This is a genomic window from Photobacterium profundum (assembly GCF_003026285.1).
GTDB lineage: Bacteria > Pseudomonadota > Gammaproteobacteria > Enterobacterales > Vibrionaceae > Photobacterium > Photobacterium profundum.
The window spans coordinates 1-54,889 of sequence record NZ_PYOD01000024.1 but is presented as its reverse complement, the minus strand read 5'-3'; the positions used below and the strand labels follow the sequence as shown (position 1 = coordinate 54,889).

General features: G+C 40.1%; 54 protein-coding genes, 1 tRNA gene, 2 pseudogenes and 1 riboswitch. Of the genes and pseudogenes, 27 read left to right on the top strand and 30 right to left on the bottom strand.

Features of this window, described 5'->3' with window-relative positions; all coding sequences use genetic code 11:
• Positions 1-176: 176 nt before the first annotated feature.
• From C9J48_RS26245 to C9J48_RS26230, 4 genes are read left to right on the top strand one after another with little or no spacing between them, the layout of a single operon-like run.
• Positions 177-1,613 carry an ATP-binding protein gene (locus C9J48_RS26245; protein ID WP_006229471.1) on the top strand — a complete coding sequence of 479 codons (1,437 nt, stop codon included), beginning with the start codon at positions 177-179 and terminating at the stop codon, positions 1,611-1,613.
• The gene (locus tag C9J48_RS26240; RefSeq protein ID WP_107281291.1) at positions 1,610-2,257 is read left to right on the top strand and encodes a response regulator transcription factor; all 648 of its coding nucleotides are present in this window, start codon (positions 1,610-1,612) and stop codon (positions 2,255-2,257) included. The genes C9J48_RS26245 and C9J48_RS26240 overlap by 4 nt, the downstream gene beginning before the upstream one ends.
• Positions 2,254-3,135, top strand: a complete 882-nt coding sequence (locus C9J48_RS26235) for a DUF2861 family protein (protein WP_006229398.1) — start codon at positions 2,254-2,256, stop codon at positions 3,133-3,135. Before C9J48_RS26240 ends, C9J48_RS26235 begins: the two co-directional genes overlap by 4 nt.
• A gap of 56 nt (positions 3,136-3,191) precedes the next feature.
• On the top strand, positions 3,192-5,492 hold the full coding sequence (locus C9J48_RS26230; RefSeq protein ID WP_006229399.1) for a glycoside hydrolase: 2,301 nt from the start codon (positions 3,192-3,194) through the stop codon (positions 5,490-5,492).
• 80 nt (positions 5,493-5,572) lie between these two features.
• Here the strand turns inward: C9J48_RS26230 and C9J48_RS28465 are convergent, their stop codons facing one another.
• Complete coding sequence (locus tag C9J48_RS28465; RefSeq protein ID WP_423212730.1) at positions 5,573-5,689, bottom strand: DUF7661 family protein; 117 nt, start codon at positions 5,687-5,689, stop codon at positions 5,573-5,575.
• A gap of 20 nt (positions 5,690-5,709) precedes the next feature.
• Here C9J48_RS28465 and C9J48_RS28320 point away from each other — a divergent pair, with 20 nt between their 5' ends.
• Complete coding sequence (locus tag C9J48_RS28320) at positions 5,710-5,844, top strand: hypothetical protein (RefSeq protein WP_006229400.1); 135 nt, start codon at positions 5,710-5,712, stop codon at positions 5,842-5,844.
• 26 nt (positions 5,845-5,870) lie between these two features.
• Here C9J48_RS28320 and C9J48_RS26225 read toward each other — a convergent pair whose 3' ends face one another.
• The gene (locus C9J48_RS26225; RefSeq protein ID WP_242610799.1) at positions 5,871-8,405 is read right to left on the bottom strand and encodes an AMP-binding protein; all 2,535 of its coding nucleotides are present in this window, start codon (positions 8,403-8,405) and stop codon (positions 5,871-5,873) included.
• A gap of 96 nt (positions 8,406-8,501) precedes the next feature.
• Positions 8,502-8,558 (bottom strand): annotated as a pseudogene (locus tag C9J48_RS28315) (hypothetical protein); the annotation flags it as partial.
• Between the two features lie 1,123 nt (positions 8,559-9,681).
• Between C9J48_RS28315 and C9J48_RS26220 the strand changes: the two are divergent.
• The gene (locus C9J48_RS26220; protein WP_165481761.1) at positions 9,682-10,263 is read left to right on the top strand and encodes a NosD domain-containing protein; all 582 of its coding nucleotides are present in this window, start codon (positions 9,682-9,684) and stop codon (positions 10,261-10,263) included.
• 51 nt (positions 10,264-10,314) lie between these two features.
• On the opposite strand, the gene C9J48_RS26215 is transcribed toward C9J48_RS26220, so the two are convergent.
• The 4 genes from C9J48_RS26215 to C9J48_RS26200 are packed head-to-tail and all read right to left on the bottom strand — an operon-like array spanning position 10,315 to position 12,156.
• Complete coding sequence (locus C9J48_RS26215; protein WP_006229404.1) at positions 10,315-10,572, bottom strand: hypothetical protein; 258 nt, start codon at positions 10,570-10,572, stop codon at positions 10,315-10,317.
• The gene (locus C9J48_RS26210) at positions 10,572-11,036 is read right to left on the bottom strand and encodes a GNAT family N-acetyltransferase (RefSeq protein ID WP_006229405.1); all 465 of its coding nucleotides are present in this window, start codon (positions 11,034-11,036) and stop codon (positions 10,572-10,574) included. The genes C9J48_RS26215 and C9J48_RS26210 overlap by 1 nt, the downstream gene beginning before the upstream one ends.
• 17 nt (positions 11,037-11,053) lie before the next feature.
• The gene (locus C9J48_RS26205) at positions 11,054-11,593 is read right to left on the bottom strand and encodes an MAPEG family protein (protein ID WP_006229406.1); all 540 of its coding nucleotides are present in this window, start codon (positions 11,591-11,593) and stop codon (positions 11,054-11,056) included.
• A gap of 32 nt (positions 11,594-11,625) precedes the next feature.
• Entirely contained in the window at positions 11,626-12,156 is a 531-nt protein-coding gene (locus tag C9J48_RS26200) for a GNAT family N-acetyltransferase (RefSeq protein WP_006229407.1), read from the bottom strand.
• Between the two features lie 200 nt (positions 12,157-12,356).
• On the opposite strand from C9J48_RS26200, the gene C9J48_RS26195 reads away from it, so the two are divergent.
• The gene (locus tag C9J48_RS26195; protein ID WP_006229408.1) at positions 12,357-14,204 is read left to right on the top strand and encodes a M3 family metallopeptidase; all 1,848 of its coding nucleotides are present in this window, start codon (positions 12,357-12,359) and stop codon (positions 14,202-14,204) included.
• A gap of 84 nt (positions 14,205-14,288) precedes the next feature.
• On the opposite strand, the gene C9J48_RS26190 is transcribed toward C9J48_RS26195, so the two are convergent.
• The 8 genes from C9J48_RS26190 to C9J48_RS26155 form a co-directional block, all read right to left on the bottom strand.
• Positions 14,289-15,680, bottom strand: coding sequence for a sensor histidine kinase (locus tag C9J48_RS26190; RefSeq protein WP_006229409.1), 1,392 nt, complete (start codon positions 15,678-15,680; stop codon positions 14,289-14,291).
• Between the two features lie 31 nt (positions 15,681-15,711).
• The gene (locus C9J48_RS26185) at positions 15,712-16,380 is read right to left on the bottom strand and encodes a response regulator transcription factor (protein WP_006229410.1); all 669 of its coding nucleotides are present in this window, start codon (positions 16,378-16,380) and stop codon (positions 15,712-15,714) included.
• Positions 16,381-16,546: 166 nt separating this feature from the next.
• Positions 16,547-17,719: a tetratricopeptide repeat protein gene (locus tag C9J48_RS26180; RefSeq protein ID WP_006229411.1), complete on the bottom strand. Its 1,173-nt coding sequence runs from the start codon at positions 17,717-17,719 to the stop codon at positions 16,547-16,549.
• Positions 17,719-18,390 carry an energy transducer TonB gene (locus C9J48_RS26175; protein ID WP_006229412.1) on the bottom strand — a complete coding sequence of 224 codons (672 nt, stop codon included), beginning with the start codon at positions 18,388-18,390 and terminating at the stop codon, positions 17,719-17,721. The genes C9J48_RS26180 and C9J48_RS26175 overlap by 1 nt, the downstream gene beginning before the upstream one ends.
• The gene (locus tag C9J48_RS26170; RefSeq protein WP_006229413.1) at positions 18,390-18,794 is read right to left on the bottom strand and encodes an ExbD/TolR family protein; all 405 of its coding nucleotides are present in this window, start codon (positions 18,792-18,794) and stop codon (positions 18,390-18,392) included. Before C9J48_RS26170 ends, C9J48_RS26175 begins: the two co-directional genes overlap by 1 nt.
• Positions 18,794-19,324, bottom strand: coding sequence for a MotA/TolQ/ExbB proton channel family protein (locus C9J48_RS26165; RefSeq protein WP_006229414.1), 531 nt, complete (start codon positions 19,322-19,324; stop codon positions 18,794-18,796). The genes C9J48_RS26170 and C9J48_RS26165 overlap by 1 nt, the downstream gene beginning before the upstream one ends.
• Positions 19,324-20,691: a MotA/TolQ/ExbB proton channel family protein gene (locus tag C9J48_RS26160; protein ID WP_006229415.1), complete on the bottom strand. Its 1,368-nt coding sequence runs from the start codon at positions 20,689-20,691 to the stop codon at positions 19,324-19,326. The genes C9J48_RS26165 and C9J48_RS26160 overlap by 1 nt, the downstream gene beginning before the upstream one ends.
• A 1-nt stretch (position 20,692) precedes the next feature.
• A complete protein-coding gene (locus C9J48_RS26155) occupies positions 20,693-21,505 on the bottom strand; it encodes a DUF3450 domain-containing protein (protein ID WP_036802966.1) in 813 nt (270 codons plus the stop codon).
• A gap of 255 nt (positions 21,506-21,760) precedes the next feature.
• Between C9J48_RS26155 and C9J48_RS26150 the strand changes: the two genes are divergently transcribed.
• On the top strand, positions 21,761-22,237 hold the full coding sequence (locus tag C9J48_RS26150) for a hypothetical protein (RefSeq protein ID WP_006229417.1): 477 nt from the start codon (positions 21,761-21,763) through the stop codon (positions 22,235-22,237).
• A gap of 102 nt (positions 22,238-22,339) precedes the next feature.
• Here the strand turns inward: C9J48_RS26150 and C9J48_RS26145 are convergent, their stop codons facing one another.
• Positions 22,340-23,521, bottom strand: a complete 1,182-nt coding sequence (locus C9J48_RS26145; RefSeq protein ID WP_006229418.1) for an amino acid aminotransferase — start codon at positions 23,519-23,521, stop codon at positions 22,340-22,342.
• 267 nt (positions 23,522-23,788) lie between these two features.
• Here C9J48_RS26145 and C9J48_RS26140 point away from each other — a divergent pair, with 267 nt between their 5' ends.
• From C9J48_RS26140 to C9J48_RS26130, 3 genes are all read left to right on the top strand, one after another.
• Positions 23,789-24,100 carry a DUF3081 family protein gene (locus C9J48_RS26140; RefSeq protein ID WP_006229419.1) on the top strand — a complete coding sequence of 104 codons (312 nt, stop codon included), beginning with the start codon at positions 23,789-23,791 and terminating at the stop codon, positions 24,098-24,100.
• Positions 24,101-24,283: 183 nt separating this feature from the next.
• Positions 24,284-24,374, top strand: a tRNA-Ser gene (locus tag C9J48_RS26135).
• 360 nt (positions 24,375-24,734) lie between these two features.
• Positions 24,735-25,304: a PhnA domain-containing protein gene (locus C9J48_RS26130; protein ID WP_006229420.1), complete on the top strand. Its 570-nt coding sequence runs from the start codon at positions 24,735-24,737 to the stop codon at positions 25,302-25,304.
• 136 nt (positions 25,305-25,440) lie between these two features.
• Here the strand turns inward: C9J48_RS26130 and C9J48_RS26125 are convergent, their stop codons facing one another.
• Positions 25,441-26,052 (bottom strand): LysE family translocator, encoded by a 612-nt coding sequence (locus C9J48_RS26125; RefSeq protein WP_107281290.1) that lies wholly within the window; start codon positions 26,050-26,052, stop codon positions 25,441-25,443.
• Between the two features lie 302 nt (positions 26,053-26,354).
• Positions 26,355-27,779, bottom strand: a complete 1,425-nt coding sequence (gene melB / locus C9J48_RS26120) for a melibiose:sodium transporter MelB (protein WP_006229396.1) — start codon at positions 27,777-27,779, stop codon at positions 26,355-26,357.
• A gap of 398 nt (positions 27,780-28,177) precedes the next feature.
• A riboswitch (TPP riboswitch) is annotated at positions 28,178-28,275 on the top strand.
• A 78-nt stretch (positions 28,276-28,353) separates the two neighbouring features.
• Here melB and thiD point away from each other — a divergent pair.
• From thiD to C9J48_RS26085, 7 genes and pseudogenes are all read left to right on the top strand, one after another.
• Positions 28,354-29,184, top strand: coding sequence for a bifunctional hydroxymethylpyrimidine kinase/phosphomethylpyrimidine kinase (thiD, locus tag C9J48_RS26115; protein WP_006229395.1), 831 nt, complete (start codon positions 28,354-28,356; stop codon positions 29,182-29,184).
• 41 nt (positions 29,185-29,225) lie between these two features.
• Positions 29,226-29,981, top strand: coding sequence for an ABC transporter ATP-binding protein (locus C9J48_RS26110; RefSeq protein ID WP_036802963.1), 756 nt, complete (start codon positions 29,226-29,228; stop codon positions 29,979-29,981).
• 76 nt (positions 29,982-30,057) lie between these two features.
• A pseudogene (locus tag C9J48_RS26105) lies at positions 30,058-30,795 on the top strand (ABC transporter permease); the annotation flags it as partial.
• Between the two features lie 131 nt (positions 30,796-30,926).
• Positions 30,927-31,868 (top strand): ABC transporter substrate-binding protein, encoded by a 942-nt coding sequence (locus tag C9J48_RS26100; RefSeq protein ID WP_006229392.1) that lies wholly within the window; start codon positions 30,927-30,929, stop codon positions 31,866-31,868.
• 42 nt (positions 31,869-31,910) lie between these two features.
• Entirely contained in the window at positions 31,911-32,579 is a 669-nt protein-coding gene (locus tag C9J48_RS26095; protein ID WP_006229391.1) for a TenA family protein, read from the top strand.
• A gap of 308 nt (positions 32,580-32,887) precedes the next feature.
• Complete coding sequence (locus C9J48_RS26090; RefSeq protein ID WP_006229390.1) at positions 32,888-33,550, top strand: potassium channel family protein; 663 nt, start codon at positions 32,888-32,890, stop codon at positions 33,548-33,550.
• Positions 33,547-34,914, top strand: coding sequence for a TrkH family potassium uptake protein (locus C9J48_RS26085; RefSeq protein ID WP_006229389.1), 1,368 nt, complete (start codon positions 33,547-33,549; stop codon positions 34,912-34,914). Before C9J48_RS26090 ends, C9J48_RS26085 begins: the two co-directional genes overlap by 4 nt.
• Positions 34,915-35,010: 96 nt before the next feature.
• Here the strand turns inward: C9J48_RS26085 and C9J48_RS26080 are convergent, their stop codons facing one another.
• The gene (locus tag C9J48_RS26080; RefSeq protein WP_006229388.1) at positions 35,011-35,595 is read right to left on the bottom strand and encodes a TetR/AcrR family transcriptional regulator; all 585 of its coding nucleotides are present in this window, start codon (positions 35,593-35,595) and stop codon (positions 35,011-35,013) included.
• 109 nt (positions 35,596-35,704) lie between these two features.
• Here C9J48_RS26080 and C9J48_RS26075 point away from each other — a divergent pair, with 109 nt between their 5' ends.
• On the top strand, positions 35,705-36,316 hold the full coding sequence (locus C9J48_RS26075) for a glutathione S-transferase (RefSeq protein WP_006229387.1): 612 nt from the start codon (positions 35,705-35,707) through the stop codon (positions 36,314-36,316).
• A gap of 51 nt (positions 36,317-36,367) precedes the next feature.
• Entirely contained in the window at positions 36,368-37,036 is a 669-nt protein-coding gene (locus C9J48_RS26070; RefSeq protein WP_006229386.1) for a glutathione S-transferase family protein, read from the top strand.
• A gap of 107 nt (positions 37,037-37,143) precedes the next feature.
• On the opposite strand, the gene C9J48_RS26065 is transcribed toward C9J48_RS26070, so the two are convergent.
• The 5 genes from C9J48_RS26065 to C9J48_RS26045 form a co-directional block, all read right to left on the bottom strand.
• Positions 37,144-37,797: a YdcF family protein gene (locus C9J48_RS26065; protein WP_006229385.1), complete on the bottom strand. Its 654-nt coding sequence runs from the start codon at positions 37,795-37,797 to the stop codon at positions 37,144-37,146.
• A 225-nt stretch (positions 37,798-38,022) separates the two neighbouring features.
• Entirely contained in the window at positions 38,023-38,562 is a 540-nt protein-coding gene (locus tag C9J48_RS26060; RefSeq protein ID WP_006229384.1) for a YaeQ family protein, read from the bottom strand.
• A 269-nt stretch (positions 38,563-38,831) separates the two neighbouring features.
• The gene (locus tag C9J48_RS26055; RefSeq protein WP_006229383.1) at positions 38,832-39,173 is read right to left on the bottom strand and encodes a GIY-YIG nuclease family protein; all 342 of its coding nucleotides are present in this window, start codon (positions 39,171-39,173) and stop codon (positions 38,832-38,834) included.
• 67 nt (positions 39,174-39,240) lie between these two features.
• Positions 39,241-39,909 (bottom strand): YceH family protein, encoded by a 669-nt coding sequence (locus C9J48_RS26050; RefSeq protein ID WP_006229382.1) that lies wholly within the window; start codon positions 39,907-39,909, stop codon positions 39,241-39,243.
• 284 nt (positions 39,910-40,193) lie between these two features.
• On the bottom strand, positions 40,194-41,132 hold the full coding sequence (locus tag C9J48_RS26045; RefSeq protein WP_181320840.1) for a GGDEF domain-containing response regulator: 939 nt from the start codon (positions 41,130-41,132) through the stop codon (positions 40,194-40,196).
• Between the two features lie 260 nt (positions 41,133-41,392).
• Here C9J48_RS26045 and C9J48_RS26040 point away from each other — a divergent pair, with 260 nt between their 5' ends.
• Together C9J48_RS26040 and C9J48_RS26035 are read left to right on the top strand one after the other, a co-directional pair.
• Positions 41,393-41,845 (top strand): DUF3069 domain-containing protein, encoded by a 453-nt coding sequence (locus C9J48_RS26040; protein ID WP_006229380.1) that lies wholly within the window; start codon positions 41,393-41,395, stop codon positions 41,843-41,845.
• Positions 41,846-42,224: 379 nt separating this feature from the next.
• Entirely contained in the window at positions 42,225-43,520 is a 1,296-nt protein-coding gene (locus C9J48_RS26035) for a winged helix-turn-helix domain-containing protein (protein WP_006229379.1), read from the top strand.
• Here C9J48_RS26035 and C9J48_RS26030 read toward each other — a convergent pair.
• Positions 43,476-43,778, bottom strand: coding sequence for a hypothetical protein (locus C9J48_RS26030; protein ID WP_036802633.1), 303 nt, complete (start codon positions 43,776-43,778; stop codon positions 43,476-43,478). The two genes, C9J48_RS26035 and C9J48_RS26030, sit on opposite strands and share 45 nt — an antisense overlap.
• A gap of 248 nt (positions 43,779-44,026) precedes the next feature.
• Here C9J48_RS26030 and C9J48_RS26025 point away from each other — a divergent pair, with 248 nt between their 5' ends.
• Together C9J48_RS26025 and C9J48_RS26020 are read left to right on the top strand one after the other, a co-directional pair.
• A complete protein-coding gene (locus tag C9J48_RS26025) occupies positions 44,027-46,423 on the top strand; it encodes a fatty acid cis/trans isomerase (RefSeq protein ID WP_006229377.1) in 2,397 nt (798 codons plus the stop codon).
• Positions 46,424-46,863: 440 nt separating this feature from the next.
• Positions 46,864-47,544, top strand: a complete 681-nt coding sequence (locus C9J48_RS26020) for a cytochrome b/b6 domain-containing protein (RefSeq protein ID WP_006229376.1) — start codon at positions 46,864-46,866, stop codon at positions 47,542-47,544.
• Positions 47,545-47,660: 116 nt separating this feature from the next.
• Here C9J48_RS26020 and C9J48_RS26015 read toward each other — a convergent pair whose 3' ends face one another.
• Positions 47,661-48,110, bottom strand: coding sequence for a c-type cytochrome (locus tag C9J48_RS26015; RefSeq protein ID WP_006229375.1), 450 nt, complete (start codon positions 48,108-48,110; stop codon positions 47,661-47,663).
• Positions 48,111-48,303: 193 nt separating this feature from the next.
• Between C9J48_RS26015 and C9J48_RS26010 the strand changes: the two genes are divergently transcribed.
• The gene (locus C9J48_RS26010) at positions 48,304-49,128 is read left to right on the top strand and encodes a DUF2797 domain-containing protein (protein WP_006229374.1); all 825 of its coding nucleotides are present in this window, start codon (positions 48,304-48,306) and stop codon (positions 49,126-49,128) included.
• An 80-nt stretch (positions 49,129-49,208) separates the two neighbouring features.
• On the opposite strand, the gene C9J48_RS26005 is transcribed toward C9J48_RS26010, so the two are convergent.
• The 4 genes from C9J48_RS26005 to C9J48_RS25990 form a co-directional block, all read right to left on the bottom strand.
• Positions 49,209-49,832, bottom strand: coding sequence for a putative ATP-dependent zinc protease (locus tag C9J48_RS26005; protein WP_006229373.1), 624 nt, complete (start codon positions 49,830-49,832; stop codon positions 49,209-49,211).
• A gap of 79 nt (positions 49,833-49,911) precedes the next feature.
• A complete protein-coding gene (locus tag C9J48_RS26000; protein WP_006229372.1) occupies positions 49,912-50,805 on the bottom strand; it encodes a phosphotransferase in 894 nt (297 codons plus the stop codon).
• A 247-nt stretch (positions 50,806-51,052) separates the two neighbouring features.
• Positions 51,053-51,289: a DUF3389 domain-containing protein gene (locus C9J48_RS25995; RefSeq protein WP_006229371.1), complete on the bottom strand. Its 237-nt coding sequence runs from the start codon at positions 51,287-51,289 to the stop codon at positions 51,053-51,055.
• Positions 51,290-51,724, bottom strand: a complete 435-nt coding sequence (locus tag C9J48_RS25990; RefSeq protein ID WP_006229370.1) for a hotdog fold thioesterase — start codon at positions 51,722-51,724, stop codon at positions 51,290-51,292.
• Positions 51,725-51,913: 189 nt separating this feature from the next.
• Between C9J48_RS25990 and C9J48_RS25985 the strand changes: the two genes are divergently transcribed.
• Together C9J48_RS25985 and C9J48_RS25980 are read left to right on the top strand one after the other, a co-directional pair.
• On the top strand, positions 51,914-52,705 hold the full coding sequence (locus C9J48_RS25985; protein ID WP_006229369.1) for a M48 family metallopeptidase: 792 nt from the start codon (positions 51,914-51,916) through the stop codon (positions 52,703-52,705).
• Between the two features lie 234 nt (positions 52,706-52,939).
• Positions 52,940-54,571, top strand: a complete 1,632-nt coding sequence (locus C9J48_RS25980) for a methyl-accepting chemotaxis protein (protein ID WP_006229368.1) — start codon at positions 52,940-52,942, stop codon at positions 54,569-54,571.
• Positions 54,572-54,889 lie beyond the last annotated feature (318 nt).

Sequence of the window (54,889 nt, the reverse complement as noted above, 5' to 3'; positions counted from 1 at the left end):
AATCTACATTGAGCATCATTTTCTTGAATCTTTTTTGTATCTTTAAAATTAATTAACAATCATAATTGTAAAATACAGTATTTTTAATGTGTGTGGCATTCAAAAAAAAACATGGCGCAATTCAAATAACTCCGATTATAATCAATATGTTGTAAAGGAATACCATTATTCACACTATGAATCGCTTTCAACTTATAGGCTTACTTGTTGTCTTTTGTATCAACGCTTCATCAGCTATTGCTCAAGATAATGCAACAAACCTTCAAACGTTATGGCAACAGTTTTATCAGCAAGCAGGATTGCTCTCACCAGAGCAAAACCTTAGCCAAGCCGACATTAACCGCTACCCTAAATCACTACTTCTCAGCAGCAGTCAGTACCCTATTTTCAGCCAATTCCACTGGCAGGAAATACAGCAGCTGTGGCAAATAGATGATCAATGCCAACAAAATCAGCCCCTAGTTACCAAAGCTGCATTACAAGATGCTATCGAATTTGAACTGGCGCTTTGCCAAAAAAAGTCACTAGCAAATAATTGGTTTGATAATAAGGCCTTGCTTCACCCGGCTGGCGGCAGTTACGCAGACCGATACCTAACCTCGCTTGATAAACCGCATCGTGAACTTTTTTTAACTCAGCATCGAAGGCAATTAACGCTCGCTAACCAAGAGCATCCGTTGCACGCTTTACTTTCAGAGCTTTCTCCTCAAGGAGTCGATGCGTTGTTATCAGGCTATCGAGCTTACATTACCGAACAGAGCACACTATGGTTAAACAATGACTCGGGGTGGAAAGCCATCGACGCCAATCAATGGCAGCCTCTTGCACATTCGATGAAATTAGCGATAACAGACAACACAGCCGCAGTTTGTTCATTTCGATATAGCAACATTTGTTTAAATGTCGCGATACCAAAGCCTCAACTAACTCGTTGGATCTTGGTTTTTTTGGCTTTAGCTATTGCATTTTTGATAACACGTAATATTTACCAACGACGACAAAATGCAAAAGAACGACAATTTATCCTCCAGCTTCTAACACACGAGCTAAGAACACCAATTACCAGTTTAGGTTTTACCGTAGAGATGTTTCGCGAGCAATTTGATGAGTTAAGTGACAACACACAGCAAACGGTTTGGCGCTTAATGGCAGACCACCAAAGGCTGGCTCAATTAGCAGAAACCAGTAAGGGCTATTTGAGTTCTCAACCTGAAGAGCAATTTCAACATCAAAGCGCTTATCTCTCTGACTGGTTAGATCACTATTTAGAAAAATATTCACTGGATTACATATTGAACGAAGATCCAGAATTAAACCTACCCTACTATTGGCTTGGGATCTGTCTCGAGAACCTGATAAAAAATGCTCAGCAACATGGTAAAGGTAACGTCGCTATCGATATTCATGTTGATCAAGTACTGCGAATTCAAGTGTCTGATCAGGGTGAATTCCCGAGTATCGCTCAACGCTGGTTAACACTTGTTAGCCCTTCAATGAGTAAAACCAATATGGGGATCGGTCTAGTTATCGTCTCTCGCCTTATGAAGCAAATGGGTGGCAAGCTTATCTGCCAACGTAAGCCAACACGTTGTATTTTGGAATTACCATTATGAACCAAATTTTATTAATTGAAGACGATAAGCTACTTGGTGAAGGATTAAGTGAATATCTTATACAACAAGGTTTTGCCTGCAAATGGCTCACTAACATCCAAAATATTGAGACACACTGGTACCGTGCTGATCTGGTTATCCTTGATCGTCAACTAGCTGAAGGTGACAGTGTTACACTTTTACCGCAATGGCTTATGCTAAAGGCATTGCCTGTAATCATCCTTACCGCAAAAATCGAGGTCAAACAACGTATTGAAGGATTAATGGCGGGTGCAAAAGACTATATGGTCAAACCCTTCTCTCATCAGGAATTATTGGCGCGAATCTGTGCCCAACTTCGTCCCCTAGGTGATAGCTCTGTTCGCTATCAACAAATAGAGATTGATGTATCAAATCGAGCGTTAACCGATAATGGCTCTGCAGTCGAACTCAAACCTAAAGAGTTTCAATTGCTACTGATGTTGATTCAAAACCAAGGGCGCGTTTTCCATCGTGAAGAACTACTGAATAAAATATGGGGTTATCAAGCCTTCCCAACAACTAGAACCGTAGATAACCATGTCTTACGCATCCGTCAAAAATTACCTAGTATTCATATAGAAACGTTACGTGGTGTTGGCTACCGCTTGGTGAAAGCGTCATGAATAAACTGGTTTCATTACTTCTGAGCTGCCTATTTATTAACCCAATCACTCACGCTAAAGCTGACAACTGGTTTGCTGATACCCCACTGCAATCGAGCTATTCAGCTTTATCTGCAGATCAAACGCTGCTTGCTTGGCAAGAACTTCAACTCAGCTTGAGCCAAAATCAGATCAATGAGCACTATTGGCAACCGATCAAAGATGCGGTATTGAGTAAAACACAATGTGGAAAGCAACTGATTAGCTCAGTGAGTTTACCAGCCAACATCGATGTCTCTTTTATCAATAAAAATAGTGTGAACAATCAGGGTTATCAGATAAAAATATCAACAGAACAAGTCACGCAACCTCTTATTTTAGAGTTATTTGACGAAAATAATACGTTACTTGTCACTGCCAATATTCCCCTGCCAACCGAAGAGTATATTGAATTTGAAAGTAACGATTTATTGAGTACACCAAAGGCAGGAATATACCAACTATCGATTAATAACGTTCGCTATCCGCTAGTCATTTCTTCTTTCACAAACACTACATGGGTTCGGCAGAGTACAGATCAAACATCAAAATCATTCATTGTCACACCACCAGAAAATAAAATAGCTTGTGCACCAGCCGTGATGAATTGGCAATGGTTTGATGAACAATACAACCAGATAGGTAAGCATATTTCAATGCAGCTAACACCTGTTATGCCAATTACATCAGCCGCAACTGATAACAATTTACAATATGCGGCAAAACGCCCAGCAGCCACTCCTAGCAACGCGACATGGCTAAGTGCTGTAGTCAGCCAATTTGAATACCAAGGCGAAGTGAAAGTGGAATATATTCAGCGCTTTAGTTTGCCTATTTCGAGAATAGAGACATATAGGTGACAAAACGACATTGGATTTGCTCTGTAATAAGCGTAAATCCAAACGGAATAGTTACCATGAAAAAGCCAAAATTTTTATTTACGATCTTAGCAAGTGTTATCAGTTTCTCTGTCCACAGCGCAGATATACAACTTATCCAAAATAATCAGCAAATCTCTATAGATACTGATAATTTGCAGATTAGTTGGCGCAAACAAAATCACAACCTCTCAATAAACCAAGCCGCCCTTTCGATTAACGATCAACCACAACACACAATTCAGCTTGTGCAATCCAGCGAAAATCAGGCTCGCTGGCTCCTTAAACCCAGTAACATTGAGGTAGCAGCAACATTTAATGAAAGCTTAAATCTGGCTTTTACGGCTAACAAGAAAACAATCATCAAACGTAATCAGCCAATCAAACTAACCTGGTTTGATTTAGCAGAGCAAGCCACGCAAACTTTACTGATCCCTTTCAACGAAGGCATGCGTATTCCAACTGATAACAAAACATGGATAAACTACTTAAGCGCTGAATATTCAGGATCTAACACCACACAAGATCTTAAAATGCCATTTTGGACCACAGAGCAAAATGGCCAGTTTGTCAGTTACCAATTCGTAACAGCTACAAACAACACACTGCATTTCACCCCATCTAAGCAAGCAGGCAATATATTATTAGACATGCAAGCAGCGCATTTCTTCACGCCCCTTAATCGCTCACAAGCCTTTAATGTACAAATATCCCTTGGTGATGAACCATTAGCGGGCGCAAAAGAATACCGAAAGTGGCGTATTAACCATCAGCAAGCTCAGCCCCTTTCATCAAAACGTATTGATAACCCAGAAGTAGAGAAATTAATTGGAGCGAGTCATGTCTATTTGTTTGGTCGTGACGTGCTTGCTGTTGAAGATGTTCTGGATTGGTGGGGACTAAAAGATTGGTACTTTAATCAACCGCAATTTACACCGTCTAAAGAATCGATGAAAGAGCTCAAATCGCTTCATCAAGGTAAAGATTGGCTTAGTAAATACCATAAACGGTTACTGGTTGAGAGCATAAACCAGTCAATCAATAATACCATGCCAGCCCTTGACCATCCGCTGGGTAACAACGGTATTAAGGAACAGTACCAAGCTGCTCAGCAACGTAAAGCTTGGCTAGCAATACAGGCGAGAAGCTATTTGATATCTCCCGACCGCTGGGGACAAGCTATTTCAAAAGATATGATCACGAACCTGCAAAAAGTTGGCTTAAAGAAACTTTGGCTTGGCTTAGATAATTGGATGCCTGCGTTTTATCAACCCGAAGTCGTAGAGCAAGCCAAGAAAACCGGGTATCTTGTGGGGGTTTATGATTCCTACAATACTGCAATTGCCCCTGGGGTTAATGACGCTTGGCTTACAGCACAACTACCACAAGCAATGCGCGAAGAGTGTGCGATTGAAAAAGCCAACGGAGATCAACAAAAAGGATTTCGTGGCAATGGTGTATATCTGAATCCAAGTTGCCACCGAGATTACGTAGAAAATCGCATAAAAGACGTAATTAATTACGGGCGCTTTAACAGTATATTTCTAGATGTCGATGCTACAGCAATGGCACGTGAAGATTACAGTGACTCAAGTGGTGGGATGAATCAGACAGATATGCTCGCTGCGTTTAACGCACGTATGCAGTGGATCGCTACAGATCAGCGTGTGCTATTAGGATCAGAAGATGGCAACGCTTTAACCACTCAGGGAATAGCCTTTGCACATGGTATGGAAACTCTGGGTTTTGGTTGGACAGATCCCGATATGAAGAGTAATCGTCAGTCTCCCTATTATTTAGGTGCTTGGTATCCAGATCAGAAGCCTGCTTTTTTCTTTCAGTCAGCCCAAGTCAAAGAACCATACAAAACGCTACTGTTTGCACCGCAATATAGAATACCTCTATATCAAACAGTATTTCATGATGAGTTGATTAACAGCCACCACTGGCACAGCGACAGCCTAAAATTCAGCAACGTGCAAATAGAGCGAGACTTGATTGCTATGCTCTACAACACGCCAGCAATGGTTCATTTAAGCCGTGATGAAGCGAACACTATAAATGAACCTCGTTTACAGGCACTTAAACACTATCAAAGCGGCTTTCTTCCTATTCATAAACAGCTATGGGATAAAGCACTGGTTAATTTCAAATGGCTCGATAAACAAGGGCTGTTACAGCAAAGCACTTTTAGTGATGGCAGCAAAATTATAGCCAACTTCTCTGAACACGCTATGCCACTGACAGTACCCAATACCAAACACCTACCATCAGGTGCAATTTTGGCAATACTAAGCAATGGAAAAAACATTCAATGGCGTTCATCAACCGAAAAATAATGATTCACCAAAAGCACAAAAAGATTCAATAAATATCAACGGTCACTCTTCATTCAATAGTCAGTGTTGTTTAGCACTGACTATTTCATTCTTTCAACGCTTGAGTTTTTATCACTCGCGTTTTCATGAAAAATATCCGCCAAATAAGACGCTAGTTCACTCTCTTTAAGCTCAGAAGGGCTTTGTTGAACAGCCAACCTGTATAAATAGATTGGCCATGATAACTGACTCAGTATCTGAGCGTTTCAACAAAGCCCCTCAGGATGCCCAACAGCTACCGGGTCGGCTAACCGTATCAGCTTTAGCGCTGCAACAAAGCCTCAAAAATATCTCATTACACTCATTACGTTAAATACTTTGATCAGCGTGGTTTTAATCTTACTTTTCTATGTGTGCCAAATCCGGTTCACCACAATGGCTCAGAATTTCAGCTCTGGCCTGATCCCTCAGAGCGAGGGCTGCATTCCAGTCAGTCCCTTGTGGAGTCAGCGGTTTGCCAATCGTCACGCTGATATCTCCCCGTCTGGGAAATAGAGATTTACCACGCAGTTTTGAGCGTGTACCACAAAGGGTGATTGGCACGACAGGCAGAGCACCATCGACCGCAGCTATAAACGCCCCCATATGAAACTCGTGAAGTCCGGGCATTCGATATAAGGTTCCTTCGGGAAAAAAGAACAGGGAGCGGTTGTTCCTTGCATTGGCCGCTATCCGCCGGGCATCGTTCACACCTTTTTGCATATCAAAACGCTCAACAAATTCGGTATCCAGCCGGGACAGAAAAATGCGGGCGAAAGGATTTTTCAATAGCTCCGCCTTGGCAACAAAATTACATTCTATCGGGGCTGCCAGCGCCATTATCAGCCCATCAAGATAGCTGGAATGGTTAGCAACCAAGATACAGGGGGTATTATCAGGCAGGTTTTCCTTCCCCTTCATCGTTACCCTGGTTCCTGTAAACAAGATCAGTAAGCGAACGCCAAGCCTGGCAATCGACCAGCACCAGCGTTTATTGGGAACGACCGCAACTAGGCACCAGACACATGGCGCAAGGACGGCCATAACCAGCCACATGTAAGCTGCATAACTAAAATCTGAAACTATTCGCCAGTAGCGCCTCAGCTGAGGATTTATTCCTGCCATCATCAAACAAAGCGTCTGCCACCACACGGCACGTTGCCGGGCATCGAGTTTATTTTGCTCGTAAAGATCTTTGCATGCTGCGCGACGAATTTTGCCGCTGGAGGTTTTAGGTACGGTATGAGGCGGTGCGATCACCACTTCATCTGGGGGACTACCCAGCAGATCCAGAGAAAGGTTGTTTACTTCCTGCTGTAGTCGTTGTTGCTGCACTTTGTCGGTTTCACGTGTTTCCGCCAGTACAATCAACCGCTCAGTGCCGGAATGGCTGTCATGACTGGCAAATGCCACGACACAGCCTTTTCGGATCCCCGGAATATTGCACACCGCTTCTTCCAGTTCGTGGGGATGAATGTTTCGACCAGCACGAATAATAATATCTTTGCTCCGTCCGGTAATAAACAGCTCGCCACCAACCATAAAGGCTCGGTCTCCGGTATCAAGCCATTCACCATGAAACAACTGTTGCGTCTTTTCCGGATCCCGATAATACCCCTGGGTAGCGGAAGGCCCTTTAAACTCCAGCCCTCCTTCCTCCCGCTCCGGTAACTCCCTGCCAAATTCGTCAACAATACGGATCTGGTGTCCCGGCAGCGGCTGACCTAAGCCCACTATCTGCATGACATCCGTCTCATCTGCTGCTGCCGTAATCGCCCGGCCCAAACGCTCCATTGGCTCACGTCTGATACGCTCAATAAGGGGAAGACGCACACTGATCGGGAAGGTCAGGCCAACAGAGCATTCTGCCAATCCATAAACTGGTGACATGGTTTCGGGACGAAAGCCATATTTAGCGAATCGCTCAGTAAAGCGACGTATCGTGCTCGGGCTGACAGGCTCAGCGCCATTCCATGATAGCCGCCAGGTGCTGAGATCTAATCCCTCAAGCTCGGCATCGTCGATTTTGTTGATACATAACTCATACGCAAAATTGGGTGCCGGTGACAAAGTACCGCGATGATGATGTATCGCCCACAGCCAGCGCTGAGGTTTGGACAAAAACAACAAGGGCGACATGATCACTAAGGGGATAGCGTGATACAGGCTGCCGAACCAGGTACCAATCAACCCCATGTCGTGGTATACCGGCAGCCAGCTGACAAAAACATCAGTCGAATCGGCGCACACGACTCTGCCCATAGTCCGCACGTTAGCAAGCAGGTTGGCATGCGTCAAAGCTACTCCTTTGGGGTTTCCGGTACTGCCAGATGTATACTGTAAAAAGGCAATATCCGAACTCTGAGCATCACCCGTAGAGAGCGGTCCGGAGGCGGCTTGCCTTAGCTCAGGAACAGTGACCACGGCTTGAATAGAAGGCACCTGAAGCCGAAGCAATTGCGAGAGCGGCTTGGCTTCCGAGACTGTGATCAGGATACGCACCTGAGAGTTTTGCAGAATACGGGCATGGCGCTTTAAGTGATCTTCTATCTGTGAAGGCCGTGCCGGGGGGTAGATAGGAACTGGAATGGCTCTGGCAAACAGTATCCCGAAAAAGCTGTAAAAATAGTCATTACTGGTCGGCAGCATAATGGCAATGCACTGACCGGGTTCAACATCTTGCTTCACCAGCCCGGATGCAATCCGCAATGCTTCATCCCGCAATGCCCGGTAACTGATCTCTGTTACCTGATCGGCATTCTGATAAACATAAAGGTGCGGACGGTCAGGATGCTCTTTCACATGCCAGTCAAGGACTTGCTGCAGGGTCTCCATCTGTTCAGGCGCGGATTCGACGGCCCCGAGCTTAATCTGCCTGATAATTTGTTCAGACACTAAAGCTGTGTCCTGGCTCTCTGCGTGAAGCAGTTCCCGTAACAAATCCCGTGGTGTTTCTATCACTGCCAGCGTTTGATCGGGCAGGTTTACCTTAAACAGCTGTTCTATACGTTGGATCAACTCGGCACGGGCAAGGCTGTCAAACCCCAGATCACGGTCAAAATCACAATCGAGCTGAATCGGCTCAGGGGGGTTCCTGCCCTTGCCGCAGTTCTTTAACTAGTTCTTTAATGACATTCAGTACTGATTGCGCTGTTTGCTCTGGCTCACGACCTAGCGGACTTTCGGAGTCGACCGGCATAGCACGTATCCTTACAGCTGTAGCTGACTGTTATTACAAGTATGTTCAAAGTGTAGCTAAATTCAGCAACTTGTATGGCTATCGCCCCTCACTTATGTATGAATTTCGCTCTATTAGCTTTAAATGTGGCTTTATTGAAACGCTCAGATAACGCTCAATTATTCCATTAACACTGAGTTCAGTTATCATGGCCAATCTATTTATACAGGTTCAACTCATTGCGGATTGTAGAGTGATTGAGATTGGGTCGATATGGCATTGTTGCAACACTAAAACTTTGTGGTCTTTTGATACGATTAGGCGACTCGGTAGCTATTGGGCATCCCGAGCAGAGTAAAGCGATTTAAAATAGAGCAGCCGAGTAACATTTCCTTTGACTGGTTTTCAATCTTTCTGCTGTGTAATGTATTGCCGATTATCTTCTTGTAGCGTTGCATCGCCGTTTCTGAGACGTTCCTTTTTCCGTATTGCCGCACGCTCTACCAACCGATAATGCCAAGGGCGAAGCAACCTATCAGGTTGCTCATCCTCTTTGGATGATGGCTTTGTTTCAACGCTTCCTAATTATACTGTTATGGCATTCTGTAATCGCTATTACAGAACCTAATATCAATAACTTACAAGCGCCAAACCATTCCAAAAAATCAATCGTAAAATTTTATTCTAATTAAATTTGTTTTTTAGATAATTATGGAAGTGTTGCAACAAAGCCCCAATTGGTGGAATAAGCCCGCTCAGATCTTAGCAAATGCTGTACTCTACGTTTCCCTGCGTCTCTTGAGATTCTCATGCGAGAGACTCATTCTTAAGACTGAGGTGAGACTGCCCTTTAGACCATTAGCTTTTTACTACACTACAATAATCTGCATTATCAAAGAGACAAAAAGAATGACTAATGTAAGGTGTTCTTTAATACTCCTTTCTAGCTTGATGATGTCGTCGGTAAGTGTCGCTGGCAGTGTACTATCAATAATGACTGACACAGTTCTGACCGAGGATCATATAGGTAAGATCGAGATAGTCGTAAACAATGTTACTCTGGACTGCGCTGGTTTCACCGTCAATACCAGTACAAACACTGGCAGTATAGGTATCTCTCTAATTGATAAGAAAGGCGTCCGCGTTAAGAACTGTAATGTTATTGTATCTGGAGGAGGAGAAGGCATCATTGTAATTGACTCTCATGGAAATAGAATTAAACGAAGTTCGGTTACTGGCGGCGAGTTCGGTTTCTTTGTGGGTAACTCTCACGATATCGAACTGAGAGAAAACACAGCCATAGGTAGTTTCGTCGGTTTCTTGGTGGAGGGTTCTAATGACAACAAGCTAAAGGAAAACACAGCCACCAGTAACGTCTTCGGTTTTGGTTTTAGTCGATCCGATGATAACGAACTGAGGAAAAACCTAGCCAACGATAATACTAACGGTTTCTCTTTTGGTGACTCTAACGACAACGAGATAAAGCGGAATAAGGCTTGTAATAACCCCTCCGGAAATTTTGTTGAAATAAACAGTACTGGCAACGATTTGGAGGATAATCAATTTTGCCCTTAGCTTTTCCAAGAAACAATAGTTCTACTCACCTAGTGCCGCCATATACTAGTATCAAAACCATAATTGGCCATTTGACATAATGTTCATTATAAATTTCGAAAAGAACGTGTACTTCTTAATGTTCGGTGCAATATCAACAACAGGGATATTGGGATGCTTAAGACTAGGACACTTCTCTTTTAATGAATAGTAAAATGGCGGGATCGTTGAGCCATCACATTGGTGGTACCGTCCACCAGCAGGGACACCTACTTGCTGACTATCTTCGACAACAACCTCAATTAAGCACCCTATCCAGATACCATCCACTAGCTAATTTTTTCCATTATATAATTTGTTAATGTCTGCCCTCTTATTTCTACATTTTGCGCTTTTACTACCTTAAAACCAAAATGTTCATAGAAAGGTTTTGCGGTAATACTGACTTCTGAATAGTAACGGTGAATATTTTTTTTACTGCCACAATTCAAAATATGGGTCATCAATGCTTTTCCAACCCCCATACCTTGGTATTCATGGTGGCAAAAGAAATGGTCAATAAAGCCATCACTCTGTAAATCAGAATAACCCACCACCACACCGTTAATTTCAGCAATAAAGGGTTTAATGCTATCCATCCTTTTTCGCCAAAGAGAAAAATCAAATGATTCAGGTGCCCATGCCTTTACCTGTTGTTCAGAGTAGTCTCGCGAGTTGATATTGCGAACCGTATTAAAGAAGATGCCCCACGTTTCTATTGCATCAGATTCAACATAACGTCTAATTAAAATCATGAGTCACCTTTCTATTATTAGATAGACACATTCACAATAACGTGAATAAATAAAACAACAAACATGACAACAGAAGAATAGAATGTTAATGCAAAACCCAACGCTCTTGATGCTGCTCCCTTTTCATACCCCCAAAAAAATAAACAACGACCAGCAGCAAAGACTATTGCCGCCAATGGTATAACTGATAACCAAGTACCGGGCATAATTAAAGACCAAATAACATATATACCTAAGGCTATACCAAACTGTTCAAGTGTATTTTGCAATAAACCCTGTAAAATTTTAGCTTTTGCAGAACCACTCGATAAGCCGCTACCGTCAATGTCTTCTGGAGTGAAGAAACGATGTTTAGCTAAACGCCCCACAGACATCACTAAAAATGCCAGCGGTAAAATGAGTGAATAACCTAAAATAGCTAACCGGTCAATTAATGGTATTGTCATTTCATATGAAAATGGATTAAAACAAACGCCTAAGACAATAAATAATACTGATGTTAAAGCCCCCACCAGCATGCCTTTTAATACCCCTGTTTGTTTTTCAGATAACGTCATATAACCACCTCTATCATGAGAACTGCTCTACATTATTTTCTATGCAATCCGTAAATAGCATGAGTTAGGATACGATCACCCACTCTCTCGGCATTCGTGATTACTCCTTCTAATTCCATGCCTAAACGCTCACACACAGCCCGGCTTGCAGCATTGTCTACTGCTGCTGAAATTTCGACTTTATTCATATTCAAATGAGAGAAAGCATAATCAATAAGGTATTGGCACGATTGCGTAACAATACCCTTTCCTTGCATATTCGCTGCTAGCCAATAGCCGATTTCAACTTTTTTGATATCGTGATTAATGGTATTAAAGCCCATATTGCCGACAATTGAACCTTTATATTCAATCGCACAAGTCATCGACTTATTATCGGCATAATTATGAAGAGAGAGTTGAATAAAGTCGTTAAATTCAGCTTCGGTTTTACAAAAGTATGGCCATGATAACCATTGAGACAAATACTCATGATTTTCTTGTGCTAACTCTACATATCGAGGGGCAAACGACGGCTGTAGTAAACATAATTTGATGTCATTATCGACAGTTACTGTAAACATGATCTCTTCCTTGAAATATTTTTGGCGGCTGTAAAACAATCAGTACCATTAAAAGCAACAAACACTTAGCTTCCACTCTTGTATGTATATCATCGTTTACAGTATAAATACTATAACTCACTATTTTTAAACGTGAATCTCATTAAAAATAGACATATAATATTTAAATTAATCACGTGCTTACATTTATAGGGACGATAATGACAGCTACTGCCTATCTTAACTCACTCAACGAGCGTTACTTGTCTATTCACCGAACAAAAGAAGATTTCTTTTGGGATACCTACATGGGTATGAGTGATGATCATGATGGCTCGACGAAAGCAGAAACCGCTTGGAATGCTTTTTTAAGCGCCTCTTCTCAAATCTATGATGTACAAGCGCAGATCAAAGTCGCTGAATCTCTTGAAGAATCAGATGAAAAGACACAAACATTGATCGGACTAAAAGGATGGCTGGCTACTTTTCAAGCACATGCTCTAGAGTCTGAAGAAGCGCAGCAACTTAAAGCTGAACTCATTAAGTTCGAAGCCAGTTTATTTGAAAAAAAGCAACAGTACGTTATGACGTATATCGGTGAAGATGGCGAGAAAGCGGAAGGTTCGCTGCCTGTATTGTCATCGAATATTCGTACAAGTGCTAACGAGCAAGTACGTCAATCATCGCATCAAGCACTATTAGATTTAGAGCAATGGTTACTACAGAACGGATTTTTAGCGTTAGTAAAGCTGCGCAACAAATTCGCCAAATCATTAGGCTATAACAACTTCTTTGATTACTCCATTGTCAAAACAGAACAGATGACAACCGCTGAGTTGTTCACGATTCTTGATGATTTCGAAGCAAGAACAAAAGACAGCCATCAAAATAGCTTAAACAACTTAATCGACTCACTTGGTCCGCAATCGGTACAAGGGCATAACTTTGTATACTCGTTTTCGGGCGATGCTATGCGAGATTTAGACCCTTACGTGCCATTTTCTCAGTCGTTACGTCGTTGGGTTGAATCGTTTGGCCGTTTAAACATTGACTACTCAGGTGCTGAATTAACATTAGATCTACTTGATCGTAAAGGTAAGTACCAAAACGGATTCTGCCATGGACCTGTTCCGTCGTTCTACGACCAAGGTAATTGGATACCTGCAAAAGTGAACTTCACCAGTAACGCAAAGCCCGACCAAATAGGCAGTGGCTATGACGGTATCAATACCTTATTCCATGAGGGCGGGCACGCTGCGCATTTCTCGAATGTAAAAATGAATGCGCCCTGTTTTGCCCAAGAATTTGCACCAACTTCTATGGCTTATGCTGAAACACAGTCGATGTTTTGTGACAGCCTATTAGGCGATGCTGATTGGCTAAAACAATATGCATTAGATGCAGAAGGAAATGCTGTACCCGATAAGGTAATTAAAGCAATTATAGATAGCAAGCAACCGTTTATGGCTTACGGTGAAAGAAGTATCTTGGTTGTTCCCTATTTTGAGCGTGCATTATATCAACTCAGTGATAAAGAACTGAATGCTGAAACGGTAACGAAATTGGCAAGAGACATGGAAAAGAAAATTCTCGGTCTGGATGCTAGTCCACGCCCGCTAATGGCGATTCCACATCTTTTATCAGACGAAGCGTCATGTGCTTACCAAGGCTACTTACTTGCTCATATGGCGGTCTATCAAACAAGAGCTTACCTAACAGAGAAACTTGGCTACTTAACCGATAATCCAGAAATCGGACCGCTACTAGCAAAATATTACTGGAATGGCGGTAACAGCGTTAATCATAACGGTACCATCGTAAACTTGACTGGCGAAGGCTTTAACGCAAAATATCTAGCAGATGAGTGTAACTTATCATCTGAGCAAGCATGGGAAATCGAGCAGAAGAAAATATCAGCACTGGAGTCGAGAACACGAGCTGAGGTTGCTTCTTTGAATGCCAGCATCAATATCATTGATGGTGGCAACAAATTAGCTAACAATGCCCAGTCTGATAACGACATGTGCAATGAATTCGAGCAATTTATTGTATCAACGTATGGCCGCTGATAACCGCAGACTTATTCATCGTAATTAGAAATCGTAAGAACAGTAACTAAAAACAGCGATTCTAGGGTCGCTGTTTTTTTGTGTCTATAAAACAGGAAATAACAAGGTAATACGTAAACCTCCCTGCAATCTATTATCTGCTTCTACCTGACCTTTCATTAGCACCATCGATTCTTTTACAATCGCCAACCCTAAGCCATAACCACCTGATTGCTTGTCACGGGCTTCTTCCAAGCGTGTAAAAGGGTTAAAAATACGTTTTAGATACTGGGGATCTATCCCCTTACCGTCATCTTCAATAATCACTTGAACATATTGCCCTTCACGCTCTTGTGGTAATTGAACCGTGATCGTGATTGTTGCCTGCTCTCCGGCATACTTGCTTGCATTGACTAATAAATTTTTAATAACACGTAATAACAAACGGCTATCAGCAAGAACCAAGGGGGTTTCATTATCAAAATACCCCATTAAACGTTGCTTCGGTTTCAAACACATCTGACTTTCTAACACTTGCGCTTGGCAAAAGATCTCAAGTTGTAATGGTTCTAAACTCGCAGAATAACTCGCGTTCTCAATGCGACTAAACTCTAAAATTTCAGTCACTAGGTTATTCATTTCATCAGATTCATGCTCAAGACGATCTAATAAATGCTGGTTCTCTTCAGGCGTTCTTTTTCTAAGTAAATGTAAAGCCAGATTATGACGCGCTAGCGGTGTACGCAATTCATGAGAAACATCTCTAATTAAACGTTTTTGCTGTTCTGCCAATGTTTGAATACGAAATGTCATATGATCAAAATCATGGGCTAACTCTCGAAACTCTTTAACGCCACGTCCCACCTCACTAGTCACTCGAACACTAAAATCCCCTTCAGATAAACGACGACTGGCTTCTTGTAATTTATTTAATGGTCGTTGTAAGTATCGAGCCAGTAATAATGAAAATACACATAGAATAAGAGCGGCTATAAATATTTTAATTAAGCCAAAATACAATTTAAAATGATGAGCAGGATGCTGATCAAGCGGAAACTGAATAACTAAACGATTACCATCGCGTAACGGTATTTCTATAATTGGTCGATTAACACGACTTTCTAACAATGAGTCAATCTGCCTGATATACGCCAATTTAAATTCAAAATGTGGGTGCATATCTCTCCCACTTAATGACCTATTTTCTTGATTTAATACAAAAAGGTAATAAGGTTGTCCTCGTTCCCAGTCAGCCAATTCATACATGTCACCATCAGCTATCATGATTTCAGCTTGGTTTGCGATATCGAGCATCTGTTCTTGTATTTGATCTGGTATACGTAACATTGCTTTGACTAACGCAACTTCTGCCACATTTTGAATACCAAGAATTAACAATAAAATAATGGCGAAATAAGAGAATAACCTTACAGCTAATCCACAGCGATCATTAATAGCGCGTAAGGGAGAAAAAACATTAGAAAAAATTGAATTCATTAAGTTTCACGTTATCGATTTGCGTAACACCTTACGCAACATTAACACTTTCGTAAAAGCTATAACCTTTACCACGTACTGTTTTAATGTGTTGCTTTGACAAGCCTGACTGCAGCATTTTTCGTCTAATATTGCTGATATGCATATCGAGATTCCGATCAAATGGGCAAAGATCTTTTTTCAACACTTCTTTTTGCAATTCAGCTTTAGAGACCACAATACCGTCGTGCTTAATAAGGTATTCAAGCAGCTCAGATTCGGTGCCCGTTAGCGGTAATCTTGAAAACTGTATCGACAAATCAGCCGTGCAGTTATTCAATCCCTGACGTTGACGTTCAAGCCCGACTCTACGTAGTATCGACGTGATTCTTGCCAGTAATTCAGGTACACGGAAAGGTTTAGCGACATATTGATCGGCGCCAGCTTGTAAACCATCTAACATAGATGCTTCATCACCCAATGCGGTTAGCATCAGAATAGGTGTGGCAAAACGTTGGCAAATACGGCGTGCGACTTGTAAACCATCAATATTCGGTAGCATCACATCCAGCAATACTAAATCAACAGAATGTGCTTGCATGTACGTCAGGGCACTTTCACCATCGTGAAGACAATGAACATCGTAACCTTCTTCACTCAGCACTTCAGTTAATAATTCGCACAGCATTACATCGTCATCAACAACCAGAATATTTGACACAGCACTTACTCTTAATAAAAACGATTCGCATTCTAAATAATAAAATCAGATCAATCAATAATAACAATACTTTTTCTAAGTCATTTTTATTAGATTGGAAGTGAAGATACAATAATGATGCATTCATCAACGATAAATCACGTTATAAATCTAGATGTTAAAGCGATTAACTTTGCATGTCGCGTATTTGACTAAGGTATCGAATCCAACTTTTTGACGCCGAAGAAGAGTTCATATTATTCGCTTGCTTGGCATGAATAATGGCACGGTCAAAGTCTTCTAGCTTGTAATAGGCGCGTACCTTGGCAAGCTCAACATCCGCTCTTTTAGTTTTATCTTTCACGCGTTCTAGCTCTGTTAATGCTTTATGGTAATGTCCTTCTTGCAATAATAGCTGAGCTAATTGCCAACGGTATTTATTATCTAGCTTTGCCGCTTTAGCCCAAATAGAAATTGCTTTATTCCATTCTTTGGCCATCTGCCAATACATCGCTTGATCAGAGAGTAATTTTGCATCCGAAGACGCCCCTCTCAATTCACTAAATAACATTGCGGCACGTTCAGGAATGCCACGTTGCGCATAAAGTTGGGCGAGTGTTTTTAAATCTTGCTGACGAAGATCGACACCTTGATGCTTAGCTAATGCTAAAGTATCCAGTGCATCATTAGAACGCCCAATACGAATTTGAATGCCCGCTAATTGCTGCCACCATATGGTTTTATTTGGTTCTAAACCAATTAAGCCGTTCAGTGTGGTAATCGCACCTTTCCAGTGTTTAAGTTGAAGTTGAGCACCCAATTTAATGGTTAACGGTTGTACATCCACTTTTCTATTGAATCTATCGTACTGTTTTAAGGCAGCAAGCACCCTGTCCCACTCTTCAATTTGATAGTGTGATTGTGCTATACGCAGCCACAATTCATCTGCTTTCTGATTATCAGGTATATTTTTCGATAACGTATAATAATGAGGTAATGCCGATGTAAACTGCTGTTCTGACAATAAAATATCAGCCAACATTCGCTGAGTTACCCAAGCTTGCTCATCGTTTAATAAACCACTGTCGACAGCGTAAGACAGATTAACAATCGAACTTTTAGTATTGCCTTTTTGCCAATAGAAAATACCCAACATACGCTTAACAAATGCTTTGTCGTACGCCCTTGAAGGGTTTAGCTCTGCCAATAGCGTAATGGCCTCACCTAATTTATCTTCTTGTTGCAAATGATGAGCACGCTGAACTTTACCAGCAGTAAATTGGCTGAGGTCTTGCGCTTTAACGCTCATCGAAATACAAAGCATTAAGGTACAGGTGATCACAACGCTTTTTATATTCATTATTTATTTAACTTAAATTCAAGACGAATAGTTTGACCTTGCTGAGGAATGGCTTTTCCATCAACAACTTTAGCCTGATATTTCCATTTACGCAGTGCACGAATTGCTTCTCTTTCGAATAAGCGACGTGGTTTCGCATCTAGTATTTCAACATCGGTTGGACGGCCTTGTGCATCAATAGTGAACGACAACACAACAAAACCTTCAGCGCCTTGCTTCATTGCACGCGTAGGATATTTAGGCTCTACACGGTACAGCGGCATAGCTTGCTGGTTCGCCCCAAAATCTGAAAACTGAGGCACACTAATAGCAAGCCCTGTAATTGCCGTATCCAAACCTAAGGTCGGCATTGATGGTGCAGAAGTGGCAGTAACAGCTGATTGAGAACTTCTCGGTGCTGCTTCTGGTGGCGGTTCTGGCGTATCCGGTTTTTCTGGTACGGTACGCTGACGGCGTTGTGCATCTCGTTCTTGCTCAACCATGACGATATCGAATGCTAAAACCTCAGACTTTTCTGGAACTCCTTTATGTCCATTGTCTACCATCCAGGCCATAAAGGTGAATAGCCCCAAGGCCACAGCAGCAGATACAGGTAATGCGACCAATAACCGAATGAATGATGATTGAAAAATAGAACGAGAAGGCACAATTACACCTGAGTTTAAAGGCATTAGCGCTTCTCCGCTGCCAACGCGATATTATTGACCCCTGCGCCTTTCGCAGCATCCATCACTTTTACAACGGTACCGTTATAAGCATGTTCGTCAGCTTGAATAACTAATGTTGCTTCAGGTTGTTCAAGTAATAGGTGTTCAAGTATTGCTTGCACACGTTCTACATCAACCACGCGCTTATCAATGTAAATATCATTCGCAGATGTGATAGCGACAAAGATACCTGCATCTTTTTGACTAACAACATTATTCGCCTGTGGTCGATTAACCTCAACGCCAGACTCTCGAACGAATGAACTGGTAACAATAAAGAAAATCAACATGATAAAAACAATGTCTAGCATGGATGTCATGTCAATTTGTGCTTCTTCACGAGCAGAAGACGGACGGCTCAGTCTCATCACTGGCTCCTTAATAGTTTTTCTAATTTCAATTCACGCAGATGACACGCTTTAGACAAGCGTGCGTGAACAAACATACCCGCAAGCGCAGCCACCATACCCGCCATGGTTGGTAACGTTGCGAGTGAAATACCTGAAGCCATTAGCCTTGGCTGGCTGCTGCCTTGAGTTGCCATCACGTCGAAGACAGAAATCATCCCCGTTACCGTGCCAAGTAGCCCTAACATTGGGCAAATGGATACCAGCACTTTAATCAGATTTAGGTTTTGATTTAATGCTGTACGTGCTTCATTTAACCAGCCGTCACGAACTGCATGGGCGTACCATGAAGTCTGATCATCACGATCATGCCATTTTGCTAACCAAACTCTTCTCTGGTGTGGGTATTGGAAGAATAAATAAATAACCCGCTCTACAACTAATACCCAGCAAAGCATTACTATGGCAGCTAACCACCATAGTATTTGGCCGCCTTGGTTCATGAATTGCGATAATGAGAACCACCAGGCTTGTATAAGACTGAATTCCATTATGCTGTTGTTCCTACTTTTTCAGCCTGTTCAGCAACAAGGCTAATACCTTGCTTCTCTAAAATATTTCGAATCGTATCTGCTTGTGTACTTAATATATTATGCGCAAGCAACAGTGGCATTGCAGCAACCAAACCTAACACTGTTGTAATTAGCGCCATAGAGATACCACCCGCCATAACCTTAGGATCACCGTTCCCAAACTGTGTGATTACTTGGAAGGTTTCAATCATGCCTGTTACCGTTCCTAACAAGCCAAGCATTGGAGCTAAAGCTGCAAGGAGCTTCAACATAGACAACCCTTTTTCAAGGTGTTGTTGCTCATCTACAATGGTTTCAAGTAAGCGTAATTCCAACGCCTCAACACTTCGCCCTTGTTCGGTATAACGCTCTTTATTATCATAAAAAACGCTAAGAACACGACCCAACGGATTATTACCAGGCATTTGAGGTTGCTTTAATTGCCCTTTAATTTGCTGACGGATAATGAAAAGCTTAGTGCCTCTAAAGAGAGCAATAATGCCACCTATCGCGAGTAAACCTAAAATAACTTGCCCAACCACACCACCATTCTCTAACCGTTCTTTTAATGATGGGGTATTCGCTAATTGTTCCAGCATAATACCGCGTGACGGATCAACAATTAAAGGCAGTATCCCAGCCTGATTGATCGTTGATAAATCGGCTAAAACAGGCCCTTGCTGCGGTTGCTTTAAATACGGCTTCGCGACATGACGATCACTGTTCCAGTGTACATAGCCTTGTTCACCTATTAGGCCAAAACTACCAATACGGAAGGCATCAATATTTGCTTTGTACCCTTCCCCATTAATATAAGGTAAAGAAACAGGGGCAATCTCGCCACTTGCGGTTATCTGCTCTGCCATTCCTTGCCACAGCCCTGTTAACTGCAGCATAGAAGGCAATGCTTTTGCCTCTACAATTTGATTAACAACAGAGGCATATTTAGCGCTATCCACACTGGTTACCGACGTCTGTATTTCCGTATCAAGATCTTTTGCAGACTGGCGCACAACGCCAAATAACTCGCCTAAACTACCTGTTTCTAAACGTAACTGCTCTTCGAGGCTCGATAATTCAGCTTCGTTTTCACTGAATGTATCACTGAGTTTTTCAGTTTCACGTTGTAATTTCTCTCGCATAGCCAACAAAGAATCACGTTTCGTAAGAATAGATTGCTCTGTTTGTTTAAACCCCGCTTCACGTTGAACATTATGAGCACGTTGTTCTTTTTGTTCTTGCTGAGTTTTTGATACAAGTGATTCAGCTGAAACCGGTGATTCAGCTAACACAACAAATGGCATAGTCAGTAGACAAACAGCCGTAACTAACGTTTTTAATTTCATATTACTGCTGCTCCACATTTGTTAATGCAATGACATTTGAAGTAGTGGATTGTGTATCAGCTGCTAACTGAGCTGATATCGGTAAAGTTATCAAGCTTGGAGCTGCCTGTTTATGTGCAATAGAGAATGCTTTATCAATATTTGAGCTTTGACTACTGTCGACAGATTGCCAACCATTATCGATATCATTCCAAGCCCAATAACGCGTACCATCTAAACTTCTAGCGACTAAAGAGATCCGTCCTAAATACAACAAATCGACTTCAATGCTCGTGTCGGCATCTACTGTAATTTGACCTTGGTACACACCTAATTTCGTGCCGTAATCCATTTCAATTTGATAGGCTTCAAGAATACGACGGTATTTTTCAGCATCACTGATATCAGCTTGCGACATCATAACGTTTAATTTATTAAGGCGAGCCAAGCGTTGTTCATGACGAATGGGCTTGTCATCTGTAATTATTCGCTTTAATCCATCAAGCATTTTATACATCAGCGGTACTACACCTTGACGTGTTTCTTTAATATCTTGAATTTGCTGATTAATGCTGGTTACTTCTTCATTTTGATTAACCACGAGACGGGACAAATGATCACGATAAACCGTTAAGTTTTTTACTTCTTCTTCAAGCTGTTCAATCTCAGCTTTCATGGTTAATGCAGCTTCTGCGCTTTGATCAACTTTTGTCTGGCTCTTAGTCGAAGCAGTATTGGTGTTACTTTCGATTGCACGAGCGGCATCAATATTGGCAGTTGCATTGTTTGCTATGCAGAGCATCAAAATTACCAAGCTAGGTTTTATTGCTTTCATATTGCTCATCAATAGTATTTAGAAATGGTGAAGATCAAAAATACTCCTAGCACTCTAGGAGAGATATGGACAACTCTAATTGAAAATGAATCTCATTTAAAGCGATTAACCTGTAAATATTGGATTGAAAACACGGTAACTTTCTTCCAAAACGCATTAAATATACAAAGTAAGCCATTTTAGGACGAAACACTCACCAAGTATCCATGAAATTACTGATGTTTTTTTGAAGTTCAATGAATTATTTGAAGATCGATGTATAATGCGTGCGATTTTATTCATAACGCGGTATTAGAAGTGACCCAACTAACTTTAGAAGCAATTCGCGAGCAATTAACCGAATTGAATTTCAATGCTGAAAACATCCGAATGATAACTGTTGAAGCGATGGATGATGCGCTTCTAGAAAGCTGCACCACAAAAGAAGACGAAAGTTTTTATAATAGCTACATGAACGTTATTTACCAAAAAGGTGAACGTTACGTTTTGGGCTATCGCTGCAATGAAGAAAAAATCATTGATCAGGCGATCATTAAAATTGGTGATAAGTACTTTGACCCAACAGAACAATCTAAGGGCGACTTCAAGCCTTATCAGTTTGCTTTTTTAACTGAATTCAAAGTGTTCGACATGATGAAAAACGCTAAATCAAATAAAGACTTCCCGCCTGATGTGGATTTTTTGTTTACTAGAGCTAAGCACTACAAAAACATCATTAATAAAGTAAAGTAACACACCACGTAAAAAGCATTCTAAAAAATAGGGGCATCTACAGTTAACCGTAGATGCCCCTATTTTTGTTTATTTAATAACTTCTTTTACGTTATTTACGGACTATTTTGTTACCGTAATAAGTGCATTTGCTAAATAATCTAATTGCTGTTCTTGCAAGCCTGCAATGTTGATTCGACCATCACCGACCGCATAAATACCATATTCAGCACGAAGACGCTCGATCTGCTCTGAGCTTAAACCCGTTACAGAAAACATACCTTTATGCTGCTCAATGAAATTAAAGGCATCTGAACCTTGTGCCCGTACAGCTTTTGTTAAACCAGAACGTAAGCTAAGTAAACGCTTGTGCATTTGATCAAGCTCTTGCTTCCATGTTGCGGTTAACGCATCATCTGTCAAAATTGTAGCAACTAATGCAGCACCGTGATCAGGCGGCATAGTATAAGAAGCTCGCGCCAGTTGTAGGATACGTCCTTTGGCTTTTTGTGCTTCTGGCAAAGAATCACTGATAACAATAGCTGCACCAGTACGCTCTCGGTATAAACCAAAGTTTTTAGAGCATGATGCCGCTACAATCATTTCTTCAACGTTGTCAGCCATGTACTTTAGACCAGCACCATCCTGCTCTAAACCATCACCAAAACCTAAATAAGCAATATCAACAAACGGTAAAAAACCATTATTATTGGCTAACGCAGTAACAGCTTGCCAATCAGTAAATGAAATATCTGCACCCGTTGGGTTATGACAACACCCATGAAGCAATACAACATCTTTAGGGCCCGCTTTTGCTAATTCAGCCAACATTGCATCGCTATTTACTTGCTTCGTCGCATGGTCAAAATACGGGTAGTATTTAACAGTTAAACCAGCCGCTTCCATTACGGGTTTATGGTTAACATAACTTGGGTTTGTTAACCATACCGTCGTATCAGGCTGTGCAAGACGCATCAAATCAGCCAACATACGCAATGCACCGCTCGCCCCTGGCGTCTGTACTGCAGCTGCACGGCTATGAGCAGATGTACCACCAAGCAGTAAATCCATCATCGATTGATTGAAGACTTCACTTCCAGCAAGACCAACGTAAGATTTAGTTGTTTGTGTTGCTAGTACTTGCTGTTGCGCCTGCTGAACAGCTTGCATAATTGGCGTTTCACCTTGGCTATTTTTATATACGCCAATACCTAAATCCATTTTATCTTCACGATCATCTGCACGGTAGGCAATAGAAAGCGACAAAATTGGGTCAAGTTGTGCTTGTGTAAGCTGCTTAAACATAGAAGAAATTCCATTTTTTACTGTTGATCACATCAAATTATCATTTAGCTCACAAAACGTCACGATGAAATCGCGATATTTATTCAGCATTATTCACCCTACGCGTAAAGATTCATAAACCTTGCTGTAAATAAACACTGATCAAGATTAACATTTTAGTAACTTAACTTGCATGTACGGTTGAAAAGCCTAGATTTATAGAAGAAAAGAGATTTTACTTCCCACTCAGTACCCCATTTCGGCACCAAGCCGATGTACGGAGGAATTATGAAAAACAGCGTTGATGTCCGTACCCTATTAAGTGTTTATGAAAAAGTGAAAACTCAAGGTCAACATTTTGAAAATAGCTGTCAGTTAGAAGACATCACCTGCACCGAAAGCCCTGATGGTTACTATGTTAACTTGGCAGACAATAACGTAAGCCTTGATATAAACTTTCACAATACATACCACTTTCATACGATGAATGAAGATCCAGAGTCTGTAATCAACCAAACAACCACCGAGTTTCACAATAACAATGAAGTGCAAGTACAAGAATTTATCCACAAATTAATGCAATTAGATAAACGATATTAAGTTAACTTACCTTATCGCTAACAATGCCATCGACAATGCAAGCATATTGTCGATGGCACACGTCTCGAGCAGCTTACAATCCCCTCATATATTTGCATATTTTCACTTTAACGCTCATTAAGCCATCAATCAGACTTTTTGCTATTTACAGCTACATCATTGAACCGTATTATTCGCCACGTTGGAGAGATGGCTGAGTGGTCGAAAGCACCGGTCTTGAAAACCGGCAAGGGTTTATAGCCCTTCTAGGGTTCAAATCCCTATCTCTCCGCCACATTCTAAAAAGCCGCTATACTATTAGCGGCTTTTTTACGTCTGGTATTTGCCAAATAAGATAGGGGTGCAGAATCCTAGACTGGATTCACCTAAGCATAGAGAAAGCACATTGCCCGTACCGAAGGTGCGAAAAGGCAATAGCCCGAAGGGTACGAGCTTGCGAGTAATACATTACTTTTCTTCCGCTCGGTATCGCCTAAAATTTGATCGACAATTAGCCCGTTCATCTTATTAATTCGGTAAACTTGCCTTAAACCGACTGGAATACTTTAAAACGAATTCATCTGATATTAGCATCCTTTCTTTCTTTCAAAATGCTGGCATAATATCGCCACAATAAAACTATGGAAAAAGTCCCATGACAATCGAACAAGCCTTAAAGCAACGTAGTGACTCTAAATGTGAACTATGTGCATCTGACTCTAACTTGACGGTACATGCTGTTGCAGCATCACCTGATTCAAGTGCTGGTAACTGTGTATTGCTTTGTGAAACTTGCCATAGCCAGATTGAAAACCCAGAAACAGCTGATACAAACCACTGGCGTTGCCTAAACGACAGCATGTGGAGCCAAGTACCTGCGGTTCAAGTATTAGCTTACCGCCACCTAACTCGTCTTGCAGATAAAACCGACTGGGCACAAGACCTAGTTGAAATGATGTACATGGAAGATGATGTTAAAGAATGGGCCGATAAAGGTCTTGTTGATGACAACGCTGAAAAACCACGTGATGTTAACGGTGTTGAATTAAAGAAAGGCGATGACGTAACTATCATTAAAGACCTTCCAATTAAAGGTTCTAACAATGTAATCAAGCAAGGTACTGTTGTTCGTGGTATTAGCTTAAGCGACGATCCTAAATTGGTTTCAGGTAAAGCAAGCGGTCAGTCTATGTACATCATTGCTGAGTACTGCCGTAAAAAGTAAGCTTCTGTATTAATGATATAGAGAGATATTTTTTCTTTGCATTAGTATAAAAAGCCTCAATAACGACTGGTTAATTACCAGCATTATTGGGGCTTTTTTATTATCTGTATACGTATTGGTTGACGACTCATTCTGTTTAGCGATTCGAAAAAGCCAAGAAACATGAGGCGCCAAGTAATGAGGAACCACCTACGCGATTTAGCAAGCGTGGCCGTGTTTGCATGAAGCCAAGAAAACGTTTAGCTGTCATTGCATATATCATCACCCAGGTAAAATCGAGCAAGGCCATTGTGGGGCACATAATGAGCATTTGTTGCAGTAAGGGTTGCGATGGGTCTATAAATTGAGGGAAAAAAGCAGTAAAGAAAACGATGGCTTTTGGGTTGCCAGCCGCCACAATAAACCCATTGATAAATAAACGCCCGCGGGATGAGGTAACTTGCTGCATCACTTCGACAGAAGCTGGCTTTGCCAGCACCATTTTGAGCCCCATATACACTAAGGTGATCACTCCAAACCACTTAATCGCTTGAAAAGCCATATCAGAGCTAGCAATAACAACCCCCAACCCCACTGCCACTAATATCATCTGGATACAATTGGCCGTAATATCACCCAATGCGGTATACATGGTTTTCTTAACACCATAATTCACAGAGTGTACTACACCTAACAAAATGCTTGGACCTGGGGTCATAGTGAGTACCATTGACGCCAATACAAACGCAATCCAATTTTCAATGCTCATAATATCCCTTCCTTGCCTTTAGTACGCCCGTTACAGTGTCACCATTCCGTAACTGTACTTTGTATTTCCTTATACTCTCTATTAACAACACTATCTAAAACACTTTCCATTGTCATTCTTCAACTCAACATTAAGTATGACAATTTTCCACCAGCGTTAAAGAAAGGATTTTATCCTGACACTGCAGCACCATTATCCCCCTTTTAAATGTTTAAATATCGAGTCAGGTAGCTAAAAAAGCCAGCCAAATTAACTGGCTGGCATTCACCGCAAGGCTTTTCACAACAGGGACTATCGAAATATTATTTATCTAAAACAGGTTCATATGTATTGTTAGCTTCAGCTTGTGAAATACTTTCGTATTTACTTTTAATTTCGTCTTGCACTGTCTCTAAAAATTCACCGTTCAACTTGTAGTAGCGGAAATAAATGAACAATGTTAGCCCATAAAAGAATGCTGGAAGAGCAATCATAATACACTGCATTCCAAAGATGGTTTCTGGTGTTTGATCAACGTTGGGCACGTAGCCAACGATACTCAATATGATACCAATAAAGAATGCTGCAAGAGCCGAGCCGCCTTTTACAACCATAGTTTGCACTGAGTAAGCCACGCTTTCACAACGAATACCGAGTTTGTATTCACCGTAATCAACAGTATCCGCAACCATGATGACTTGAAGAACCCAAAAGAGCGCACTACCAATAGTCATACATACGCCAGCTAAGGTAACCATCGCAATACTAGGCATATTCAATACACTGATTAAAATCAATATACCGCTACCCATTATTGGAAAGATACAAGAACCAGCCCACAATGTACGACGAGAGAAATAGCGAGCTAATTTAGGGAAGATAGCAATTGTAATCAAGTTAGCAATACCCGCATATGCCATGTAGTACGGAAACAATTCAGGGTCGCCAATAACATAAGTAAAGTAATAAACAGCAAATGCGGTGATTATGTTACCTGCAAGGTTCTTAGATAGCGCCATGCATAGTAGGCTTGAAAGTTGATCGTTCTGGTAGATCATCGATACCATTTTTTTGAGAGAAAGGCGCTCTTCTTCAACAGGTTTTTCATTGTCATTGGATATTAGAGCGGTTGTATAACGCTCTTTTACGTTAATTAACGTGATAAAGGTTGAAAATAAAAAGAATATAATCAGTATCAAGGTAAACATCTGGAACCCTTGTCCTTTATTATCCCCCCCAAGGTAGTCAATAATTGGCATGGCAATAGCAGCTGCCAGCAACCACGCCGCACTTGCAAAGAATCGCGGAAAAGGAACCAACTCTTCACGTTCTCGCTTATCCATTGTTAAAGTAGGCACTAAAGACCAGAATGGAATATCCATCAATGTGTAAGTCATTCCCCATAAAATATAGGTAAAACAAACGTAAATAATTAATGCCGTTCCTTCAAAATTATGGGCACTAAACAGCATGAACAGTACGACCGAATTTGCTAATGTACCAATCAAAATCCATGGCTTAAATTTTCCCCACCGTGAACGGGTACTATTAACAACCCATCCCATAATAGGATCATTCACCGCATCCCAGATTCTCGCAATGAGGAATATTGAGCCGACTACACCAGCCGATACACCCGCCACATCCGTGTAATAGAACATTAAATACATATACACGAGCGTAATTGCAAAATCTTTACCAAACGCCCCAATCCCGTAACTCAGTTTGGTTTTCAACGATATACTCATAAACACTCCTTTGTATTTAATTGATACTGCAATTTCACATCACAATACGATTAACAATCATGACTAACTGCGATTTATCGTTATTATTGTTTCCGTTGATTCATCATGCTGGTTTATAGGTGGGTTTATCCTCCGCCTTTAATTCGCTATCTTTCCGTTTCCTCAGATCCCTTGCATATCGTTCGATAATCTTAGGAAATGACATACTTTAAAAGAAAACTGGAACATCAACATTAATCGGTTATGGCTTACCTAGTACGAGTCGAATAATGCTGCCCCGTAAATAAAGATTGAGCCCTTCCCTTCATAATCCCGTTTTATTGCTGGTAATTGATGATTATCTCAGCCTATAATCGACTCAAATTTATTACAGCAGAACCTTTTAACTTCTGTTGTGAGCTTGTTAGTCGGGGAGCCTTAGGCTGAGACCACTTCTGTGGGACCCGTTGAACCTGATCCAATTAACATTGGCGGAGGGAACTAATAGTAATGCCCTTCTCTTTTGCCAATCACATACTTGGCATCGCTTTCAAGGCAGCTGTTAACCCTTCGCGTACCATTTAGGGATTAACATATGACGTCTTTATCAAAAACACCGATTACTCTTACTATTGCTGGTTCTGACAGTGGTGGTGGCGCAGGTATTCAAGCCGACATCAAAGCAATCTCTGCAACGGGTGGTTATGCTTGCTCTGCAATTACTGCGTTAACAGCACAAAATACACAGGGCGTTTCTGGCATATTTCCAATTCCACCAGCGTTTGTTGAACAACAACTCGATGCCGTATTTAGCGATTTAGACATTAAAGCCGTAAAAATCGGAATGTTAAGTGACACGATTATTATTAAAGCCGTTGCTAACAAGCTGCATCAATATCAGCCTCAACATCTTGTAATCGATCCTGTTATGGTTGCTACCAGTGGCGATCTATTATTGCAGCAAGATGCCATTGCGACACTTAAAGATGTGCTGTTACCTCTTGCCGATATTATTACCCCTAACCTTCCAGAAGCCGCTGCACTATTGGGCTGTAAAGCACCTGAAAATGAAGCTGAAATGGATGCAATGATTCAAGGCTTACGCTCGCTTGGTGCTAAATCAGTACTTCTAAAAGGTGGCCACCTTGAACAAGATGAAAATAGTACCGATATTCTGATTACAGCTGATAATGTTTATCGCTTTAGTACAAAGCGTATTATCACCCGTAATACACACGGTACAGGTTGTACTCTTTCTGCTGCTATTGCCTCTTTCTTAGCACAAGGCTACCCACTCGTTGAAGCTGTTACTCACGCCAAGGGGTATATTTCTCACGCTATTTTTCATGCTGACGAATTAGAAATAGGTTCGGGGCATGGTCCTGTTCATCATTTCTTTGCGGGTCATTTTAACCCAGAAGCATAATTCGACAGACCAATGTGAGAACAACCATGACGACAGATACCATGATGAAATCAGGTGTTGGAGTTAATTTAGCAAATTGCCAATTACGCTACCTCAATAACCCAACAACATTATTTGAAAACTTGAATATACAACTCTCTACTGGGCAATGGACTTGTATTCTAGGTCGAAGTGGTTGTGGCAAAACATCACTATTACGCTTACTTGCAGGGTTATTAGATGATGAAGTGCAGTGGCAAGGACAGTTAACAACCAATAATAACCAGCAATTATCTTGTCAGGTTGCCTATATGGCACAGCAAGATTTACTGTTTCCTTGGTTAAATGTACTTGATAACGTGTGTTTCAGCATCAAGATCAGTAAAGGGAAACCAAATACTGATGACAAGCGCCGTGCTTTAGAACTGCTTGAGCATGTTGGCCTCAGCGATTATGTAACCGCTTTTCCTGATAGCCTATCAGGTGGTATGCGCCAGCGAGTCGCCTTGGCGCGTACACTGATGCAAGACAAACCAGTTGTTTTAATGGATGAACCTTTTTCGGCATTAGATGCTGTTACAAGGCATAAGCTTCAAAAGCTTGCCGCACAGCTTCTGAAAAACAAAACGGTTCTATTAATCACTCATGATCCTCAAGAAGCATTACGCCTAGGGCATCAGATTTTATTAATGACCAGTGCTCCAGCCGTTATGCAGCATTTACCCGTACCGTCGGCAAATACTCCTCGCCAATTTGATGCTGAACTTGCAGGGTTACAGCAAAATATTATCGAACGGTTGGAGCAAGATTATGTCTGATCTACAAAGTACTCACCCTCAACTTGCAGCTCAGTCAGTTTTACAAAAAAGCGCCCTTAGTCAGGCAACGTCACACCCGGTTATTCGGTTACTGATTAGTGCCACCATTATTATTGGGCTGTGGCAAACTGTAGTAATGGTATTTGAACTCCCCTCCTTTATTTTACCAGGGCCATTAGCGGTTTTTAACAAACTGATTCAACGTTACGATGTACTGCTTAGCCATGCTTGGGTTACAGCATCTGAAGTCATATTAGGTTTGTTATTAGGGCTATCCATGGGCCTATTCTTTGCCCTACAAATGTTGCTATTTAACCCGCTGCGCCGTTGGTTACTACCAATTTTAATTGCGAGCCAAGCCATTCCTGTTTTTGCTATCGCGCCCATTCTAATGCTATGGCTTGGTTATGGTATTGCTTCAAAAATTGTTATGGCAGCACTGATCATCTTCTTTCCTGTAACAACATGTTGTTATGACGGGCTAAGACACACACCTACTGGCTATTTAGACTTAGCAAAAACCATGGGGGCATCTAAATGGCAATTGCTTCGCCATGTGCGCCTTCCTGCTGCATTACCCGCTTTAGCTTCTGGTATCAGGGTTGCGGTTGTTGTCGCGCCTATTGGAGCTGTAGTCGGTGAATGGGTGGGTTCTAGTGAAGGGCTTGGCTATCTGATGCTGCAAGCAAATGCTCGTATGATGATTGATGAGATGTTCGCTGCGTTACTCATTTTGGCTACATTTTCTATCACCCTCTACTTTGCTGCCGATCTATTGCTGAAACGCGCAATACCGTGGCAATCAAAACAGTAATTGTTATCCATTTATAGAAGATAAATTTTTCATCAAGACACAACAGCTTATACCCGTTTAAAGCAGTCGATACCCAAATACTTATTTAGATTGGTATTACTTATTATAAAAATACAAAAAGGACGTTAAACATGAAAAAAGCGCTATCTAAAAGCTTACTTGCACTCGCACTTTCAACCACTACTTTCAGTGCAGCAGCAAAAGATCTGACGTTAATGCTCGATTGGTTTGTAAACCCAAATCATGGACCGATCATTATTGCTCAAGAAAAAGGTCTGTTTAAAGAGCAAGGGCTAAATATTGAGATTCAAGAACCCGCCGATCCAAGCATGCCTGCCAAGCTTGTGGCAGCCAATAAAGTCGACTTGGCAGTTTCTTACCAAACAAGTCTAACTATTGATGTCGCCGTGGGTTTACCGCTTATCCGTTCAGCAACGTTAATTGCTGCACCACTGAATACCTTAATGGTTCTCGATAATAATAAGATCAATTCACTCGCAGATCTTAAAGGTAAAAAAATAGGTATTGCCATTGCCGGTAATGAAGAAGCAACAATCGGCACAATGCTAAATACGGCAGGGGTTGAGTACAAAGATGTTCAGATTATTAATGTCGGTTGGGCGCTTTCTTCTTCTTTAGCGTCAGGAAAAGTGGATGCTATTTGGGGTGGTTTACGTAACTTCGAAAGTAATCAACTTGAGCTTGAAGGCTACAAATCAAAAGCGTTTTTCCCAGAAGAGCACGGTGTACCTTCATATGATGAACTCATTGTTGTCGCCAATAAAAATAACTATGACAAAGCAACAATCAAGAAATTCAATAAGGCAATTGAACTAGCGACTCAGTACATCATTAACCACCCAGATCAAGCATGGAAAGAGTTCGTTGCTTATAACCCAGACACTCTCAATAACGAATTAAACCGCCGAGCATGGCGCGATACTCTGCCTCGCTTTGCGCTTCGTCCATCAGCGGTTGATTTAGAACGTTATGACAACTTCGCAAATTTCATGTACCAACACAAAATCATCGCTAAAGCACCCAAAGCGGTTGATTACGTACCAACACTATAAGCTGTTTGTTATTTATACTCATTTGATAAAAGGTACAATACAATGAATCACTTGGATCTTATTCAGGCTTGCCAGCAAGAATACACAGAATACACAGAACACGCATTTGTTATGCAGCTTGCTAATGGTCAATTAAACCAAGCCGCTTATTTGCATTATTTAAAGCAAGACTTTCTATTTTTAAAGCACTATGCACGTGCTTATGCATTAGCTATATACAAAGCACAAACTCTTGAAGAAATGCGTGCGCCGCTACCAAGCTTACAAGCATTAATTGAAAATGAAACCTGTCATCATGTTACCTATTGCGCACAATGGGGGCTCACTGAAAGTGATATGGAAGCAGAGCCAGAAGCTTTTGGTACTGTTGCTTATACACGTTATGTTTTAGATACAGGTATGGCTGGTGATCTAACTGATTTATATGTTGCCCTTGCACCTTGTGCTATCGGTTATGCTGATATTGGTAAAGCATTAATAAGTCATCCTGATACTGTTATTGATGGTAACCCCTACCATAGTTGGATTGAGCTATACAGCGGTGATGAATTCCAGACGGGTGCCCGTGCAGGTATGGATCGCCTTGATACTATGATGGCTGATATCGACTTGAATAGCCCTCGAGGCCAACGTCTTTGCGAGATATTCAAAACGGCAACGCGCATGGAAATAGCCTTCTGGCAACAAGGCTTAGATGCAGCTAAAGTGTAAACAGCCCCTAGTTAATACGATACGCTAGGGTTAAAAAGCGACTTGAGTGCTCGATTTATCATGGCATAAATCGGGTACTTTTATCTTTAGTACTTGTTAGATCGCTTTTCATACCTTTGCAGTTTTATTCTGAATTTTATTCTCGCCATTTTTTATTATCCTCTTTTAGTTGCCCCATAAAGCGTTGTCACTTATTCTTTTCACCTACACGTACCCAAGATACTTCAAGGTGCTTATTCAGCGAAAACTTATTGTTTTTTAAATAATGCCTCTGAATCTTGATTGTAGAAATATTGAAAGGAACAAATATGGGCCCTGAACAAAAACAATTTGCCATTATTGGTTTAGGTCGCTTTGGTATGGCGCTTTGCGAAGAATTAAGCCAAGAAGGCGCACAAGTTCTCGCCGTTGATATCAATGAAACAAATGTAAAAAAAGTCGCTGATATTGCCACGCAAGCCGTCGTTGCTGACTGTTCAAATGAAGAAACAATTTCAGAACTTAAATTAGATGATTATGATCTTGTGATGGTATCAATTGGTGAAGACGTTAACGCAAGTATTCTAACCACTCTTGTACTCAAAGAAGCCGGCGTAAAATCTGTATGGGTTAAAGCCAAAGACAGATACCACGCAAAGATATTAACTAAAATAGGGGCTGATAAAATCATACGCCCCGAACGTGACATGGGAATACGTATAGCTCGAAATATGCTAGATAAGCGTATTTTTGAATTTGCAGATCTTGGCAGTGGCATAGCACTAGCTGAAGTGCTCATCTCTTGTAAACATCTTGGCAGTAAACTAAAAAATCACCCTTGTTATATAAAACCAGAAACAACGCTTCTAGCCCTGAAACGCGGTCCTGAAATACGTAAGGACCCTTCGCCAGATACAGAACTAGAAACAGGTGACTTGCTTATTATTACGGGTCCTAAAGGTAAGTTAACTGACATACTAAGACACCTATGAGCATCATCCCAAATAGGGGAACCATCTTCCCCATAAAAACCAACAAACACGGTAAACGATGGTCTGAACCTAAGATCATCTTCTTCAGCTTTTTGGCTATTTTACTGCCATCTGCGATTCTTCTTACTCTACCTTTTTTTTCTATTTCAGGGCTAAGTTTCACTGACGCTTTATTTACAGCTACATCTGCTATCAGTGTGACAGGTTTAGGTGTCGTCGATACAGGATCTCACTTTACACTTAGCGGAAAAGTCCTCTTAATGCTACTAATGCAAATCGGAGGTTTAGGGCAAATGACCCTTTCGGCCGTTTTGCTTTACATGTTTGGTTTGCGCCTTAGCCTTCGTCAACAAGCATTAACAAAAGAAGCGCTCGGGCAAGATAAATTCATAAACTTACGCCGCTTAGTTAAACATATTATAATTTTTGTGTTGATTGCAGAGTTAATCGGTATGTTTTTCTTAGCACTTCGATGGGTACCAGAACTCGGTTGGAAGGAAGGATTATTTTCAGCACTATTCCACTCTATCTCTGCCTTTAATAATGCAGGGTTTTCACTGTTTTCCGACAGTTTAATGTCTTACGTTAGTGACCCACTGGTAAACATCACCATTGCCATGCTATTTATCTGCGGTGGTCTTGGTTTTACTGTTATTTCTGACTTAAATCGCAATGGTCATAAAGGCTTCAGATTTCTTCAATTACACACAAAAATTATGCTGGTTGCGACGCCTTGTTTACTGTTAATTGGTACCGTTTTGTTTTGGCTGCTTGAGCATAACAATGCTAATACTCTAGCCCCATTAAGTACGGGTCATCAATGGCTTGCTGCTTTTTTCCAATCAGCAACAGCACGTACTGCAGGTTTTAACAGTATTGATATTAGTCAACTTACCCAACCTGCATTTCTAATAATGATTATTCTAATGCTAATTGGGGCTGGTTCAACCTCGACAGGTGGTGGTATTAAGGTATCAACCTTTGTTGTCGCTGTCGTCGCAACTTGGTCTTTCTTACGTCAGCAAAATCATGTTTCTCTGTTTAAACGTACGGTGCCCTCCCAAACGGTTACAAAGTGCTTAGCAATCATTGTTGTGAGCGGGATCATTCTAACAGCGGCAATGTTTCTATTGATGATCACTGAGAAAGCGCCGTTTGAACAGGTCATGTTTGAGACTATTTCGGCATTTGCGACAGTTGGTGTTACTGCTGGCCTTACGGCCAATCTATCTGAACCAGGGAAGCTAATAATGGTTGTAGTGATGGTAATTGGGCGCATTGGTCCATTAACACTTGCATACATGCTGGCAAGACCTAAACCAACATTATTAAAGTACCCTGAAGATAATGTATTTGCTGGGTAATTTTACTGAATCATAATTCTGACCAATATACTCAGGTTATAAACACAGCAGGCTTTCAGACTGCCTGCTGTGTTTAATTAAATCCGAAAACAATTATTAATTACGTAACGCATCTAGCATAGCGATTAATACAACCATTGCATCATCAATATAATCGTACTGACGTGCTTTACCTAGCACTCGAATTCCTTGCATTTGCAACACTAAAAATCGGCTCATCTGTTCAACATTCACATTGTGACTGATTACACCATCCTGCTTTGCATTCTTTAATGCTTGACCCAATGCTGTATCTAACTCGGTATAGAGCATTGTGCCCGTATTAAGTACTTCATCATCACTATATGCACGCTCTAGAATCGCATTTTGCATAAAACAGCCGCACTGTTGTTCTCTTTGCAATAAAGCAAAACGCTGAAGGTATACTTTAATCGCTTCTAACCCTGCATCACCCTTCCCTAATTCCGTTAAAGACGGAAAAGAAATCTGAGTTAAATAGTAATCAAGGCATTCGTGATACAAGGTTTCTTTATCAACATAGGCGTTATACAAACTAAAACGATTAATGCCTAAATGATCCACCAGATCGGCAATCGAGGTATCTGCATAGCCTTTATGCCAAAATAACTCCATTGCGGCGATAAGTTTTTCTTCACGATCAAAATTTTTGGTTCTCGCCATTTTAGCCCCTCACACAACACATTACGTTTTCTATTGATCTTTTTCTTGACTGATCGTTCTGTTATTGCGTAAATTATAATCTAACCGATCGTTCTGATAAAGGCTTACCATGAAAATTTATGAATTAGCACCCGCTCCAAGCGCTCGTAGAGTCAGTATTTACCTTGCAGAAATGGGGATTGATGTTGAACGTGTCAATATTGATATACGTGGTGGAGAAAACCTGAGTGAAGCTTTTCAGGCGATCAGCTTAAACGGAAGAATTCCTGTTTTAGAATTGGATGATGGCACTACAATCTGTGAATCTATCGCTATTTGTCGTTACTTTGATTCTGTCACTCAATCAAAAACATCACTCTTTGGTGATACACCAATAGAGCAAGCAAAAATTGAAATGTGGCAACGTATGGTCGAATTTCAAGGGCTTTATGCTGCGTTTCAAGCATTCCGTAATATCACAGGTATCTATGAAGATCGTGAAACGTGCGTAACAAGCTGGGGGCATGAATCTCGCCAACGAGTTATCGACTTCTTACCGGTTTTAAATAAACAACTCGCAACGTCTGCATACATCGCTGGTGATAAATTCTCGGTGGCAGATATTACTGCATTTGTAATGTGTGGCTTCATTAAAAACTTAGAAATTGAAGTCGACGACGCATTGCCTAACCTCTTGAATTGGTTTGATCATGTTAGCCAACGTGCATCCGTTCAAGGCTAAAAGCAGCAACGATAACGACAACAGCAATGATACGAAGAAGGGATTAAAGTTATGATCGATCTATATACCGCTGCAACACCGAATGGCTTTAAGGTTTCAATCGCACTTGAAGAAATGGGATTAGAATACCGTGTTCATCATTTGGATTTGATGTCTGCCGAACAAAAGCTTCCAGATTTCCTAGCTATTAATCCTAATGGTCGTATTCCCGCGATTATTGATCGTGATAATGATGATTTCGCCGTATTTGAATCAGGTGCGATCTTACTTTATCTTGCGGAAAAATCGGGTAAGTTCATTCCAGCTGAACCTAAAAAACGTTCACAGGTGATCCAATGGCTGATGTTCCAAATGGGCGGTGTCGGACCAATGATGGGACAAGCGAATGTCTTTTATCGCTACTTTCCAGAAAAAATCCCAGCGGCCATTGAGCGTTATCAGAATGAAAGTCGTCGCTTATTTGAAGTCATGGATGTTCAGCTAGCAAATAATAAATACTTAGCAGGCGATGAATATTCAATTGCGGATATTTCCACATGGCCATGGGTAAGAACTTACGACTGGAGCGGCGTAAGTATTGAAGGTTTACCTCATTTACAACGCTGGGTTGATGAGTTGGCTGAACGTCCTGCTTGCCAAAAAGGAATAGTAACACCACCGTCTTCCGAGATGAGCGATGAAGATCGCGAAAAAGAAATTCGTAAAATGGTAAGTCAATAGCGGCATTTGTAATTTACACCCAAGCTATTGAAACTAAATAATTAAATGCAAATTAGCACCGAGAACGAATTTATCGCCTCGGTGTTGGTGTTTCTTTAACGCAACGTTTAGCTTGCCACATCAACAAGGTGCTCATCAAAACCCAGAGCAACCAAACACTCAAAAGCTTTCCACACATCTTGAGGAATATCTTGCGCAATAGAGTAACCATACTGCGGGTAATATTTAATGCGCTGTAAATCCCCTAGCATCACGTTAATCACATCAGAATACGACAGGCCTTCATTTGGGTATTCATCGAATGTAATATTAGGTGATGTCACAATGATCTCTTTTCCTGGCCATTGCCTCATGACTGTCGCAAAGGTTCGGCGTTCCATAAATGGCTTCTGTACTAAAATCATTTTATTGGGTGTCAGATCTTTTGATTCAAGTAACTCACGAGTGAATTGAACATTCTCCCCCGTATTCGTTGATTGAGGTTCAATAAGAATCTTTTCAAGTGGGACACCCATATCTGCCGCAATATGAGCAAAGTACTCTGCTTCAGAGCAACCAAATAAGCCTTTCGTTAACTCACCTTCTCCGCCAGAAAATACAATGTAGGGTGCATAGCCTGCCAAATAGAGTTTCGCCGCATGCTCTGCAACTCTTACGTCATTGCTACACAAAACAAAAATACAATCGCTTTTTTCTAATGTTTGATTAAGAAGATGGTAATCCCAGATTTTCTTAGCAAGAACATGTACATGCTTTGGCATAAATGATTCCTTCTTAATTCAAAATAACGTGAATACGCTTTACACAAATCAGCCTCACGACAATTTAGCAAATAAAATAAGAGTAACTAGATTGCATAAAGAATGTGAATTGACGATGACAGTAACAATTACTGTCATCGTTTAAACACACTTAATTTAACAAGAAATTGAGTAAGATTCAGGGATCAAGACTTATATTTCAAAAATAGAAATGTGCGAGGGGGTTTAGCGGTGCCACCATTCAGGGGTAATAGTGATACTTGTGTCACCAGAGGTTAACCAAGCTTGCTCACTTTCAATCGTTAGCTGAATCTGCATTGTACGAGCAAGAATCGATTCAAGCTGACTGAGTGTTTCATCATCAATGTAAATAACAGAAATATTATCAGACTGCGTTATTTTACTCTTGTTTTGCTGCCACCAAGCTGTTGCTGCATTATTGCCATAAGCAAAAATGATCACTTTTTTAGCACGGTTTGATGCTTTACGGATGCGTTTTTCATCAGGAAGACCAAGGTCAATCCAAAGCTCAATTTCATCACTTAGGCTTTTCGTCCAAAGATCAGGCTCATCTGTCGAACTCATCCCTTTCGTGAAGGTAAGGTTTTCATCTGCATTTAATGCCCATGCCAACAAACGCAACATTAAACGTCGATGTGTTTCTGATGGATGACAAGCGACAGTATGGGGTACATCTAAGTAAACGTGACGATCCATATCTGCTACGTTGATATGAGCTTTGTAAATAGTGGCTTTTTGTGCCATAGGAAGAACACCTAACAGGTATATTAATAAGTATAGTATCAGTATGGTTGTACTACATTTTTTATCTATTTTTCAATGTGATAAACACCAATAAACCTCAAAAATACAGCTGTATTTTGAAAAATAAAAGTGCTAACTATTGATGGTCTGTATAGTTACCAACCAGATTTCGCTGTTTGATTTGGTAACTCAAAGAAAAGATTAAACCAAGCACAGCAATTCTACGTTATTCCGCAAGTAATGTACGGAATTTTGTTATAAACGCAGTTTTAGGGGATAAGCATTTTTACATTCAAATGCTGAGTAATGATCGCTTCTTTTTGTATTTTAGGTAGCTGTTTAATACGATATTCAATTTGCATTGCTAATCGCTTATCACCCACTTCTTCATACCATGCTAGAGTCAGTGGTCCCTTCCCTTTTAAGTACTTTGCCCCTTTTTTCCCAGATTGATGCTCAGTATAGCGCCGCTGAACATCTGTTGTGACACCACAATACAAGGTATTAGATACCGTTCGAATCAAGTAAACCGACCAGATTGATTGCTGATTATCTAAAGAGGCAAGCTTGTTATCAACATCCTCAGGAGGTATTACATCTTGATTTTTCATAGTACTCTACACAATATAAAAAGCTCGGCATAAGCCGAGCCACATAGTTGTTGAAGGTATCTTTTCTTTACGACGTAAGCGATTCTAATAATTCCTTCAATTCAGCTATTTCTAGCTTCATTGCTTTCACTTCTTCTTCTAACTCTGCAAGTCTTTCATTATTGACACTGGCAAGCCCAGTAGGAGAAGTCAATTTAGCCGCTGTAGCTAACGCTTCAATATCAACGTCACCACAGAATAAGTGCATATAACGGCAATCACGTTTACCCGATTCACGCGGTAATTTAACCACATAAGGACCTTTCGCATGCTCTGCTAAACCATCTAAAACGGCTTCAACTTCTTTTACGTCACTGAACGTACACAAACGATTCGTACGGGTACGTATTTCACCAGCACTTTGAGGCCCACGTAATAACATAACGCAAACTGCTGCAAGTTCTTGGGCCGTGAACTTTAAAGAGCCAAATTCAGTATTACAAAAACGATGTTGAAACTTTGATACACGGCTACCAAAACTAGAAACATCATTGATTAAACGCTTTTCTTTTAGCTGCTCAACAGTATCGAGTACTGTTGCTTCATCTAACGCCATTACTGGTTCACGATTGCTCTTCTGATTACATGCTGTCGTGAGTGCATTCAGTGTCAATGGGTATTGATCTGGAGTCGTTACTTCTTTTTCAAGTAAACAACCAATCACACGCACTTCATTTTGTGAAAAGTTAATATCCATGATCTTCCCTCACCCTATTAATTATGATTATCGCTCTATGTTTAATTGAGAGTATTTAAAGCAAACATAGTCGCAAAGTCTATTAGCAGATTAGCATGAGATGCTATAACGACAAGGGTTGATAGGATCAAGTGATGGAAATTTAATCATTAGGTAAACAAATATCAGACTTACTTCAAAAGTTGCCATATTAAGGCACTGTTCACAAACAAAAAAGCACAACCCGTTACGTTATGCCCATGCTTTCTCCGCTAACTTTCAAGCTCAGATAAAACCAGTGTCAATTATGTAAACTCAGCCGCAACAAAACGATTACGCCCTTGCTCTTTAGCTTTATACAAGACTTTATCGACAATCTCATACATCTTCTCAGCCGTTTCTAACCCTGTTGGCACCCAAGACACCATACCTTGGCTCACCGTTACAATATTCGATGTCGCTGACTGAAAGTGTGGTATTGCTAATCCATTAATACTAGATTTAAGCCTTTCGCACTCTTTCACAGCTCGAGTTTTATCACAATTACTCACTAAAATAACAAACTCTTCGCCGCCATAACGTGCAGCTAATTCCCCAGCACGACTAAAGTTAGTCTTTAGCTCGCCAGAAACTAACTGTAAACAACGATCACCATCAAGGTGACCATAATAATCGTTGTAATCTTTAAAGTGATCAACATCAATCATGATAATAGTGAGAGAAAGCTCATGCCGACCATGCCAAGAAATAAACTCGGTCAGTTTTTGATCTAGAAAACGTCTATTCGCAATCTGAGTCAACCCATCTTCATTAACTTGTTGTGATAACAGTTCATTCACTTCTTCTAACTTCACCGTCGCTTGTTTTAATTGATGACGCATAGCAGCAATACGTTGCATTGCTTTTAGTTTCGATGCCAATACAATTTTATTTACAGGTTTGACTAAATAATCATCCCCGCCCATATCTATTGCTTTTGCTATCATTTCAGGTTCATCATGACCACTTAAAAAGATAATTGGCACCCAATCAGGGTGGTCACTTCGAATTTTATGAGCAACTTCCATCCCGCTCATATCAGGCATACTGATATCCAACAATAATAAGTCAGGATCGAAAAGAGGATATCGCTCAATGGCTTCATGCCCAGAGCTAACCGCTTCAACAATATGACCTAATCGCTGCAATCTCATTGCAAGTTGCATGCGTTCTAAATGAACGTCATCAACCAGTAAGATACGCATTGCTTCCATGAAAGTATCCTATTGATATGAATCTACTTGTATTCATCATAATTTATAGCACACCTGCTGTCTATAAACAGAACAATGCCAACCTAACCTTGCAAAAAACGTTCATTTTCTACTATAAATTATCTAACGTGATCTAGACTACGTTTTTAAATCTACGAGATTTTATCTCTGAAATTACATGATATGTTGACATTTGATGTTAGAAATATAGGATTCCCCTCCTTAAATCATAAATGCTGTAGGAAATGGCTATGTCTGAGATTGAAACAAAAGACGAGCAACTAGTTAATGAACCAACATTGACTCTTGATGAATGTTCACCAGAATTACGTCAAGTCGTTGCATTCGAAGAAGTACCTGAAGAACTGATGGATATGCTAATCAGTGTTTATATGGTATCCGAGCCTACTTCCCGTGAAGCATGGAATAGCATGCCAGGAAGTGCACAGAATGTTCTAGATAACTTTGAACAATTCCACGCACTTGTTGCACTAAGCCAGAGCTACTCTGGTGTTGATTTCCTTGGTGAAATGCAGGAAACAACACTGCCAGATCACATGAGCGAAGAAGAGCAACAGGAATACAAAGCTGTATTACTTGATAAAGTTCTTCATAACTGTCTAAAAGATCTGTGTAAGCAGCTAAAACAAGCTCGTCGTAATCCTCCAATGAAGCGTGAGTTTCAAGAAATTTTCAAGAAGTAATTCTTGCTAATAAAAAGGGAAGTACTCACTTCCCTTTTATTTTCTTCAATAATACACACGTTGTTTATTACTTTTTATTTTGACAAAAAAAGGATTGTTGTCATATTACCCAACAAGAATGATATTTGTACGCACTATTCTTTTATATTTAACTAAACGTGCAATTATTGAACACCACTTATGAGTTTTTTATCATCTATCTCTTACCGCTACAATAAAATAGATATACTTTTCAAATAGATAGTATCTTTAATTTTGGTGGATTTATAACTATATGATTCGTGACTCGTAAAAATGGTTTTTAACTTATTTCGTGATAATATCAAACCCTTATGTAATTCAATGATAGTTGAATGTTCTTCATTAGTTAGAGGTATGAATGTCCAGCACTGAGCAGATTAAGTTTCGAACAGATATTTGCTATGTTCCAAGTCTTGGCATCCTAAAATCAGCAGATTCGACTCAGAAACTAAACCTTTCTGAGCAGTATATTTTGGCGTATCTGATCGAAAATTATGGTCGCCCCGTAACAAAAAATGAATTACTAAAAGCAGGATGGCCAGATCGCATCGTAACAGAAGCCTCTTTATTTCAGGTTATTCGCGCTTTACGCGTAAAATTACATGAAGAAAAAAAAGGCGATATCATTGAAACCTTACCTCGAGTAGGATACCAAGTTCGTGATTTCGTACGGGAAGAAGTCAATTTAAATACAACTGTAAAATTAGCAAACTCTGATAAAAAGAAATCACCATTATTCATTGGCTGTGCCATTTCTGGTGCCATTGTTATTGCTGGTTTATCTTATTATTTCTTTCCCGAGCCAGAACCAACGCCAGATAAATACATCATTGCTGAAGATGTTATAAGTACTAACCAGTTAACGTTCATCGGTAAAACAAAAGCTGATATTGTTGATCTAAGAACAAAAACAATTGAAATATATACAGAACACAAAATGTTTTTTGATCCGTCTTTGATCATAAACCGAAGGGTTATTGGGTATAAAAATAAAGACCTTTATTCATTTGCATGGTGTCGTCTTAATGACCAAGATGACTGTATAGAGAACAGCGATTTCTCTTATACCGTCACAGCTGAGAATTGGGAACAGTTCTCAGACTTTCTATCTAGGAATATGAAAACAAGCCGTGAAACCCCTATCATTCAAACTGAGCTGGCACGTGAACCTACCGCACAGGCCTTCATGAATTATCTTGATGGCTCGGGTATTCATTCAAAAGTTATCCATTATTATATTTCTAAAGAGCAATCAGGCGCATTGAACTACTCGTTTATGTCATTCATCACTGAAGACAAAAGTGATTATCATCATGCATTGTCTATTCGCGCAGCCTCTGTTCAAAAATATGATAAAGCACCGTCTCAATTTTTAAAGACAGTAATAATTACACCTGAAATGTTTCATTGGTCGTATCAGCCAAGTAAAGAAATCATAGAAAGTAAATCAGTTGCTTTAGCTACAGAAAAAAACATGCAAGATACCTATTTAAATAATACGCCGACCTTTACATATCTTGTTTACCAACAAGATTACTTAAACCTTATTTTAAGTGATGATTCGGGATCGGGGTTGTATTGGCTGCATAATAGTGAAAAAAACGCTCGATCACTTGAGTCCACGGTAAACCCAGAAAATACCTACCAAGATTAGTAAGCCAGGGATCAATACATTCCACATGATCCCTATTCCTACCAGCCCCCAAAGTACGATCGCTGTAATCATGAATACTGCAGCCGTTTTAGCTGCCCCCTTCCAATTGGCACTCATTACCATATCAACAATACCGGTAACACCCAGTAAAATGAGTAAACCTGGCCACCACCAACCCGTTAAGTAAAGTAAACCAAAACCAATAAGAAAAATACCTGAAGACACTCCATCTCGCCCGACGGATCTTAACCCAAACATACTCCCCCCTTACGTACACATCGATGCTAGCTTAACGTTATAAACTTTCTTATTACAACGACAATACACCACTTAAACTCAGTACGGTTATAGCGTTTTGATATAATTAGATTTTATACTATATTATTTACGTGCTTATCATTTTATATCATTTAATTAATACCTTTAAAATCAGTACCTTTTGTAAAGATTAAGCAAAATTTGATTAGCCAACATCAATAAATAAAAAGTAAATAGGTTGATAATCGATGATGTATAAACCTTTTTTTAAGCACTACACACGTGCAATTTTAATACTAGCTTCCATTATATTTTCTGGATGTGCTGCTTACGCGGGTTTAAATTACAATAAGCTATATGGTAAACCCCAACCTCAGCAACGTATGTTAGATGCAGATTATTTTCAGGCTCAACACTATGTTAATGATGTTAAACCGATAATAGACAATAGGTGTGTCGTCTGCCACGCTTGTTATGATGCGCCTTGTCAGCTGAAAATGTCCTCGGCTGAGGGTATAGACCGTGGCGCCAATAAAGATAAAGTCTACCAAGGCACACGGTTACTAGCCGCAAATACAACTCGAATGTTTATAGATGCACAAACAACCACAGAGTGGCGTAATAAAGGCTTTTCGCCTGTCTTGAATGAACGTTTACAATCACCAGAAGCCAATACACAAGCTGGTGTTATTGCCCGAATGCTTCAGTTAAAACAAAACCACCCTTTACCGAATAATGAAATTCTTAATGACTCTTGGGACTTTTCTCTCGACCGTGATCAACAGTGCCCTACCATTGAAGAAATGAGCACCTATGAAGAAAATTACCCTAAGTGGGGAATGCCTTACGGTTTACCGCAAATATCAAGCATTGAAAATGATGTTTTGATGCAGTGGGTTTCGGTAGGTGCACCAATGACGACCGTCGCTCCCCCTTCAAGCTCTGAACTTGAAGAAGTGGAAAAATGGGAAACATTCTTAAATCGAGATTCGTTAAAACAACAACTAACAAGCCGTTATATATTTGAACATATTTTTGTTTCACACATATATTTCGATACAGAAGAAATACGTAAACAAGGAACGCCGACCTTCTTCAAATTGGTAAGATCTACAACAGCACCCGGTAAGCCGATTGATCTGGTCGCCACTCGCCGACCTTACGGTGATCCCAACGTAGATCGCGTCTACTACCGCTTAGAACAAGTGCGCGAAACAATCGTTGATAAAACACATATGCCATATGCACTTAATAATGAAAAGCTTGATCGAATAAAGTCTTTGTTTATTGCACCTAATTACACAATATCGGCCTTACCAAGCTACAAACCCAACGTAGCTGCAAACCCGCTAACAGCCTTCACTGAATTGCCAGTTGAGGCACGCTATAAGTTCATGCTTGATAATGCACAAAATACGATTATGGCGTATATAAAAGGCCCAGTATGTAGAGGACAACTTGCACTCAATGTTATTAATGACCGCTTTTGGGTATTTTTTGTTGATCCTGATATGTCTAATTTCACGCAAGTAAACTCATTTTATCGTTCACAAGCAGCAAACCTTCACCTTCCAGCTGAAAAGGAAAGTAATACTGTTTCTATTAGTAATTGGATTCGGTATTCCAAACAACAAGGTCGATTTTTGCGTGCAAAAAATGCATTCATGAATGAACGGTTCAAACAAGGAGAGCACCTAACCACTCAACTCATTTGGGATGGTGATGGCACAAACACAAACGCAACTTTAACGGTGTTCCGCCACTTTGACAGTGCATCAGTTGTTCAAGGCTTAATAGGAGAGCAACCGAAAACGGCATGGGTTATCGATTATTCACTGTTAGAGCGCATTCATTATTTACTCGTCGCAGGTTTTGATGTTTATGGTAATTATGGTCATCAGTTAAGTACACGTATGTACATGGATCTTCTTCGGATGGAAGGGGAATCAAATTTCTTATCATTTTTACCTACAAAAAATCGCCATCAAGAACTTGCTGATTGGTATCAAGGAGCTAACCAAGACTTAACCAAATACCTCGAAGGTGATATCAATAAGTTCGACCAATTAACAGGCGTAACTTATACAACAACTAACCCTAAGCATGAATTATTACAAATGCTAAGGAAACGCGTCGAAAATGTAACGCCGACACGTTATTCGCTAGAATCAACACTACTTTCAAATGAAAGTAAGGAGTCTCTTCATAAGATCAGTAAATTACGAGGAGAAGATGCCTCTATATTCCCTGAGCTCACTTTTATTATGGTTGAACCAGAAGACGCTTCTTTAGATCCTCAGCTCTTCACCTTGATAAGAAATAGTGCCCATAAAAACATCTCTAGCTTATTTGATGAGAAATCAAACAGGCAATATAAACGCGATACAGTGACAATCGTTAACGGACTATTGGGAAGCTACCCCAGCGCTTTTTGGCTAATAAAAGAAAGTGAACTACCAGCCTTGGTAGATCAAGTGCTAAAAGTGAAAACCAATGGTGACTATGAAAGGTTATTAGATAAATATGGGATTCGTCGAACAAATCCTTCCTTCTGGTCTTTCAGTGATGTACTGATTAAACAGTACAAGATCAACTACCCTATTGAGTCAGGCATTCTTGATTACAACCGTATTCAAAACAGATGAGTAGCTTGTTTTAGGTGCATTGACTCTGTTATACCGTTCTATGTAAATAATTTGAATCAAGTATTTGTCTAGATTCGTATTTAAGCTAGTAGAAAGTTTCTACTAGCTTTTTTATATAAATTAATTGTAAAAAAATGCAACAAATGTAGTACTAGATTGTTAATTTTGAGAAAATATCACGTATATAGCTAACGTTATATCAATCTGGATAAGTAAGTGATCATAAATTTGTTCAGGAAAAATCGATAAGAACAAGACAGAAATTGAAGTAACTAGTGGTTCTAATTATAAAATTTCTAACGCCGTTATGATCGATTTTAGCCAGCAAGAATGAACAGATACTTATTTAGGTTGATATTATACCGTTGCGAACAAAATTTCCGGTTTCATATTTATCAAATCAATCATAACCGGCCTATCACAATCTAATGGAAAGTATTATGAAAGTATCAACAGCAATCTGGGATAGCTTTGTTCGTGGTTATCACTGGCTTCAAGTCTTGTGTATTGGCGGTTTATGGTACACCGGTACTGAAGGGTTAATGGACTGGCATTTTGCTATTGCTTACTTCCTATTAACGCTTTTGTTAACACGTATTATTTGGGGTTTTATTGGCAGTGACACTGCAAAGTTTCTTCTTTTTGTACGTTCTCCACGTGCTGTTCTTCAATATTTTCAATCAATGCGTAAGAAACAAAATGATGATGTGCATTTAGGCCATAACCCTGCTGGCGGATATATGGTTTTAGGCTTCTTCATTTTACTCGCTACTCAGCTGATTACCGGTCTTTTTGCTAACGACGATATTATATCTGAAGGCCCTTTAGCAATGTACATTACCGGTGAAGAAAGCAGCTTGATGACCGAGATTCATGCATTGAATTTTGATGTAATGCTCGGTGCTATTGTTTTACATCTTGTGGCTATTTTCTTTTATCTATATAAAAAAGATAACCTAATAAAACCAATGTTCAGTGGTCGCAAAGAAACAGCCACAGAAATCGATACAAATACAGCTCCGAAAATGGTCAATGGCCTTATTGGCTGGATAGTATTTGCCACAATAGGTTCTGCTGTATATTCATACTTAGCAAAAGACATTGTTGCTTACCTTTTTTAAACCCCAAATTTAAAGGTAAATTACAACAGACACTAAAAAACACCGAACGCAGTATGATTAAATGTCATCTACCTTCGGTGTTTTACTATCAGTGTTACTATTATTTCACCAAACGTTTAACGAAACTTGTAATCTGTATGGCAAGACTTACAGTTTTTAGCGGCAACACCAAACGCTTTTTTAGTTGTTCGTTCATCACCTTCTGATGACACTTTTGCCAACTGCGCCAAATCACCTTGGAACTTTGTTAATTTACCCGTAAAACCATTCCAATCACTCCAGATTTCAGGCTTAGCTTTCGTATCACCTTTGTCAGAGCCTTCAACATTAAATGCCTCTTCAGGCATCAGGGATAGCAGGGAAATATACTGAGCACGTTGAGCAAAAACGTCTTGGTTCCAATCTTTACGACCTTTTACCATTTCAGCCATATCACCAAAGTTTGCAGCAATCATTGTAAATGCTGATTGACGATAGTGAATCGCATCTTCTGGCTTTTCAAACGGGCTAGCTACAGCAGTTGTTGCGACAAGTACAATACTGCTTAATAGTAATTTTACTTTCATTGCATCCATTCCATATTATTGTTATATCAGCAAAATGATACCAAGCAATAATATATAGTAAACAACTCTTATCAAAAAAATAAGAAAATTCACATAACATTTCACATAAATGAACAATTTTAGTACGTGTTATTTTTTTATGCCCCTGCTACGCAGTAACTGTTAAAATGAAGTCATTATAAAAGCAAGATAAATGAGCAAAGTCATGCAAGGTACATTAAGCAAAATGAAGTCAACGTTAGGCGATGTGGTTGAATACTACTTACCTATCGGCGAAGAACAATTAGCACTAAACCCATTGATTGGAAAACATCTAAAGTTGACTCACACTGGTAATATCTTTTGTGATGCCTGCGGTAAAAAAACCAAAAAAAGCTATTCTCAAGGTCATTGCTTTCCTTGTATGAAAAAGCTTGCCCGTTGTGACATGTGTATTATGAAGCCAGAAACATGCCATTACGCCAAGGGAACATGTCGTGAACCTGAATGGGGCGTGGCAAATTGCATGGTGCCTCATTATGTCTACTTATCGAATACCTCAGCTTTAAAAGTAGGCATTACACGCCATACTCAGATCCCTACTCGCTGGATAGATCAAGGGGCAACACAAGCACTTGCCATTTTAAAAGTAAAAACTCGTCAAATTTCAGGTTTAGTCGAAATAGCCATTGCTGAAATGGTTGCCGATAAAACAAACTGGCGTGCAATGCTGAAAGGCGATAATGACGCTATCGATTTGAAGCAAGAAGCAGAAAGACTGCTACCTGAAATTGAAGCTCGCATTAAAGAGATAACAGACTTATACGGTGATGATGCTGTTGAACGTCTTGATGGTGAAATTGTTGATATTAAGTTTCCGGTTACTGAATATCCAACAAAGATAACGTCGCATAACTTTGACAAAGAGCCAGTTGTAGAAGGCACATTAGTTGGTATTAAAGGGCAATATTTATTCTTTGATACGGGTGTGATTAATATTCGTAAGTTTTCAAGCTATGAAGTTCTTGTAGAAGCTTAATTAATATCGCGTAGATTGCAGTAATTAAAAAGCGGTGACTCACACCGCTTTTTTAATAAACACATCTTATTGACAAGGCCTTATTTCACTTTAGGTTGTACGTAGTTTCTTTTTGCATCACGTACAGCAACGTCGCGAGTAAAGTTTTCTCCCAACGTTACACCAGAGCCTTTAATTAAAATAAATTCTGTTTGTTCGTTTAATTCACCCAATTTGGTACGTAGTTTAACAACAGCTTGCTTATTATCGTCGCCATTAGACTTCGTCCAACGAACAACAGGGCGCTCTATCGATTTTCCACCACTTGTAAATTTAACCCAACTTTTGCCGTCACGTTCAAAGTTTTCAACATCTGATGTTCCAATTGTCGATACTTTGCTATTGGTATTAATCTTCACTTTGACATGTGTCTGCACTTCATCAAACCAAACCCACTCTTGTGCACCAAGAATTAACTTCCCATCTTTAGTTTTCGTCACGACAGGTACAGGTTTGGGTTTCTTTTCAGATACAGGTTTAACCTCTGGCAAAGGCTTAATTTCTGGTTTAACTTCTGGAGTTATCACTTCAGGAATACTTGGCTCAACAACAGGCACTTCAACCTCTTTACCTACTTCAGGCTGTTTTCCTGGCTCCTGAATACTTTTTTGCTGCGCACAGCCAACAAGTAGCAACACACAAAAACCAGTAACAATCTTTTTCATTTATCGCATCCTTGGCACATTTTAGTTGACCATCTATTAGGTAACAATAATATCTAAAGTCATGATTATCCAGAAAGATTTACGCCTGCTTATAAGCAGTGTTAAATCGATCAAGTTTACTGTTAATCCAAGATTCATCATACCAGCCGATATTACGGCTATGTTTAGCGTCGTCCCACAAGCCTAAAAAGTAACGACGAATCTCAAACCCTTCAATTAATGGAGATTTTTCATGATAACGAGCAACTAATTTTAAATCTTCTCTTACATCAAACAAGTGAAAAATATCAAACTCTTTATGTTTAAAGCCGACATCGCAGGGATCAAGTAATCCTGATATTTTATATGTTTTCGGGTCAAAAAGAACATTTGCAATGTGGCAGTCATCATGAACAAAAGAAGATTGATTATTAATCGGCGTTAATATTTCCGTTTTTTTCTCCCACAAAAACCTGTAAGCATCTTTTAATTCACAGGAAAATGGTGAAGCACTACTTAGTACATACCGCAAGACAGGATACATCCACTGATCAAAAGCATCGATCAAAGATGGCTCAAACTTTTCAGTTGTAACTTCAAACCCTCGGGAGTCAGTGTGTTCATGTAATGCAATTAATATGTTTGTATAATCTTCTCGGAACGTTTCTATCACTTTGGGGTTATTAGGTAATTCATAAGCTGATATACCTTCTAGCCATTCAATTAGCATGTAATCGTAGCCCTCTGAACGACCAAAAAAGTACACTTCAGGCACAGGGCAAATCACTTTTTTTTTCAATAATCCAAGAGCTGTAACCTCTTTCTCTATTCGCCCAAATTCACGAGAAAATTTCACTACCACTTTTCCTTTGGGTGAAATAAGAAAAACAACCCAGCCATAAAATGTTTCTTGAATATTACTCACGTCAGGCTTTTGGCTAAACATCGCTTGATAAGCACTTTCAGCAATTCGCTTTAGCTGGAGCTTATTCATAATAACATCCTTATTCTAACCTAACATTACTGACCACTTTAAAAATTTTATTCCACTAAAGAATAAACATAAAATCTATTATAGTTTTAATTACGTCAACAAGAGTGCAATAAAACGCATAATAATACTAGCGATTTATTTAAATACTAATTTAGTAATTAAGAAGAAAGAAATATTCGCTAACCATATAAAATAACGGTGACGTTATTTAAAAGAGGTAAGTAATACCTCTTTCTATATAACGGTATTAATATTTTTGTATAGCAATTCCAATTTCGTTAGACAGTTCCTTTAACTGCTCTTCATTGTCTAATCGTATAGACCAGTTTATTCCACTTCCTGTTGCTGTTATTACATTAGCACCGCCAATCAATGTAACTTCATCGACTTGCGCCTGCAGTGTCACTTTTGCAGCGCTTTCAATACGAATAACAAGCTCATGTTGATTGGCTATAATTTTACCTTCTGAAAACGTCATTAACATTTATTGTTCATTCTTCTTATGTTGCATCACTGCCATAGTAATTCGACTAGTACAAACAAGTCGCTCTCTCTCGTCACTAATTTCAATTTGCCATACTTGCGTTGTAACACCGATATGAAGTGGTGTGGCCTTTCCCGTCACATTGCCTGTTCGCATAGCACGAATATGATTGGCATTAATATCTAAGCCAACACAATATTTTTTTTCATCAACACACATATTTGCTGCAATTGAGCCTAATGTTTCAGCTAATACCACCGATGCTCCACCATGTAGCATACCAAGTGGTTGATGCGTTTTAGGCTCTACTGGCATGGTTGCCGATAGGCTATTATCATCAAACGATGAATATTTAATCCCTAAATGTTCAACCAGTGTATTCGATGAAGTTTGGTTTAGGGTGTCGAGCGTAAAAGCTTTCTTCCAAATTGTCATTAAAATGCCTAATGTCCAGTTTGTTTTACTCTGTAGGTAGAATACCAGTTAACCGTCTTAATTCCATCGAATTACCCCTCAGCTATTCAAGATGCATATAAATAACAGTGATTGATCTAGTACTTGTATAGATAGTCACGTCATAATAGATACATAATTTATAATTAAGGAATGGAAGGAGTCATTCATATGAAACTACAGCATCCTCTATTTTTAACGGCATTAATAGCATCGTCACTGACTCTTACTGCGTGCTCGAGTTCTCCCACTGGCCGCCAGCAAGTTTTGCTTTTTTCGGGTAACGATATGTCTCAGCTTGGTGCTCAGTCATTTGAAGAATTGAAAAAGCAAGAGAAGATCAACACTGATGCTAAAACTAACCAATACGTTCAATGTGTTACAAGCGCAATCACTACACAATTAGGTCCACAACCTGACTTTGACCAATGGGAAGTCGTTGTTTTTGATAGCGACCAAGTGAATGCATTTGCACTCCCCGGCGGTAAAATTGGCGTCTATACCGGGTTACTTAACGTAGCTAAAAACCAAGATCAATTAGCAACGGTTATTGGTCATGAGATCGGTCATGTAATGGCGCAGCATAGTAATGAAAGGTTATCTCGTAGCCAGCTCGCAAACGCAGGTTTAGAGCTTACCAATATTGCAATGAGCGGTACGCAATACCAAGGTGCAGCAATGGCTGGTTTAGGCTTAGGTGTTCAATATGGCGTACTTATGCCTTATGGACGAGCCCAAGAATCTGAATCAGATATTATTGGATTAAGGTTAATGGCTGAGTCAGGGTTTGACCCATACCAGAGTGTTGAGCTATGGAAAAATATGGCAAAAGCATCGGGAGGAAATCAGCCTCCAGAGTTACTATCAACTCATCCATCTCATGCAACGCGTATTGATGATTTAAAAGCTGAAATAGCTCAACTACCAGCAACAAATACCAAGCGACAAAGCTGTACGTTATAGACATTACGACTAACACAGAATAATGCCGTTCAATTAATGTGAGCGGCATTGCTTTACCCTTCTAAGTATCTCTAAAGTTATTAATATTACGGCCGCTACATACCCTAAAGCGATAACTGCATATCTCTAGCGATTGCTACACTCGAATCTCGCAGTTTTAAGCCGTATAGACATATATGCTGTGCAATTTTAACCACTCTTTTCTAGATTAATCACTCTTTATAGTTGGCTGTTATGAACATAAATAACTTAACAATCAGAACAAAGTTCTATCTTTTGATTGGCGTGATTTTGTCAATCTTTGCTATCTCATTGCTTTTTATCAAATCAGCCAATGATCGAATTGCTAACAATTTCAATCAATTTTATACACAAAACTTCGCGGTTTCATTGTTATTTGAAGAAGTCAAAGATACACAAACCGAGATTATGTTGAATGTTCGAGGATTGCAGATTGCTTACTTGCTGAACCTTTCGAATCAGGTTGATGGTTATGTGTCGAGTATTAATAAAAACATGGCGGATACCCCGCAGTTATTAAATGCCTTATCCAAAGACTTTGCCGGTGATGCAACGACTACGACTAAACTTAGGCAGGTAGTAACAACTTTTCAGAACAATTCATCGGCTTTCATTAAGGCAATGGAAAATGCGCCAGATAATAAGGCCCCTTTTTCTGTATTCTCAGATTACCGTGATGCATATTCCGCCCTTAACGAGTTCTTTCATGATTTTCAAAAAATGAATTATAGTGCAGCGGATACCGCAAATAAGGACGCCAATAATGCAATCAGTTATGCGAATTATGTCTTCTATTTATCCATCATCATTTCAGTCGCCATCGCTGTAATCTTTAGTCAATTTTTATCAAAAAGAATCACTAATAGTATTAAGCATGTAATGGATACTGCGCACGCACTGGCCAAAGGCAAACTCAATGTGTCGTGTGTTGTTGACGGAAAAGATGAAATAGCCGAACTCAGTCGTGCATTGAATACCACCATCCAAAACCTGAACAATACACTTTCTGCTATCAATAGCTCGACGCAGATTGTCGATACCAATAGTCAAACACTACTAGAAGCCAATAATAATATTCAAATTTCAGCTTCTGAAGTGTCTGATCACACTGTACAAGTTGTAACGGCCATTGAAGAATTGACGATCACCAGCATGAATATTGCCGACAATACTTCTGAATCAGCGCAAACTTCAGATAGCATGGCGGTGCTGGCTAACAAAGGGATCGATTCTTCAAATCAGACCAAAGACGCCGTTATTAAACTGGTTGGTAATCTGAATGAAACTGCCAATGTCGTTGGCCTGCTAAAAGACGAATCAACAAGAATCGAAAGTATCCTCGATGTAATTCGTAATATTGCCGAACAAACAAACCTCCTTGCCCTCAATGCAGCCATTGAAGCTGCACGAGCTGGTGAACAAGGACGTGGATTCGCTGTTGTTGCCGATGAAGTAAGAAGCCTTGCTCAACGTTCGCAATCATCAGTGAATGAAATCGAAGCCATGCTGAATCAACTCAGCTCAGCTTGTGAAAATGCAGTTAAAATGATGTTTGACAGCACTGAAATTGCCACATCAGCTGAAGGCAAAGTGGTAGAAAGTAACCAGATGATTGAAGACATTCTAGAGTTGATTCATCAAGTCAATGATCAGACTCAGCAAATTGCCACTGCCGCTGAGCAACAAAGTGCTGTCGCGACAGAGATCAGCGGTAACATGCATACTGTACAAGAATTGACTCAAAAATCAGCAACCATTTGTGCCGAAACAGCAAGCTGCAGTGATGAAATGAATCAGGTTAGCAAGCAAGTATTAAAACAAGTTCAATTCTTTGAACTTGGCTAGTCCACCCTACTCATGACTGTCCAACTTACTGCATCTCTGGTGATGCAGTGGTTGGCTCTGTGGTTAACATTAAGCGGATGTACTTCAGCATAACTTTGTGACAAAACCGTATTTGCCAATCCTTTGCAATATACGACGGGGCAAAGAAAAATAAATAATAAAACTTGATAGTGGAATTAAAACATACTGATAACTTTTTATAATAGCTGTCTCTTATACACATCACACACTGCCCTCTCCCAGCAGCCTCCTAATTGTAAGAGGTGGGATATGTCTGTAAATGAAAGTAACAAAGTAGGATGGTGAGTATGAAGAGTG

Bases quoted from the DNA above. Each gene is read 5' to 3' on its own strand.
- C9J48_RS26150 (WP_006229417.1), top strand. From the start codon at position 21,761: ATGTATAATGCGTGCGATTTTATTCATAACGCGGTATTAGAAGTGACC.
- C9J48_RS26160 (WP_006229415.1), bottom strand. From the start codon at position 20,691: ATGAAATTAAAAACGTTAGTTACGGCTGTTTGTCTACTGACTATGCCA.
- C9J48_RS26015 (WP_006229375.1), bottom strand. From the start codon at position 48,110: ATGAAAGTAAAATTACTATTAAGCAGTATTGTACTTGTCGCAACAACT.
- thiD (WP_006229395.1), top strand. From the start codon at position 28,354: ATGACGTCTTTATCAAAAACACCGATTACTCTTACTATTGCTGGTTCT.
- C9J48_RS28320 (WP_006229400.1), top strand. From the start codon at position 5,710: ATGATAACTGACTCAGTATCTGAGCGTTTCAACAAAGCCCCTCAGGAT.
- C9J48_RS26030 (WP_036802633.1), bottom strand. From the start codon at position 43,778: ATGTTTGGGTTAAGATCCGTCGGGCGAGATGGAGTGTCTTCAGGTATT.
- C9J48_RS26075 (WP_006229387.1), top strand. From the start codon at position 35,705: ATGAAAATTTATGAATTAGCACCCGCTCCAAGCGCTCGTAGAGTCAGT.
- C9J48_RS25990 (WP_006229370.1), bottom strand. From the start codon at position 51,724: ATGACAATTTGGAAGAAAGCTTTTACGCTCGACACCCTAAACCAAACT.
- C9J48_RS26000 (WP_006229372.1), bottom strand. From the start codon at position 50,805: ATGAATAAGCTCCAGCTAAAGCGAATTGCTGAAAGTGCTTATCAAGCG.
- C9J48_RS26100 (WP_006229392.1), top strand. From the start codon at position 30,927: ATGAAAAAAGCGCTATCTAAAAGCTTACTTGCACTCGCACTTTCAACC.
- C9J48_RS26240 (WP_107281291.1), top strand. From the start codon at position 1,610: ATGAACCAAATTTTATTAATTGAAGACGATAAGCTACTTGGTGAAGGA.
- C9J48_RS26070 (WP_006229386.1), top strand. From the start codon at position 36,368: ATGATCGATCTATATACCGCTGCAACACCGAATGGCTTTAAGGTTTCA.
- C9J48_RS26005 (WP_006229373.1), bottom strand. From the start codon at position 49,832: ATGAAAAAGATTGTTACTGGTTTTTGTGTGTTGCTACTTGTTGGCTGT.
- C9J48_RS26110 (WP_036802963.1), top strand. From the start codon at position 29,226: ATGATGAAATCAGGTGTTGGAGTTAATTTAGCAAATTGCCAATTACGC.
- C9J48_RS26020 (WP_006229376.1), top strand. From the start codon at position 46,864: ATGAAAGTATCAACAGCAATCTGGGATAGCTTTGTTCGTGGTTATCAC.
- C9J48_RS26130 (WP_006229420.1), top strand. From the start codon at position 24,735: ATGACAATCGAACAAGCCTTAAAGCAACGTAGTGACTCTAAATGTGAA.
- C9J48_RS26025 (WP_006229377.1), top strand. From the start codon at position 44,027: ATGATGTATAAACCTTTTTTTAAGCACTACACACGTGCAATTTTAATA.
- C9J48_RS26175 (WP_006229412.1), bottom strand. From the start codon at position 18,390: ATGCCTTTAAACTCAGGTGTAATTGTGCCTTCTCGTTCTATTTTTCAA.
- melB (WP_006229396.1), bottom strand. From the start codon at position 27,779: ATGAGTATATCGTTGAAAACCAAACTGAGTTACGGGATTGGGGCGTTT.
- C9J48_RS26170 (WP_006229413.1), bottom strand. From the start codon at position 18,794: ATGAGACTGAGCCGTCCGTCTTCTGCTCGTGAAGAAGCACAAATTGAC.
- C9J48_RS26040 (WP_006229380.1), top strand. From the start codon at position 41,393: ATGTCTGAGATTGAAACAAAAGACGAGCAACTAGTTAATGAACCAACA.
- C9J48_RS25995 (WP_006229371.1), bottom strand. From the start codon at position 51,289: ATGTTAATGACGTTTTCAGAAGGTAAAATTATAGCCAATCAACATGAG.
- C9J48_RS26165 (WP_006229414.1), bottom strand. From the start codon at position 19,324: ATGGAATTCAGTCTTATACAAGCCTGGTGGTTCTCATTATCGCAATTC.
- C9J48_RS26220 (WP_165481761.1), top strand. From the start codon at position 9,682: ATGACTGACACAGTTCTGACCGAGGATCATATAGGTAAGATCGAGATA.
- C9J48_RS26085 (WP_006229389.1), top strand. From the start codon at position 33,547: ATGAGCATCATCCCAAATAGGGGAACCATCTTCCCCATAAAAACCAAC.
- C9J48_RS26090 (WP_006229390.1), top strand. From the start codon at position 32,888: ATGGGCCCTGAACAAAAACAATTTGCCATTATTGGTTTAGGTCGCTTT.
- C9J48_RS26235 (WP_006229398.1), top strand. From the start codon at position 2,254: ATGAATAAACTGGTTTCATTACTTCTGAGCTGCCTATTTATTAACCCA.
- C9J48_RS26060 (WP_006229384.1), bottom strand. From the start codon at position 38,562: ATGGCACAAAAAGCCACTATTTACAAAGCTCATATCAACGTAGCAGAT.
- C9J48_RS26200 (WP_006229407.1), bottom strand. From the start codon at position 12,156: ATGTTTACAGTAACTGTCGATAATGACATCAAATTATGTTTACTACAG.
- C9J48_RS26230 (WP_006229399.1), top strand. From the start codon at position 3,192: ATGAAAAAGCCAAAATTTTTATTTACGATCTTAGCAAGTGTTATCAGT.
- C9J48_RS26190 (WP_006229409.1), bottom strand. From the start codon at position 15,680: ATGAATTCAATTTTTTCTAATGTTTTTTCTCCCTTACGCGCTATTAAT.
- C9J48_RS26065 (WP_006229385.1), bottom strand. From the start codon at position 37,797: ATGCCAAAGCATGTACATGTTCTTGCTAAGAAAATCTGGGATTACCAT.
- C9J48_RS26055 (WP_006229383.1), bottom strand. From the start codon at position 39,173: ATGAAAAATCAAGATGTAATACCTCCTGAGGATGTTGATAACAAGCTT.
- C9J48_RS26125 (WP_107281290.1), bottom strand. From the start codon at position 26,052: ATGAGCATTGAAAATTGGATTGCGTTTGTATTGGCGTCAATGGTACTC.
- C9J48_RS26050 (WP_006229382.1), bottom strand. From the start codon at position 39,909: ATGGATATTAACTTTTCACAAAATGAAGTGCGTGTGATTGGTTGTTTA.
- C9J48_RS26080 (WP_006229388.1), bottom strand. From the start codon at position 35,595: ATGGCGAGAACCAAAAATTTTGATCGTGAAGAAAAACTTATCGCCGCA.
- C9J48_RS26140 (WP_006229419.1), top strand. From the start codon at position 23,789: ATGAAAAACAGCGTTGATGTCCGTACCCTATTAAGTGTTTATGAAAAA.
- C9J48_RS26195 (WP_006229408.1), top strand. From the start codon at position 12,357: ATGACAGCTACTGCCTATCTTAACTCACTCAACGAGCGTTACTTGTCT.
- C9J48_RS26035 (WP_006229379.1), top strand. From the start codon at position 42,225: ATGTCCAGCACTGAGCAGATTAAGTTTCGAACAGATATTTGCTATGTT.
- C9J48_RS26010 (WP_006229374.1), top strand. From the start codon at position 48,304: ATGAGCAAAGTCATGCAAGGTACATTAAGCAAAATGAAGTCAACGTTA.
- C9J48_RS26210 (WP_006229405.1), bottom strand. From the start codon at position 11,036: ATGATTTTAATTAGACGTTATGTTGAATCTGATGCAATAGAAACGTGG.
- C9J48_RS26245 (WP_006229471.1), top strand. From the start codon at position 177: ATGAATCGCTTTCAACTTATAGGCTTACTTGTTGTCTTTTGTATCAAC.
- C9J48_RS26045 (WP_181320840.1), bottom strand. From the start codon at position 41,132: ATGCGTATCTTACTGGTTGATGACGTTCATTTAGAACGCATGCAACTT.
- C9J48_RS25980 (WP_006229368.1), top strand. From the start codon at position 52,940: ATGAACATAAATAACTTAACAATCAGAACAAAGTTCTATCTTTTGATT.
- C9J48_RS26145 (WP_006229418.1), bottom strand. From the start codon at position 23,521: ATGTTTAAGCAGCTTACACAAGCACAACTTGACCCAATTTTGTCGCTT.
- C9J48_RS26155 (WP_036802966.1), bottom strand. From the start codon at position 21,505: ATGAAAGCAATAAAACCTAGCTTGGTAATTTTGATGCTCTGCATAGCA.
- C9J48_RS25985 (WP_006229369.1), top strand. From the start codon at position 51,914: ATGAAACTACAGCATCCTCTATTTTTAACGGCATTAATAGCATCGTCA.
- C9J48_RS26180 (WP_006229411.1), bottom strand. From the start codon at position 17,719: ATGAATATAAAAAGCGTTGTGATCACCTGTACCTTAATGCTTTGTATT.
- C9J48_RS26205 (WP_006229406.1), bottom strand. From the start codon at position 11,593: ATGACGTTATCTGAAAAACAAACAGGGGTATTAAAAGGCATGCTGGTG.
- C9J48_RS26095 (WP_006229391.1), top strand. From the start codon at position 31,911: ATGAATCACTTGGATCTTATTCAGGCTTGCCAGCAAGAATACACAGAA.